The organism is Streptomyces sp. NPDC001100 (assembly GCF_053598575.1).
The window spans coordinates 307312-362862 of sequence record NZ_JBSFKO010000005.1; the positions used below are offsets into that span (position 1 = coordinate 307312).

57 protein-coding genes (1 of these 57 only partly in view) are annotated in these 55551 nt (G+C 70.1%); 39 read left to right on the forward strand and 18 right to left on the reverse strand.

Annotation, left to right across the window (positions count from 1 at the left end):
- The 3 genes in view from ACWDEW_RS09675 to ACWDEW_RS09685 are tightly spaced (at most 56 nt apart) and all read right to left on the reverse strand, a layout consistent with a single transcriptional unit that may run on beyond the window.
- Positions 1–541, reverse strand: the 5' portion of a protein-coding gene (locus ACWDEW_RS09675; RefSeq protein ID WP_450511397.1) for an ABC transporter permease. The gene continues 176 nt to the left of window position 1, outside the view; only the first 541 of its 717 coding nucleotides appear in the window; its start codon is at positions 539–541; its stop codon lies off the left edge, out of view.
- 56 nt (positions 542–597) lie between these two features.
- Positions 598–1521: an ABC transporter ATP-binding protein gene (locus ACWDEW_RS09680; protein ID WP_450511201.1), complete on the reverse strand. Its 924-nt coding sequence runs from the start codon at positions 1519–1521 to the stop codon at positions 598–600.
- Between the two features lie 30 nt (positions 1522–1551).
- The gene (locus ACWDEW_RS09685; protein ID WP_450511202.1) at positions 1552–2364 is read right to left on the reverse strand and encodes an aminoglycoside N(3)-acetyltransferase; all 813 of its coding nucleotides are present in this window, start codon (positions 2362–2364) and stop codon (positions 1552–1554) included.
- 161 nt (positions 2365–2525) lie between these two features.
- Here ACWDEW_RS09685 and ACWDEW_RS09690 point away from each other — a divergent pair, with 161 nt between their 5' ends.
- The 9 genes from ACWDEW_RS09690 (at position 2526) to ACWDEW_RS09730 (ending at position 9502) form a co-directional block, all read left to right on the forward strand.
- Positions 2526–3239, forward strand: a complete 714-nt coding sequence (locus ACWDEW_RS09690; protein WP_450511204.1) for a helix-turn-helix transcriptional regulator — start codon at positions 2526–2528, stop codon at positions 3237–3239.
- Positions 3236–4660 carry a Fe-S cluster assembly protein SufB gene (gene sufB, locus ACWDEW_RS09695; protein WP_328832179.1) on the forward strand — a complete coding sequence of 475 codons (1425 nt, stop codon included), beginning with the start codon at positions 3236–3238 and terminating at the stop codon, positions 4658–4660. The genes ACWDEW_RS09690 and sufB overlap by 4 nt, the downstream gene beginning before the upstream one ends.
- Before the next feature lie 62 nt (positions 4661–4722).
- Entirely contained in the window at positions 4723–5904 is a 1182-nt protein-coding gene (gene sufD, locus ACWDEW_RS09700) for a Fe-S cluster assembly protein SufD (protein ID WP_450511206.1), read from the forward strand.
- Positions 5904–6224, forward strand: coding sequence for a bifunctional 3-phenylpropionate/cinnamic acid dioxygenase ferredoxin subunit (locus tag ACWDEW_RS09705; RefSeq protein ID WP_093625399.1), 321 nt, complete (start codon positions 5904–5906; stop codon positions 6222–6224). Before sufD ends, ACWDEW_RS09705 begins: the two co-directional genes overlap by 1 nt.
- 7 nt (positions 6225–6231) lie before the next feature.
- On the forward strand, positions 6232–6999 hold the full coding sequence (gene sufC, locus ACWDEW_RS09710; protein WP_317885033.1) for a Fe-S cluster assembly ATPase SufC: 768 nt from the start codon (positions 6232–6234) through the stop codon (positions 6997–6999).
- Entirely contained in the window at positions 6996–8252 is a 1257-nt protein-coding gene (locus ACWDEW_RS09715) for a cysteine desulfurase (RefSeq protein ID WP_450511208.1), read from the forward strand. The genes sufC and ACWDEW_RS09715 overlap by 4 nt, the downstream gene beginning before the upstream one ends.
- 18 nt (positions 8253–8270) lie before the next feature.
- Complete coding sequence (gene sufU / locus ACWDEW_RS09720) at positions 8271–8744, forward strand: Fe-S cluster assembly sulfur transfer protein SufU (protein ID WP_450511210.1); 474 nt, start codon at positions 8271–8273, stop codon at positions 8742–8744.
- The gene (locus tag ACWDEW_RS09725; RefSeq protein ID WP_280877144.1) at positions 8741–9079 is read left to right on the forward strand and encodes a metal-sulfur cluster assembly factor; all 339 of its coding nucleotides are present in this window, start codon (positions 8741–8743) and stop codon (positions 9077–9079) included. Before sufU ends, ACWDEW_RS09725 begins: the two co-directional genes overlap by 4 nt.
- Before the next feature lie 48 nt (positions 9080–9127).
- Positions 9128–9502: a VOC family protein gene (locus tag ACWDEW_RS09730; protein ID WP_450511212.1), complete on the forward strand. Its 375-nt coding sequence runs from the start codon at positions 9128–9130 to the stop codon at positions 9500–9502.
- A 13-nt stretch (positions 9503–9515) separates the two neighbouring features.
- Here ACWDEW_RS09730 and ACWDEW_RS09735 read toward each other — a convergent pair whose 3' ends face one another.
- Positions 9516–10394 (reverse strand): AbfB domain-containing protein, encoded by an 879-nt coding sequence (locus tag ACWDEW_RS09735; protein WP_450511214.1) that lies wholly within the window; start codon positions 10392–10394, stop codon positions 9516–9518.
- 288 nt (positions 10395–10682) lie between these two features.
- Between ACWDEW_RS09735 and ACWDEW_RS09740 the strand changes: the two genes are divergently transcribed.
- From ACWDEW_RS09740 to dapD, 3 genes are all read left to right on the forward strand, one after another.
- A complete protein-coding gene (locus ACWDEW_RS09740; protein WP_450511216.1) occupies positions 10683–11003 on the forward strand; it encodes a DMT family transporter in 321 nt (106 codons plus the stop codon).
- Positions 11003–11539, forward strand: coding sequence for a TetR/AcrR family transcriptional regulator (locus ACWDEW_RS09745; protein ID WP_450511217.1), 537 nt, complete (start codon positions 11003–11005; stop codon positions 11537–11539). Before ACWDEW_RS09740 ends, ACWDEW_RS09745 begins: the two co-directional genes overlap by 1 nt.
- A 351-nt stretch (positions 11540–11890) precedes the next feature.
- A complete protein-coding gene (gene dapD / locus ACWDEW_RS09750) occupies positions 11891–12880 on the forward strand; it encodes a 2,3,4,5-tetrahydropyridine-2,6-dicarboxylate N-succinyltransferase (protein ID WP_450511219.1) in 990 nt (329 codons plus the stop codon).
- Between the two features lie 52 nt (positions 12881–12932).
- Here dapD and ACWDEW_RS09755 read toward each other — a convergent pair whose 3' ends face one another.
- Positions 12933–13439 carry a hypothetical protein gene (locus ACWDEW_RS09755; protein ID WP_450511221.1) on the reverse strand — a complete coding sequence of 169 codons (507 nt, stop codon included), beginning with the start codon at positions 13437–13439 and terminating at the stop codon, positions 12933–12935.
- 135 nt (positions 13440–13574) lie between these two features.
- Between ACWDEW_RS09755 and ACWDEW_RS09760 the strand changes: the two genes are divergently transcribed.
- Positions 13575–14132: a SigE family RNA polymerase sigma factor gene (locus tag ACWDEW_RS09760; protein WP_450511223.1), complete on the forward strand. Its 558-nt coding sequence runs from the start codon at positions 13575–13577 to the stop codon at positions 14130–14132.
- Positions 14129–15340, forward strand: coding sequence for a WD40 repeat domain-containing protein (locus ACWDEW_RS09765; RefSeq protein WP_450511225.1), 1212 nt, complete (start codon positions 14129–14131; stop codon positions 15338–15340). The genes ACWDEW_RS09760 and ACWDEW_RS09765 overlap by 4 nt, the downstream gene beginning before the upstream one ends.
- A gap of 19 nt (positions 15341–15359) precedes the next feature.
- Here ACWDEW_RS09765 and dapA read toward each other — a convergent pair whose 3' ends face one another.
- Complete coding sequence (gene dapA, locus ACWDEW_RS09770; RefSeq protein ID WP_450511227.1) at positions 15360–16277, reverse strand: 4-hydroxy-tetrahydrodipicolinate synthase; 918 nt, start codon at positions 16275–16277, stop codon at positions 15360–15362.
- Positions 16278–16576: 299 nt separating this feature from the next.
- Between dapA and ACWDEW_RS09775 the strand changes: the two genes are divergently transcribed.
- The 5 genes from ACWDEW_RS09775 (at position 16577) to ACWDEW_RS09795 (ending at position 19612) form a co-directional block, all read left to right on the forward strand.
- Positions 16577–16714 (forward strand): hypothetical protein, encoded by a 138-nt coding sequence (locus tag ACWDEW_RS09775; RefSeq protein ID WP_450511228.1) that lies wholly within the window; start codon positions 16577–16579, stop codon positions 16712–16714.
- The gene (locus ACWDEW_RS09780) at positions 16711–17391 is read left to right on the forward strand and encodes a hypothetical protein (protein ID WP_450511229.1); all 681 of its coding nucleotides are present in this window, start codon (positions 16711–16713) and stop codon (positions 17389–17391) included. The genes ACWDEW_RS09775 and ACWDEW_RS09780 overlap by 4 nt, the downstream gene beginning before the upstream one ends.
- Before the next feature lie 78 nt (positions 17392–17469).
- Complete coding sequence (locus ACWDEW_RS09785) at positions 17470–18174, forward strand: antibiotic biosynthesis monooxygenase (protein ID WP_450511231.1); 705 nt, start codon at positions 17470–17472, stop codon at positions 18172–18174.
- 69 nt (positions 18175–18243) lie between these two features.
- A complete protein-coding gene (locus ACWDEW_RS09790; RefSeq protein WP_450511233.1) occupies positions 18244–18861 on the forward strand; it encodes an ArsR/SmtB family transcription factor in 618 nt (205 codons plus the stop codon).
- Positions 18862–18886: 25 nt separating this feature from the next.
- Positions 18887–19612, forward strand: coding sequence for an SRPBCC family protein (locus tag ACWDEW_RS09795; RefSeq protein WP_450511235.1), 726 nt, complete (start codon positions 18887–18889; stop codon positions 19610–19612).
- Positions 19613–19677: 65 nt separating this feature from the next.
- On the opposite strand, the gene ACWDEW_RS09800 is transcribed toward ACWDEW_RS09795, so the two are convergent.
- Complete coding sequence (locus ACWDEW_RS09800) at positions 19678–21501, reverse strand: endonuclease/exonuclease/phosphatase family protein (RefSeq protein WP_450511237.1); 1824 nt, start codon at positions 21499–21501, stop codon at positions 19678–19680.
- Positions 21502–21811: 310 nt separating this feature from the next.
- Between ACWDEW_RS09800 and ACWDEW_RS09805 the strand changes: the two genes are divergently transcribed.
- From ACWDEW_RS09805 to ACWDEW_RS09825, 5 genes are all read left to right on the forward strand, one after another.
- Positions 21812–23248 (forward strand): hypothetical protein, encoded by a 1437-nt coding sequence (locus ACWDEW_RS09805; protein WP_450511238.1) that lies wholly within the window; start codon positions 21812–21814, stop codon positions 23246–23248.
- A gap of 240 nt (positions 23249–23488) precedes the next feature.
- Positions 23489–24940, forward strand: coding sequence for an alkaline phosphatase PhoX (locus ACWDEW_RS09810; protein WP_450511240.1), 1452 nt, complete (start codon positions 23489–23491; stop codon positions 24938–24940).
- Between the two features lie 353 nt (positions 24941–25293).
- Entirely contained in the window at positions 25294–26877 is a 1584-nt protein-coding gene (locus tag ACWDEW_RS09815) for a TROVE domain-containing protein (protein ID WP_450511242.1), read from the forward strand.
- Positions 26878–26960: 83 nt separating this feature from the next.
- Positions 26961–27608, forward strand: a complete 648-nt coding sequence (locus ACWDEW_RS09820; RefSeq protein WP_450511243.1) for a GntR family transcriptional regulator — start codon at positions 26961–26963, stop codon at positions 27606–27608.
- 15 nt (positions 27609–27623) lie between these two features.
- Positions 27624–28640 carry a 1-aminocyclopropane-1-carboxylate deaminase gene (locus tag ACWDEW_RS09825; protein WP_450511245.1) on the forward strand — a complete coding sequence of 339 codons (1017 nt, stop codon included), beginning with the start codon at positions 27624–27626 and terminating at the stop codon, positions 28638–28640.
- A gap of 189 nt (positions 28641–28829) precedes the next feature.
- Here the strand turns inward: ACWDEW_RS09825 and ACWDEW_RS09830 are convergent, their stop codons facing one another.
- A complete protein-coding gene (locus tag ACWDEW_RS09830) occupies positions 28830–29039 on the reverse strand; it encodes a hypothetical protein (protein WP_450511247.1) in 210 nt (69 codons plus the stop codon).
- 226 nt (positions 29040–29265) lie between these two features.
- Positions 29266–30723 carry an MFS transporter gene (locus tag ACWDEW_RS09835; protein WP_450511249.1) on the reverse strand — a complete coding sequence of 486 codons (1458 nt, stop codon included), beginning with the start codon at positions 30721–30723 and terminating at the stop codon, positions 29266–29268.
- A gap of 137 nt (positions 30724–30860) precedes the next feature.
- Between ACWDEW_RS09835 and ACWDEW_RS09840 the strand changes: the two genes are divergently transcribed.
- Positions 30861–31442 carry a TetR/AcrR family transcriptional regulator gene (locus tag ACWDEW_RS09840; RefSeq protein ID WP_450511251.1) on the forward strand — a complete coding sequence of 194 codons (582 nt, stop codon included), beginning with the start codon at positions 30861–30863 and terminating at the stop codon, positions 31440–31442.
- A 49-nt stretch (positions 31443–31491) separates the two neighbouring features.
- On the opposite strand, the gene ACWDEW_RS09845 is transcribed toward ACWDEW_RS09840, so the two are convergent.
- The 7 genes from ACWDEW_RS09845 to ACWDEW_RS09875 form a co-directional block, all read right to left on the reverse strand.
- On the reverse strand, positions 31492–32688 hold the full coding sequence (locus ACWDEW_RS09845) for a TerD family protein (RefSeq protein WP_450511399.1): 1197 nt from the start codon (positions 32686–32688) through the stop codon (positions 31492–31494).
- Positions 32689–32791: 103 nt separating this feature from the next.
- Complete coding sequence (locus ACWDEW_RS09850; RefSeq protein ID WP_450511252.1) at positions 32792–33781, reverse strand: zinc-dependent alcohol dehydrogenase family protein; 990 nt, start codon at positions 33779–33781, stop codon at positions 32792–32794.
- The gene (locus ACWDEW_RS09855) at positions 33778–34626 is read right to left on the reverse strand and encodes a carbohydrate ABC transporter permease (protein ID WP_450511254.1); all 849 of its coding nucleotides are present in this window, start codon (positions 34624–34626) and stop codon (positions 33778–33780) included. The genes ACWDEW_RS09850 and ACWDEW_RS09855 overlap by 4 nt, the downstream gene beginning before the upstream one ends.
- Positions 34623–35561, reverse strand: a complete 939-nt coding sequence (locus ACWDEW_RS09860; RefSeq protein ID WP_450511255.1) for a carbohydrate ABC transporter permease — start codon at positions 35559–35561, stop codon at positions 34623–34625. Before ACWDEW_RS09860 ends, ACWDEW_RS09855 begins: the two co-directional genes overlap by 4 nt.
- Complete coding sequence (locus tag ACWDEW_RS09865; protein ID WP_450511257.1) at positions 35558–36928, reverse strand: ABC transporter substrate-binding protein; 1371 nt, start codon at positions 36926–36928, stop codon at positions 35558–35560. The genes ACWDEW_RS09860 and ACWDEW_RS09865 overlap by 4 nt, the downstream gene beginning before the upstream one ends.
- A gap of 91 nt (positions 36929–37019) precedes the next feature.
- A complete protein-coding gene (locus ACWDEW_RS09870) occupies positions 37020–37790 on the reverse strand; it encodes a DeoR/GlpR family DNA-binding transcription regulator (RefSeq protein WP_450511259.1) in 771 nt (256 codons plus the stop codon).
- A 296-nt stretch (positions 37791–38086) separates the two neighbouring features.
- The gene (locus tag ACWDEW_RS09875; RefSeq protein ID WP_450511261.1) at positions 38087–38896 is read right to left on the reverse strand and encodes an NAD-dependent epimerase/dehydratase family protein; all 810 of its coding nucleotides are present in this window, start codon (positions 38894–38896) and stop codon (positions 38087–38089) included.
- Between the two features lie 229 nt (positions 38897–39125).
- Between ACWDEW_RS09875 and ACWDEW_RS09880 the strand changes: the two genes are divergently transcribed.
- A complete protein-coding gene (locus ACWDEW_RS09880; protein ID WP_450511263.1) occupies positions 39126–40091 on the forward strand; it encodes a 5-dehydro-4-deoxyglucarate dehydratase in 966 nt (321 codons plus the stop codon).
- A complete protein-coding gene (locus ACWDEW_RS09885) occupies positions 40088–41251 on the forward strand; it encodes a hypothetical protein (RefSeq protein WP_450511265.1) in 1164 nt (387 codons plus the stop codon). The genes ACWDEW_RS09880 and ACWDEW_RS09885 overlap by 4 nt, the downstream gene beginning before the upstream one ends.
- Here the strand turns inward: ACWDEW_RS09885 and ACWDEW_RS09890 are convergent.
- Complete coding sequence (locus tag ACWDEW_RS09890) at positions 41188–42477, reverse strand: MFS transporter (RefSeq protein WP_450511267.1); 1290 nt, start codon at positions 42475–42477, stop codon at positions 41188–41190. The two genes, ACWDEW_RS09885 and ACWDEW_RS09890, sit on opposite strands and share 64 nt — an antisense overlap.
- A 101-nt stretch (positions 42478–42578) precedes the next feature.
- Here ACWDEW_RS09890 and ACWDEW_RS09895 point away from each other — a divergent pair, with 101 nt between their 5' ends.
- Together ACWDEW_RS09895 and ACWDEW_RS09900 are read left to right on the forward strand one after the other, a co-directional pair.
- A complete protein-coding gene (locus ACWDEW_RS09895; protein WP_450511269.1) occupies positions 42579–42800 on the forward strand; it encodes a DUF6010 family protein in 222 nt (73 codons plus the stop codon).
- Positions 42801–42859: 59 nt separating this feature from the next.
- Complete coding sequence (locus ACWDEW_RS09900; RefSeq protein WP_450511271.1) at positions 42860–43447, forward strand: TIGR03086 family metal-binding protein; 588 nt, start codon at positions 42860–42862, stop codon at positions 43445–43447.
- Positions 43448–43577: 130 nt separating this feature from the next.
- On the opposite strand, the gene ACWDEW_RS09905 is transcribed toward ACWDEW_RS09900, so the two are convergent.
- Entirely contained in the window at positions 43578–44171 is a 594-nt protein-coding gene (locus tag ACWDEW_RS09905; RefSeq protein ID WP_450511273.1) for an HD domain-containing protein, read from the reverse strand.
- 114 nt (positions 44172–44285) lie between these two features.
- Here ACWDEW_RS09905 and ACWDEW_RS09910 point away from each other — a divergent pair, with 114 nt between their 5' ends.
- From ACWDEW_RS09910 to ACWDEW_RS09955, 10 genes are all read left to right on the forward strand, one after another.
- Positions 44286–45035: an MBL fold metallo-hydrolase gene (locus tag ACWDEW_RS09910; RefSeq protein WP_450511275.1), complete on the forward strand. Its 750-nt coding sequence runs from the start codon at positions 44286–44288 to the stop codon at positions 45033–45035.
- A gap of 146 nt (positions 45036–45181) precedes the next feature.
- The gene (locus ACWDEW_RS09915; protein ID WP_450511277.1) at positions 45182–45874 is read left to right on the forward strand and encodes a GntR family transcriptional regulator; all 693 of its coding nucleotides are present in this window, start codon (positions 45182–45184) and stop codon (positions 45872–45874) included.
- Positions 45871–46779, forward strand: coding sequence for a dihydrodipicolinate synthase family protein (locus ACWDEW_RS09920; RefSeq protein WP_450511278.1), 909 nt, complete (start codon positions 45871–45873; stop codon positions 46777–46779). Before ACWDEW_RS09915 ends, ACWDEW_RS09920 begins: the two co-directional genes overlap by 4 nt.
- Positions 46767–48497, forward strand: a complete 1731-nt coding sequence (gene araD, locus ACWDEW_RS09925; RefSeq protein ID WP_450511280.1) for an L-arabinonate dehydratase — start codon at positions 46767–46769, stop codon at positions 48495–48497. Before ACWDEW_RS09920 ends, araD begins: the two co-directional genes overlap by 13 nt.
- 128 nt (positions 48498–48625) lie before the next feature.
- Positions 48626–49561 (forward strand): carbohydrate ABC transporter permease, encoded by a 936-nt coding sequence (locus ACWDEW_RS09930; RefSeq protein ID WP_450511281.1) that lies wholly within the window; start codon positions 48626–48628, stop codon positions 49559–49561.
- Positions 49558–50442: a carbohydrate ABC transporter permease gene (locus tag ACWDEW_RS09935; protein WP_362978809.1), complete on the forward strand. Its 885-nt coding sequence runs from the start codon at positions 49558–49560 to the stop codon at positions 50440–50442. The genes ACWDEW_RS09930 and ACWDEW_RS09935 overlap by 4 nt, the downstream gene beginning before the upstream one ends.
- Before the next feature lie 49 nt (positions 50443–50491).
- Positions 50492–51661 carry a Gfo/Idh/MocA family protein gene (locus ACWDEW_RS09940; RefSeq protein ID WP_450511283.1) on the forward strand — a complete coding sequence of 390 codons (1170 nt, stop codon included), beginning with the start codon at positions 50492–50494 and terminating at the stop codon, positions 51659–51661.
- Positions 51661–52506 (forward strand): DUF6807 domain-containing protein, encoded by an 846-nt coding sequence (locus ACWDEW_RS09945; RefSeq protein WP_450511285.1) that lies wholly within the window; start codon positions 51661–51663, stop codon positions 52504–52506. Before ACWDEW_RS09940 ends, ACWDEW_RS09945 begins: the two co-directional genes overlap by 1 nt.
- Entirely contained in the window at positions 52503–54017 is a 1515-nt protein-coding gene (locus tag ACWDEW_RS09950) for a family 43 glycosylhydrolase (protein ID WP_450511287.1), read from the forward strand. Before ACWDEW_RS09945 ends, ACWDEW_RS09950 begins: the two co-directional genes overlap by 4 nt.
- A 117-nt stretch (positions 54018–54134) precedes the next feature.
- Positions 54135–55472 (forward strand): ABC transporter substrate-binding protein, encoded by a 1338-nt coding sequence (locus ACWDEW_RS09955; protein ID WP_450511289.1) that lies wholly within the window; start codon positions 54135–54137, stop codon positions 55470–55472.
- Positions 55473–55551: the final 79 nt, after the last annotated feature.

A 55551-nucleotide genomic window follows, 5' to 3' on the forward strand; every position in this document is an offset into this window, starting at 1 on the left:
TGTCCATCGGCACGATCACCCCGCCGCCGACCAGCAGCAGCAGGAACACCAGGTTCGCCGCGGCCAGCGTCGCCTCCGCCTTCAGCGTGCCCGCCATCAGGAGGCCGAGGCCCGAGAAGGCCGCCGTGCCCAGGATCAGGAGCAGGAACACCGCGAACGGGTTGCCGTGCGGGGACCAGCCCAGCGCGAACGCGATCGCCGTCAGCAGGATGATCTGGAGGATCTCCGTGACCAGGACCGACGCCGTCTTCGCGGTCATCAGGCCCCAGCGGGGGAGCGGGGAGGACGCGAGGCGCTTCAGGACGCCGTAGCGGCGCTCGAAGCCCGTCGCGATGGCCTGGCCGGTGAACGCCGTCGACATGACGGCGAGGGCCAGGATGCCGGGGGTGAGGAAGTCGACGGACTTGCCCTTGCCGGTGTCGACGATGTCCACCGAGCTGAAGAGGACCAGCAGGAGGGTCGGGATGACCACCGTGAGGAGGAGTTGCTCGCCGTTCCGTAGGAGCATCTTCGTTTCGAGGGCCGCCTGGGCCGCGATCATGCGGGGGAGGGAGGCCGCTCCCGGTGCCGGGGTGTAGGTCCCAGGGGCAGTCGTCGTCACGAGCGCAGCTCCTTGCCGGTGAGCTCAAGAAACACGTCTTCCAGGGTGTGCCGTTCGACCGAGATCTTCTCCGGCATCACCCCGTGCTGCGCGCACCACGAGGTGACCGTGGCGAGCAGCTGCGGGTCGACCTTGCCGCCGACGCGGTAGGAGCCCGGGGTCAGTTCGGCGGCCGTGGAGTCGGCCGGGAGGGCCTTCAGCAGGGAGCCGACGTCGAGGCCGGGGCGGCCGGTGAAGCGGAGGGTGTTCTCGGCCCCGCCACGGCACAGCTCCTCGGGGGAGCCGTGTGCGATGACCTTGCCGGCGTCGATGATCGCGACGTCGTCGGCGAGCTGCTCGGCCTCGTCCATGTGGTGGGTCGTGAGGATGACGGAGACGCCGTCCGCGCGGAGGTCGCGGACGAGGTCCCAGGTCGCGCGGCGGGCCTGCGGGTCGAGGCCCGCGGTCGGCTCGTCCAGGAAGACCAGTTCGGGGCGGCCCACGACGGCCATCGCGAGCGCGAGGCGCTGCTGCTGGCCGCCGGACAGCCGCCGGTACGTCGTGCGGCCGCAACTGCCGAGCCCCAGGCGCTCGATGAGCGCGTCCACGTCCAGCGGGTGCGCGTGCAGCTTGGCCACATGGCGGAGCATCTCGTCGGCGCGGGCGCCCGAGTAGACGCCGCCGGACTGGAGCATCACACCGATTCTGGGGCGCAGCGCGGCGGACTCGCGGACCGGGTCGAGGCCCAGGACGCGCACCGTGCCGGAGTCCGGCTTCCGGTACCCCTCGCAGCTCTCGACCGTGGTCGTCTTGCCCGCCCCGTTGGGGCCCAGCACCGCGGTGACACCCGCTTCGGCCACCAGGTCGAGGCCGTTCACCGCGGTCTTCGTGCCGTACCGCTTCACCAGGGCCTGGACCTGGAGCACGGGCTCGCTTCGCATGGGCCCGAGTCTAGGTACGCGATCTGCCGGTCAGGCGGGCGGGTGCAGGATCTCCTCCTCACGGGGGCGGTGCAGGGGCAGCCACCGCTCGGCGTAGGCCACGGCGTCGCCCACCGGGAACAGCCGCACGTCGGCCGCGCCCGCCTTTCCGCGGACGACGGGACGGTCCCGTTCGAAGTCGTGGCCCAGTTCGTCGAAGCGGTCGGAGGAGATCGACACCTCGGTCACCGTCTCCCAGCCGTCCGGGCCGGGGCGGCCGAGCGTGACCAGCGGGGACGGGACGCGGTACTCGGCGAGATGGAAGCTCGTGCAGGCGTCGTAGCCCGCGCCGAGCAGCAGCACGCGCGCGTGGAGGCCCTCCAGCCTGGCCAGCGGACTGCGCTCGCCGAGCCGGCAGTCGGTGGCGTGGCCGTCGAGGATCTCGGCGGCGTGCGGGCCGATCGCCGCGAAGGAGGTCTGCGGGTGCGCGGAGCGCCGGGCCCCGGGCCAGGTGCGCACGGTCTCCGGGACGACGCCCACACCGAGCGAGGGCGTGATCAGGGGGTCGTAGGACGGCATGGAGGTGCGGATGGTGTCCCACCATTCGCGGGGGACCGGCGGGTTTCCCCAGTGGGCCGGGTCCGAGAGGTCGCCCGTCTGGGTGGGGACCACCAGGGTGCCGTCCGGACCGACGGCGTCGAGAATTCCTTCGACCACCGCCACGGCGCCTCCGCAGACCCATCCGAGGGAGCTCAGGGAGGTGTGTGCGAGGAGGATCTCGCCGGGGCGCACGCCCACCTCGCGCAGGTCTGCGGAGAGGCTGTCCCGGGTGACAAGTGGGCCGGTGGGAGGGGGTGTGGGCATGGTCGTGGAGTCTCCCGGAAGGGGGTCGGCAGCGCCACCCGATCGATCGATCAAAGATCGTTTCCGCAGGTCAGATTAGGTATACCTAAGTGACGCACCGCACCGCCGGGTGGCCGGGACGCGGGTTGCCTGCCTCTGAGGAATTACGCAACAATGGCGTTGTGAAAAACGTTGGCGAGGCTCCGCAGGAGGAACTCGCGACCGGTGAGCGGTCCACCCGCAACCGTGTCGCGCGCTCCATCCTGGACCACGGCCCGTCGACCGTGGCCGACCTCGCCGGCCGGCTGGGGCTGACCCAGGCCGCCGTACGCCGTCATCTCGACGCACTCGTCGCCGACGATGTCGTGGAAGCACGTGAGCAGCGGGTCTACGGAGCGCGCACGCGCGGCCGCCCCGCCAAGGTGTTCGCCCTGACCGACTGCGGCCGGGACGCCTTCGACCAGTCCTACGACAAGCTCGCCGCCGACGCGCTGCGCTGGATCGCCACGCACAGCGGCGGGGACGAGGCGATCGTCGCCTTCGCCCGCGACCGCATGGCCGCCCAGGCCATCGCCTACCGCAAGGTCGTCGAGGCCGCCGCCCCCGAGGATCGCGCGGAAGCGCTGGCCAAGGCCCTGAGTGCGGACGGGTACGCTGCTACGGCGCGTAGCGCACCGGTCGGTGAGCAGCTCTGCCAGCACCACTGCCCGGTCGCCCATGTCGCCGAGCAGTTCCCGCAACTGTGCGAGGCGGAGACAGAGCTCTTCTCCCAGCTGCTCGGCACCCATGTCCAGCGACTGGCGACCATCGCCCACGGCGACGGTGTGTGCACCACGTTTATCCCCAAGACCACAAATAACGCATCTGCAAGTACCGCCGGGAGGAACCCCGCATGACGCTCCCCATCGAGGAGACTGCCCACCCCGAGCTCGAGGGTCTGGGTACGTACGAATACGGCTGGGCCGACTCCGACGTGGCCGGTGCCTCCGCCAAGCGCGGCATCAACGAGGACGTCGTCCGGGACATCTCCGGCAAGAAGAGCGAGCCGGAGTGGATGACCAAGCTCCGCCTCAAGGGCCTGCGCCTGTTCGAGAAGAAGCCCATGCCGAACTGGGGCTCCGACCTCTCCGGCATCGACTTCGACAACATCAAGTACTTCGTGCGCTCCACGGAGAAGCAGGCGGAGTCCTGGGAGGACCTGCCCGAGGACATCAAGAACACGTACGACAAGCTCGGCATCCCCGAGGCGGAGAAGCAGCGCCTCGTCGCCGGTGTCGCGGCCCAGTACGAGTCCGAGGTCGTCTACCACCAGATCCGTGAGGACCTGGAGGAGCAGGGCGTCATCTTCCTCGACACCGACACCGCGCTGAAGGAGCACCCGGAGCTCTTCAAGGAGTACTTCGGCACCGTCATCCCGGTCGGCGACAACAAGTTCGCGTCGCTCAACACGGCCGTGTGGTCCGGCGGTTCCTTCATCTACGTCCCCAAGGGCGTGCACGTCGAGATCCCGCTCCAGGCCTACTTCCGCATCAACACGGAGAACATGGGCCAGTTCGAGCGGACCCTGATCATCGTCGACGAGGGTGCCTATGTGCACTACGTCGAGGGCTGTACGGCGCCGATCTACAAGTCGGACTCGCTGCACAGCGCGGTCGTCGAGATCATCGTCAAGAAGAACGCCCGCTGCCGTTACACGACCATCCAGAACTGGTCGAACAACGTCTACAACCTGGTCACCAAGCGCGCCGTCGCCTACGAGGGCGCGACCATGGAGTGGATCGACGGCAACATCGGCTCCAAGGTGACGATGAAGTACCCGGCCGTCTACCTGATGGGCGAGCACGCCAAGGGCGAGACCCTCTCCATCGCCTTCGCGGGCGAGGGCCAGCACCAGGACGCCGGCTCCAAGATGGTCCACATGGCGCCGAACACCTCCTCCAACATCGTGTCGAAGTCCGTGGCGCGTGGTGGCGGTCGTACGTCCTACCGCGGTCTCGTCGAGATCGGCGAGGGCGCCCACGGCTCCAAGTCGAACGTGCTGTGCGACGCGCTGCTCGTCGACACCATCTCCCGCTCGGACACGTACCCGTACGTGGACGTCCGCGAGGACGACGTGTCCATGGGCCACGAGGCGACCGTCTCCAAGGTCTCCGAGGACCAGCTCTTCTACCTGATGAGCCGCGGTCTGACCGAGTTCGAGGCGATGGCGATGATCGTGCGCGGCTTCGTCGAGCCGATCGCCAAGGAGCTGCCGATGGAGTACGCCCTCGAACTCAACCGGCTGATCGAGCTGCAGATGGAAGGTTCGGTCGGTTAAGACCGGTCGTCCGCAGAGCAGCAAGCGAAACCTGACGCAGGAAAGAGAGCAGACCGACAGCCATGGCTGAGGCTCAGAACATCCCGGTGGGCAGCACGACCGCCGGCCAGATCGCGGTGGCCGCCGAGTCGACCGTCGCCACGCGCATGAGTGCGCCCCCCTCCTTCGACGTGGCGGACTTCCCGGTCCCCCACGGCCGCGAGGAGGAGTGGCGGTTCACCCCGCTGGAGCGCCTGCGCGGGCTGCACGACGGCACCGCGGTCGCCACCGGCGACGGCGTGAAGGTCGCCATCGGCACCCCTGACGGGGTCGTCGTGGAGACCGTCGGCCGTGACGACGCGCGGCTCGGCAAGGCCGGCACCCCGGTGGACCGCGTGGCCGCGCAGGCCTACTCGTCCTTCGAGAAGGCCTCGGTCGTCACCGTCCCCAAGGACACGGTCCTGACCGAGCCGATCCGCATCGTCGTGCACGGCGAGGGCGGGGTCGCCTACGGCCACCAGGTCGTCGAACTGGGAGCCTTCGCCGAGGCCGTCGTCGTCATCGACCACACCGGTGACGCGGTCCTCGCCGCCAACGTCGACTACATCGTCGGCGACGGCGCCAAGCTGACCGTCGTCTCCGTCCAGGACTGGGACGACAAGGCCGTGCACGTCGGCCAGCACAACGCGCTGATCGGCCGGGACGCCACGTTCAAGTCGTTCGTCGTCACCTTCGGTGGCGACCTCGTACGACTGCACCCGCGCGTGTCCTACGCGGGCCCCGGCGGCGAGGCCGAGCTGTTCGGCCTGTACTTCACGGACGCCGGCCAGCACCAGGAGCACCGCCTCCTGGTCGACCACAACGTCCCGCACTGCAAGTCCAACGCCATCTACAAGGGCGCGCTCCAGGGTGAGGGCGCCCACGCGGTGTGGATCGGTGACGTGCTGATCGAGGCCAAGGCCGAGGGCACCGACACCTACGAGATGAACCGCAACCTGGTTCTGACCGACGGCGCCCGTGTCGACTCCGTTCCGAACCTGGAGATCGAGACCGGCGAGATCGTCGGCGCCGGACACGCCTCCGCGACCGGCCGCTTCGACGACGAGCAGCTCTTCTACCTGATGGCCCGCGGCATCCCCGCCGACGACGCCCGACGTCTGGTGGTCCGCGGCTTCTTCGCCGAACTGGTCCAGCAGATCGGTGTCGCCGACATCCAGGAGCGGCTGCTGGAGAAGATCGACGCGGAGCTGGAGGCATCCGTCTGATGTCGGCCTTCCTGCGCGCCTGCGCGCTGAGCGAGCTGGAGGAGGACACCCCGAAGCGGGTGGAACTCGACGGCACGCCGGTCTCGGTCGTGAAGACCGAGGGGGAGGTGTTCGCGATCAACGACATCTGCTCGCACGCCAACGTCTCGCTCTCCGAGGGCGAGGTCGAGGACTGCCAGATCGAGTGCTGGCTGCACGGCTCCGCGTTCGACCTGCGCACCGGCAAGCCGTCCGGCCTCCCCGCCACGCGCCCCGTACCCGTATACCCCGTAAAGATCGAAGGGGACGACGTGCTCGTCTCCCTCACCCAGGAGTCCTGAGGAACCCATGGCAACGCTTGAAATCCACGACCTGCACGTCACCGTCGAGGCCGACAACGCCACGAAGGAGATCCTCAAGGGCGTCGACCTCACCGTGAAGCAGGGCGAGACCCACGCCATCATGGGCCCGAACGGCTCCGGCAAGTCGACCCTCGCCTACTCGCTCGCGGGCCACCCCAAGTACACGATCACCGGCGGCACCGTCACCCTCGACGGCGAGGACGTCCTGGAGATGTCCGTCGACGAGCGCGCCCGCGCCGGCCTGTTCCTCGCGATGCAGTACCCGGTCGAGGTCCCCGGTGTCTCCGTCTCCAACTTCCTTCGTACGTCCGCCACCGCCATCCGCGGTGAGGCGCCGAAGCTGCGTACCTGGGTGAAGGAGGTCCGGGAGACCATGGAGCGCCTCTCCATGGACCCCGCGTTCGCCGAGCGCAACGTCAACGAGGGCTTCTCCGGCGGTGAGAAGAAGCGCCACGAGATCCTTCAGCTGGAGCTGCTCAAGCCGAAGATCGCGATCCTCGACGAGACCGACTCCGGCCTGGACGTCGACGCCCTGCGCGTCGTCTCCGAGGGCGTCAACCGGGTCCGCGAGACCGGTGAGGTCGGCACGCTGCTGATCACGCACTACACGCGCATCCTGCGCTACATCAAGCCCGACTTCGTGCACGTCTTCTCCGGCGGCCGGATCGTCGAGTCCGGCGGCGCCGAGCTCGCGGACAAGCTGGAGAACGAGGGCTACGAGGCCTACACCGCGAAGGGTGGCGTATCAGCGTGACGCAGTTGCCGGGCCTCCTCGACACAGAGGCGATCCGCAAGGACTTCCCCATCCTGGACCGTACGGTCCACGACGGTAAGAAGCTCGTGTACCTGGACAACGCGGCGACCTCGCAGAAGCCGCGCCAGGTGCTCGACGCCCTGAACGAGTACTACGAGCGCTACAACGCCAACGTCCACCGCGGTGTGCATGTGCTCGCCGAGGAGGCCACGGCGCTGTACGAGGGCGCGCGGGACAAGGTCGCCGCGTTCATCAACGCGCCCTCCCGCGACGAGGTGATCTTCACCAAGAACGCCTCGGAGTCGCTCAACCTCGTGGCGAACATGCTGGGCTGGGCCGACGAGCCCTACCGCGTGGACCACGAGACCGAGATCGTCATCACGGAGATGGAGCACCACTCCAACATCGTGCCGTGGCAGCTGCTCTCGCAGCGCACGGGCGCGAAGCTGAAGTGGTTCGGCCTCACGGACGACGGCCGGCTGGACCTGTCGAACATAGACGAGGTCATCACCGAGAAGACGAAGATCGTCTCCTTCGTGCTGGTCTCCAACATCCTCGGTACGGTCAACCCGGTCGAGAAGATCGTGCGCCGTGCGCAGGAGGTCGGGGCCCTGGTCCTGATCGACGCCTCGCAGGCCGCTCCGCACATGCCGCTGGACGTCCAGGCGCTCCAGGCCGACTTCGTGGCCTTCACCGGCCACAAGATGTGCGGCCCGACCGGCATCGGCGTCCTCTGGGGCCGCCAGGAGCTCCTTGAGGACCTCCCGCCGTTCCTCGGCGGCGGTGAGATGATCGAGACCGTGTCGATGCACTCGTCGACGTACGCCCCCGCCCCGCACAAGTTCGAGGCGGGCACCCCGCCGATCGCCCAGGCGGTCGGTCTCGGCGCGGCGATCGACTATCTGTCGGCGATCGGCATGGACAGGATCCTCGCCCATGAGCACGCGCTGACCGAGTACGCGGTCAAGCGCCTGCTGGACGTCCCCGACCTGAGGATCATCGGCCCCACCACGGCCGAGGACCGGGGCGCGGCGATCTCCTTCACGCTCGGCGACATCCACCCGCACGACGTGGGCCAGGTCCTCGACGAGGAGGGCATCGCGGTCCGGGTCGGACACCACTGCGCACGGCCCGTCTGCCTGCGCTACGGAATTCCTGCGACCACGCGAGCGTCGTTCTATCTGTACTCCACGCCGGCCGAGATCGACGCACTGGTCGACGGCTTGGAGCACGTACGGAACTTCTTCGGTTAAGGGACGTGAGCTGAGACCGTGAAGCTTGATTCGATGTACCAGGAAGTCATCCTGGACCACTACAAGCACCCGCACGGGCGGGGCTTGCGGGATGGCGACGCCGAGGTGCACCACGTCAACCCGACGTGCGGCGACGAGATCACGATGCGCGTGAAGTACGACGGCGAGCAGATCACCGACATCTCCTACGAGGGTCAGGGCTGCTCCATCAGCCAGGCCTCGGCCTCCGTACTGAACGACCTCCTCGTCGGCAAGGAGCTGTCCGAGGCGCAGAAGATCCAGGAGACCTTCCTGGAGCTGATGCAGTCCAAGGGCCGCATCGAGCCCGACGACGACATGGAAGAGGTGCTGGAGGACGCGGTCGCGTTCGCCGGTGTCTCCAAGTACCCGGCACGGGTGAAGTGCGCCCTCCTCAGCTGGATGGCGTGGAAGGACGCGACGGCCCAGGCCCTGGGCGGAGCCGACGCCGACGCGGAAAGGAAGACGGCATGAGCGACACCGAGACCATGGAGATCAAGCCCGCCTCCGAGGAGGAGGTCCGTGAGGCCCTGCTCGATGTCGTCGACCCCGAACTGGGCATCGACGTCGTCAACCTCGGCCTCATCTACGGCGTGCACATCGACGACGCGAACATCGCGACCATCGACATGACGCTGACCTCGGCGGCCTGCCCGCTGACGGATGTCATCGAGGACCAGGCCAAGTCCGCCACGGACGGCCTCGTCAACGAGCTCCGTATCAACTGGGTCTGGATGCCGCCGTGGGGCCCGGACAAGATCACGGACGACGGCCGCGAGCAGCTCCGCGCGCTGGGCTTCAACGTCTGAGCCCTTGGGTTCTTCCAGGCTCACCGGAAACGGCCATACCTTTCGGGTATGGCCGTTTCGCTGCATCACGTAGTCATCGACGCGCACGATCTCCCGGGTCTCGCCCGCTTCTGGTGCGGGGTGCTGGACTGGCGGATCCTGTCCGAGAAGGAACGCGAAGTCGTCATCGGGCCGGGGGAGTTCGCGGAGACCGGCATCTGCTTCATGCCGGTGAGCGAGCCGAAGAGGGCCAAGAACCGGCTGCACTTCGACCTCGCTCCCGACGACCAGGCGGCCGAGGTCGAGCGGATCCTCGCCCTCGGCGCGCGGCGGGTCGACATCGGACAGAGCGAGGCCGTGGGCTGGGTGGTCCTCGCCGACCCGGAGGGCAACGAGTTCTGCGTACTACGGCCCAAGGCCTCGCTGGTCGCCTTCGTGAAGTGACCGTCCAGGGGCCTTAGTTGAGCCCCGCCACCAGCTGGAACGCCGAGTCCGCCCAGTACTGGCTGCTGTTCTGGTACTGGTCCAGCTTGAGCTGGAAGTTCTGGTGGCGCAGGAAGCGGCCCGGGTAGTTGACCGACTCCAGCATCACCGCGCCCGAGTAGGGCGACGCGCGGGGGCAGAAGGTGGCGTCCTGCCTGAAGAGGGACGAGCCGTCGTTGCGTTCCGCGCGGAGGATGAAGTTGCGGTGGCGGAGATAGCTGCCGTCGGCCGTCGTGAACGAGTAACAGGAGCTCTTGGCCAGGCCCTTGACCAATTTGAAGGTCGAGGCGCGGCGGGCCGCGGTGGAACCGGCCGGGTTGAGCTTCACGTAGTCGCCGCTCACCTGCCAGTACCGGTCCGGGTAGTTGACCGAACGGACCGACTTCCAGGCGGACGAGGAACTCGACGAGCCGCCCGACCCGGACGATCCCCCCGAGCCCGACGAGGACGAACCGCCGTGGGACGACGCCGACTTGGACGGCGCGGGCGTCTCCGCGGAGGGCGTGGAGCTGTGCTCCGCGTCGGTGGCCGACGCGGAGGGCGACTTCGTGGAGCCCGGTGTGCGCGCGTCGGGCGTGGGCGTGTCCTTCTTCGACGGCGAGGCGAACGAGAGCAGCCCGGGACCGTCCGCTCCGATCGACGACGGGTCCGTCGCCGCCTTGGTGCGTGGCGGGTCGTCAGATTGCTTGTCCGTGACGACGATCGCCGTGGCACACACGGCGATCGTGGTGAGGGCGAGCGCCCCGGCCAGCCAGAGCCGGCGGGTTCCGGGGGCCCGGGAGCTGTCGGGGGTCCAGCCGTTCTCCCATGAGGTGGGGTGCGGGGGAGGGTGCTGGGATGTGTTGTCTGGCATGCGCTGTTCCTCCAGCGGCGCCCATGGCGACGGCCGTGGCCGTGAAAACCAGGTGAGTGAACGGTGAAACAGTAGTGGAGCGAGAGGGCTGTGAGCAGCCGTTTCAGTGAGCGGTTTCTACGAGTTCCGAGGTCGGCGTGCGACGTATGGGACGTCACCTCTCATTCCTCGTGCACTTTTATCAACTCCATGTGGAACAGGGCTGCTGGGGCGAGGCCCGCACCTGGTCGAAGAGACGCCGCCGTCATGGGCCGACCGCTCCGCCCTGCGTTATGTACACTCGTACACATGGGATTCCTGATGCTCCTCACGGCGATCGCCGCGGAGGTGGGCGGCACCACCGCCATGAAGTTCAGCCACGGCTTCAGCCGGCTGTGGCCGTCGGTCCTCACGGTCGTCGGATATGTGCTCTCCTTCGCCCTGCTCGCGCAGACCCTGAAGTCCATGTCGGTCGGTACGGCCTACGCGATCTGGGCCGGCCTCGGCACCGCCGCCGTCGTGGGCATCGGGACGGTGTTCCTGGGTGAGGGGATGACCTTGGCGAAGGCCGCCGGTATCGCGCTGATCATCATCGGGGTGGTCGTCCTCAACCTGGGCGGCGCGCACTGATGGCCCGGCGCTACGACCCCGAGCGGCGCCAGCGGATCATCGACGCGGCGATCCGGGTGGTCGGGGAGAAGGGCATCGCCGGCCTCAGCCACCGCTCCGTCGCCGCCGAGGCCGATGTCCCGCTCGGCTCGACGACGTACCACTTCACGACCCTCGACGAACTGATGGTCGCGGCACTGCGCCAGGCCAACGAGGGCTTCGCCAAGGTGATCGCCGCGCGCGGCGGCCTGGAGGACCCGCGCACCGACCTGGCCGCGGAACTGGCCGGCTGGATGGGCGAGTGGCTCGCGGGCGACCGCACGGGCGTCGAGCTGGAGTACGAGCTGTATCTCGCCGCCCTGCGCCGCCCTGTCCTGCGCCCCGTCGCCGACGAGTGGGCCCGCGACCTCGCCGACCGCCTGTCCCGCCGGACGGACCCGGTGACCGCGCGGGCGCTGGTCGCGCTGATGGACGGGATCTGTCTCCAGGTGCTGCTGACGGACGCGGTGTACGACGAGGCGTATGCGCGGGAGGTGTTGGGGCGGGTGATTCCCTGACGGGTGACGGGTGACGGGCGCACGGCGACTGGTGGTTGGTGGCCCTCGCGCGGTGACCTGCGGCTGTCGGCCCGAGACCTCGGCGTGGCGATCGGTGACCGCCGCACGGCGACCCGCGGCCGTCGGCCTGAGACATGCGGGTGACCCGTGACCCGTTGCCGCGATATACCGCGGCCCGCGCCCCGACCCGCCTCCCGTAACCGGCTTTACCCGCGCCCCGGACGACCCGCGCCCCGCGTACGCCCCGTCAGCCGCTCCCGCTGACCGTGCCGCGGCCCCGTGCGTGTCGTTCCCTGAGACGCCCCGTGGACGAGTTGGTCCCCGCCGCCCCCTCCAGGTTAGGTTTCCCTCATGACCGACACGACCGCACCTCGCACCACCGGCGCCGTTGCCGCCGGCCTCGCCACCGTCACCGCCGACGGAACCGTCCTCGACACCTGGTTCCCCGCGCCCGAACTGTCCGCCGAACCCGGCCCCGCCGGTACCGAGCGGCTGTCCGCCGAGCGCGCCGTGGAACTGCTCGGCGAGGGTGCGGCGAAGGCGATCGGTCCCGACGCCCGCCGGGGCGTCGAGGTGATCGCGGTCCGCACGGTCATCGCCTCCCTCGACGACAAGCCGCTCGACGCGCACGACGTCTATCTGCGCCTGCACCTCCTCTCGCACCGCCTGGTCAAGCCGCACGGCCAGAGCCTGGACGGCATGTTCGGCTTCCTCGCCAACGTCGCCTGGACCTCGCTCGGCCCGGTCGCCGTGGACGAGGTCGAGAAGGTCCGGCTGAACGCCCGCGCCGAGGGCCTGCACCTCCAGGTGACGTCCATCGACAAGTTCCCGCGCATGACGGACTACGTGGCCCCGAAGGGCGTCCGGATCGCCGACGCCGACCGGGTCCGCCTGGGCGCGCACCTCGCCGAGGGCACGACGGTCATGCACGAGGGCTTCGTCAACTTCAACGCCGGCACGCTCGGCACGTCGATGGTCGAGGGCCGGATCTCCGCCGGTGTCGTGGTCGGCGACGGCTCGGACATCGGCGGCGGCGCCTCCACCATGGGCACGCTGTCCGGCGGCGGCAACGTCCGCATCACCATCGGCGAGCGCTGCCTGATCGGCGCCGAGGCCGGCGTCGGCATCGCGCTCGGCGACGAATGCGTCGTGGAGGCCGGCCTCTACGTCACCGCCGGCACCCGCGTCACGATGCCCGACGGCCAGATCGTCAAGGCCCGCGAACTCTCCGGCGCCTCCAACATCCTCTTCCGCCGCAACTCGGTCACCGGCACGGTCGAGGCCCGCCCGAACAACGCGGTCTGGGGCGGTCTGAACGAGATCCTGCACAGCCACAACTAGCGGTGCCGTGACGTGGGTCGAGCGCCTTTCCGGGGACCGGGAGGGCGCTCGTTCATGTCCCTGCGGTCGCCGCGAACCCCGCCAGCGCCGTGAAGTCCACCTCGCGCAGCCCGAGTCGGGGATTCACATGGTGCAGCAGCGCCGGGCCCGGATGGTGGTCGTTCACGAAGTCGCCGTCCAGCGCGCTCTGTTCGTCGTCCACCCACGCGAACGGGCGGCCCTCGGCGTACGCCACGATCGTCTCCGTCTTCCAGTGCACCCCGTCGGGCCGCTCGGCGGACAGCGCGTCGCCGAAGTCGACGTACGGCAGCTCGGGCAGCCCGACGACCGGGCCTATCCAGCGGTTCGCGGCAGCCATCCACGTGGTCGCCCAGCACAGGTCGTAGCCGAGAGGGAGAAGTGCCGGTCCGTGTGCGGGTTTCAGCCAGACCCGGAGCGGACGGCCCGGCCGTACGGCGGCCCTGATCGTCGTACAGCCCTCCGGGCGGCGCTCGCGCTGAGCGGCGTACGGATTGAGGGGGCCGTCGACGTCGAGGAACAGCAGGGGGCGGCGGCTCATACGGTCACCGTAGGCGAGCGGTCGGGGAGCCGGGCTGAATTTTCTCGGGACGGCAGGCATAGCGACGCATCCCCGCGAGCGTCACCAGGAGTACAGGGGCGGCGCGCGGGCACCGCCGGGGAAGAGAAGGTGACGATGAATGCCGAAGGGCTGGAGAGTTTCCGGGACTTCGTGGACAGCAGGTCGTCGACCCTGCTGAAGACGGCCGTGCTGCTCTGCGGGGGAGATCGGCACGCCGGTGAGGACCTGTTGCAGAACGCTCTGGTCAAGGCCGCCGGACGGTGGCAGCGGATCGACGAACCCGAGGCCTATGTACGGCGGATCCTCTACCGCCAGCAGGTCAGCCGCTGGCGGCTGAAATGGCGCAGACGCGAGGTCAGTGTCGCCGAACCGCCCGAGGCCGCCGCGGCACCGGACGCCGCGTCGGCGGCCGAACTGCGCCTGGTGATGCGCGAGGCGCTGTCCAGGCTCACCGCCCGCCAGCGCACCGTGCTCGTGCTGCGCTACTTCGAGGACCTGCCCGAGGCCGACGTGGCCCGCCTCCTCGGCTGCTCCGTCGGCACCGTACGCTCCACCGCCCACCGTTCCCTGGCCCGACTGCGCGTGCTCGCACCGGAGTTGGCCGCCCTCGGCCGGGCCGGCGCCGAGGAACTGCCGTCCCGTGACTTCTCGCCCGCGGAGGTGCGTCCATGAACATCGAGGAACTGGTGCGCGACTCCCTGCGCGAGCAGGCCTCCCGGCAGACGTCGCCCGCAACGGGTTTCGCCGACCGGGTGCTGGCCGCCCGCCGTCGCCGTGTCCGCCGGCTCGTGTCCGTGGCCGCCGCCACGGCCGCCGTGGTCGCGGTCGCGGTGACCGTGCCGCTGCTGGACTCGGGCCGGACCGACGTACGTCCCGCTGAGGTGATCGACGGGACCGTGACGCACCCCGACCAGTGGCCGCCGCACGACCTGATCGCGGCCGGCCGGACGGCGCTCGCCGCGTACCACACGGAGCGGATCGTGCCGACGACCCCCGGTCAGGGAGTCGCCACCCGCACCTACTGGCTGCTCGACCCGCGGACGGAGACGTACAAGAAGACCACCAAGTGGTCCTACGTCGCCGTCGCGCCCGGACTGCACACCGCCGCGGTGCTGGAGCAGAGTCTGCCCGCCCACCGGATCGGCATCCTCGACCTCACGACGGGGAAGGTCGAGCGGTGGATCCCGGTCGAACGCGGGGTCGGCGGTGTCGAGTTCTCGCGCGACGGCGGCAAGCTCGTCGCCACGACGTACGACGCGAACCCCGATGTGCGCTCGCGCTCCGCGGTCAACGCGGAGACCGGGGCTCTGGACTGGATCGGGCCGAGGGATTCGAGCCGCAGCGGCTTCTACGTCCTCGGCACGGCCTCCGGCGCCGGCTCGTGGAGCGCCGTCCAGTCGGGCCGCGAGATCATCGGTCGTCAGGACTTCGCCTTCAGCCGGACCGGCGAGCAGGTGTACTCGCGGATCATCGGGGAGCGGGACGGTCTCCAGCAGTTCTACGACCTCGACGGCAACAAGATCGCCGCGCCCGCGAACGAGAAGTACCTGCGGGCCGACGTCGACGCGCGGCTGTCCCCGAGCGGCACTCTCGCCGCCCTCGGTCTCACGAAGGAGGTGGGTGGATCCCCCGGAAAGTCGTACTCCTCGATCCGTGATCCGCGCACGGGAAAGGAGATCACCAAGGTCCGCGGCGGCCATCTGCTCGCCTGGGCCGACGGCAGGCGGCTCATTGCCTGGGAGCGGACCACGAGCCTGGAGGAGCCGTATCTGCCCCGGCTCGTGCTGGTCACGATCGGCAGCGACAAGGTCGTACCCCTCAGCGGCACGTACAAGGACATCGAGAAGGTCGTCTGGGAACCCGTCTTCGCCGATCGGTGACGACCGCGCACGAGCACGGTCAGCCGGCCACGAACTCCTCGTACGCGGCCAGCAGTTCACGGGCCGCCTCGCGGCCGGCGGGCCGCAGCGGGGCCCGCACCGAACCACCGGGCAGGCCCAGGGAGTCGAGGAGCGTCTTGACGGTGACGGTGCCGGGCAGTCCCGCCGCCATCATCAACTCGATGAGGGGCGTGGCGCGTTGCTGGAGGCGGGCGGACACGGGGGTGTCGCCCGCCTCGAACGCGTCGAGGATCGCGCGCAGTTGGGCCGGTACGACGTTGGCGACGGTGCTCACATACCCCGTGGCCCCCACCGCGTACAGCGCCAGAATGTGTTCGTCGCAGCCCGCGTAGTACGCCAAGTCGGTCCGGTCCAGCACCTTTTGGGTGCCGAGAAAGTCGTAGGAGCAGTCCTTGACCGCCACGATCCGGGGATGCTCGGCGAGCCGGATCATGGTCTCCGGTTCGATACGGGTACCGGTGCGGCCCGGGATGTCGTAGAGCATGACCGGCAGTCCGGAGGCATCGGCGACCTCCCGGAAGTGGGCCTCCAGGGCGTCCTGCGGGGGCCGGCTGTAGTACGGCGAGACCACCAACACCCCGTCCGCGCCCGCCTTTTCGGCCTGGAGGGCGAGTTCCACGGTGTGCCGGGTGTCGAAGGTGCCCACGCCCGGGACGAGCGGGACGCGGTCGCCGACGGCCTCGCGGACGGCCGTGACGAGCGCCGCCTTCTCGGCGTCCGACGTGGTCGGCGACTCGCCGGTCGTCCCGGACAGCACGAGCCCGTCGCACCCCTCCGACACCAGCCGTGCGGCGAGGAGTTGGGCCCCGTCGAGGTCGAGCGCCCCCGACTCGGTGAAGGGGGTGATCATCGCGCACAGGGCGCGGCCGAAAGGGGGCGGGGAGGTGGACGGATGGGCGGTCGCGGCGTTCGTCATGGGAGTAGTCTCGGCAGAACGACACTGAAGCTCCACTTAAATTTCCTACCGGGTATTGATAAGTGATGCTGCGGAATGGGTGCGGTGGGGTGGGCGGTGCCCAGTCCCTGGTCGGCGTGACCATGACCTCCCTCGCCGAGCTCGCCGCACACCAGGGCACCCCCGCAGCTCCCCCCAACGCCCCGCGTCGCGCCCCTCGGACCAAGGCCCTATGTCCAATTGGCCCCTTCATGGGTCACCATGGCCAGGAAGGTCACCGGCGTGGGACGTTCATCCACCCCCTGGTCACGGGAGGCGTCATGAAGCTCGGCAAGGCACTGGCCACCGGAGTCGCCGAGGAGCGGCCGCAGATTCGCCACGAGGAAGTCGAACTCCCGGAGAGCATCGCGGAGTTCACGGAGGAGAAGGCGCCCGAAGAGGTTCCGGCCGCCCGATGAGGCTGCGGCTCCCCGAGGAACGCCCGACGGAGCCGCCGACCGGATTCAAGATCGCCCACCCGGTGCTGTCCCAGGACGGCACCCGGGCCGGGTTCACCGGTGTGTCGCTGGGCGGCGCGCTGCCGTACGGAGTCGTGGCCGACGCGTCCTGCGTCTACGGCCGGCGGCACCGGGCACCCGCGCGCCGCTGCGACTGCGGCTTCCACTGCGTGCACGAACGGGCGGCTGCCGAAGCCCTGTTGTGCACCGCCGAGCACCGAGAGGCGGTCCTCCTCGACATCACCGTCCTCGGCCCCTACATCCGCTTCGAACGCGGCTTCCGCTACGCCCGCCAGCGCGTCCGCACCGCCACCGTCGGCCCCTGCGCCTGCGGCGCCCGAGCCGTCGCGCTCGCCGACGCGGGCTGGGGCAGGCCGGGTTGGCGAGCCCTCGCCGCCGCGTGCGCGGGGTGCGTGCGGGGCCGTACGTCCGTCTCGCTCGCGGCGTTCGCGCGGCTGGCCGGGGACGGGCTGCGGGTGGCGGCGGCGAGCGGCGGAGCGGCGGCGAACGCCGACCCCGGACCGCCCGAGGGGCTCGGCGTGCCCGAACTCGTCGCGGAGGCGGCCCTGTTGCAGGCCCGGCTCGACTGGTTCCAGAGCCGGCTGGCGCGGCTGGAAGGAGGCACGGCGCAGCAGTAGTCCGGGTCTTGACCTCAACATTGGTCGAGGTTGAAGGCTGGTCGGCGTACCCACCCGTACCGATCAGCGGAGGCCCGCATGCCCCGTCGTACCGACGCGCACCCCGACCTCGCCGACCCCCGTGTCGGCGCCCCCTTCTTCAGCACCTGGCGCGTCGGCACACCGCTGCGCCAGCGGCAGACCGTCGAGGCGGTCGCCGTCGCCTGGGAGCGCAGGCCCTGGCCCGCCGACGACCTCCTCGGCTACCACCTCTACACCGGGCACGACACCTCCACCCTGCTGCACTACTCGCAGTGGACGAGCGAGCAGGCCTACGAGGCCTTCGTCAGGACCCGCCGCCAGGAGCGCGTCGACGAGATCGACACCGCCGTGCCGGGCATCGAGCGACTCGGCCTCGGCCGCTACCGCCACTACCGCAGCGCCGGCCCGGCGGACCGGAACGGGCGGGAACCGGGGTGTGTCGTGATCGTCGACGTCGAGTTCGAGGGACCCGACCCCGACCGTCAACGGGCCTGGGTGGACGCGGTGTTCGAGGCGCTGGAGAACGAGCCCGCGCCGCACCCCGGTGGTATCGCCGCCCACTTCCACCTCTCCACCGACGGCACCCGCGTCCTCAACTACGCCGAGTGGACCAGCGCCCAGGCCCACCTGGAAGCCCTCGCGGCGCCCGGCGACGGCATCGGCTCGGCCACCGCCCTCTGGGAACGCGTCCAGACCTGGCCCGGACTGAAGAGCACCACCGTCAGCCGCTACGACCACGCCGTCGGCCTCGTTCCCGACTGATCGGGGAGGCCCTCCACCGACAATCTCACTCCCCTGGACAAAAAAAGTTTTCGGTGAGACGGTGGACGCATGCTGGACGTCACCGTGATCGAGGACCCCGAGGCCGCAGCCGTCTCGCTGGACCCCATAAGGGCCAGGCTGCTCGCCGAGCTGGGGGCGGGACCCGCGTCCGCCGCCATGCTGGCCGGCAAGGTCGGGCTGCCCCGGCAGAAGGTGAACTACCACCTCAAGGCGCTGGAGCGGCACGGCCTGGTCGAGCTGGCGGGGGAGCGGCGCAAGGGCAATGTCACCGAGCGGCTGATGCGCGCGACCGCCGCGTCGTACGTCATCTCGCCGCTCGCGCTCGCCGCCGTGCAGCCGGACCCGGACCGCTTCCGCGACCAGCTCTCCGCGCGCTGGCTGCTGGCGCTCGGCGCCCGGCTGGTGCGGGACGTCGGTTCGCTGATCACCGGCGCGGCCAAGGCCCACCAGCGGCTCGCGACCTACGCGCTCGACGGCGAGGTGCGCTTCGCCTCCGCCGCCGACCGGGCCGCGTTCATCCAGGAACTGACCGCCGGGGTGAGCGCCCTCATCCGCAAGTACGACGCCGATGGGGCGGAGGAGGGCCGCGACCACCGGATCGTGGTCGCCGTCCACCCCACGGTCAAGAAGCCGTCCACCCCGGAACTGGACCAACAGAGCCAGTAGATCCCGTAGTACTCAGGAGTCAGCCATGTCCAAGGAATTCGAGATCGTCTACGAGTTTGAGGTCGACGCCACTCCGGAGGAGGTGTGGGCGGCCATCACCGACGGCACCGGAGGCTGGCTGTGGCCGATGGAGTTCGACGGCGAGAAGCGCGTCGGGCCCTTCGGGTCGACCCTCACGAACTTCGACCCGCCGCACCGGCTCACCGCCCGCACCGAGGACGTCGGCTTCCCGACCCAGAGCCTCAACCAGATCGACGAGACCATCGAGCCCCGTGACGACGGCCGGCGCGCCTGGGTGCGGTACGTGCACAGCGGGATCTTCACCGACGACTGGGACAACCAGTACGACGGCGCGCGCAAGCACAACGCCTTCTACCTGCACACGCTGCGGGAGTACGTCGTCCACTTCGCGGGCCGGCCGGTCGCGTTCACGACGCTCAACGGGCCCGAGGCCTCAACCGCCGCCGACGCCTTCGGAGTTGTCGGCCGGGCGCTCGGCCTCGCCGAGGACGCCGAGCAGGGGGCACGGGTCCGGGCGCGCGGGCCCGAGGGCCAACTCCTTGACGCCGTACTGGACTTCCGCGACCCGTACTTCATCGGACTGCGCACCGACAGCGCGCTGATCCGCTTCTTCGGGCGCAACCACTGGGGCGCCCCGGTCGGCGTCAGCGTCCACGACTTCGCCCCGGACGCCGACGCCAAGACGAACGAACTCGCCTGGCAGAACTGGCTGGACGGGGCCTTCGCCTGACCTGGTGCAAGCCGGCGAGGCCCCGTCCATCCCCCTGTGAGCCCCTCGTGGCCCACCCGTAGGTGCTACGGCTGGAAGCGCAGCACCTGCGGGTCGTGGTCGCTGATCTGGTCGTTGAACTCCGAGTTGATGTGGACGCTGTCGTACTCGAAGCAGTCCTTGCGGATCGACGGGCTGATCAGGATCTGGTCCAGGACCTGCTCGTTGCCCTGGTAGTCGTACGTGTAACGCTCGTTCTTCGGCAGGGACTTGATCGCCGAGTACAGCTCGCCGTCCCCTTCGAGGATCTTCGCGGTGTCGGAGAACTCGAAGTCGTTCATGTCGCCGAGCGTGATCACGTCCGCGTTCTTCTGGGCGGCCAGGATCTCGTTGACGAAGGCGTTGACCGCCGTCGCCTGCGCGTGCCGCTGGGTCTCGGAGCTGCGGGTGACCGGCTGGTACTGCGCGGTCAGCGGCTGGTCGCCGCCCTTGGAGATCAGGTGGTTGGCGATCACGAAGACCGTCCTGCCCTTGAAGACGAACTCGCCCGCGAGCGGCTTGCGGCTCGCGGTCCAGGCCGCGTTGGCCGGGTCGATCCGGCCGGGGGAGACGGTCAGCTGGGCCTTGCCGTGCACCTTGGTGACACCGACCGCGGTCGTGGAGTCGCCGCCCGCGCGGTCGGTGAAGGAGACCCGCTGCGGGTTGAACAGGAACACCTGGCGGATGTTGCCGCCGGGCTCGCCGCCGTCCTTGTCGTTGACCGGGTCGATCGAGCGCCAGTCGTACTTCGGGCCGCCCGCCGCGACGATCGCGTCGATCAGCTTGTTGACCGTGACGCTCGCGTCGACCGTGCCGTCGTCCGTCGCACCGTTGTTGTCCTGGATCTCCTCCAGGGACACGATGTCGGGGGACTGCAGGTTGTTCACGATCGCGGCGGCGTGCGCGGCGAAGGTGCCGTCGGAGGGGTCGAGGTTCTCGACGTTGTACGTCGCGACCGCCAGCTGGTTCTTCGACTGCTTCTTCGTCGTCTCGCGCTGGAGGCCGCCGCTCTTCACGGTGCCGATCTCGTTCGCGACGAGGGTGTAGCCGCCGTACTGGTTGAAGTCCAGCGGGCCGTCCGTGGTGCCCGTCAGCTCGTCGCCGACGTTGACGACCGGGAAGTCCGCCGTCGCGCCCAGGGACTGGATCTGGAGGCGGCCGCCGTTCTGCGAGTCGTAGGACCCGTAGACCGTGCCACCGCGTGGGCTGGCGTTCTGGTGCGGCTTCACCGTGACCCACAGCTCGGAGTACGGGTCGGTCGCGGTGACCACGCGCGCGTCGGAGACCTGGACGTTCATGCCCTCCAGGGACTCGTAGTAGTCCAGGGCGTACTTCTCGGGCTCCAGCGGCAGCGCGTTGATCGAGTTGCTCGCGGCGGTGTCGCCGGCCGGCGTGTACGCGCTCGGCACGGACCGGGAGTTGATCACCACGGGGGCCGGTACGGCGTTGCCGCTGGAGACGACGGTGACCGTCGGCTTGGTGATCTCGGTCAGTGACTGGTTGCCCGTGGCGGCACCGCCCGGGACGTACTCGGAGACCGTGCCGGAGACGGTGACCGAGTCGCCGACCGCGACCTTCGGGACCGAGCTGGTGAAGACGAACACGCCCTCACTGGTGGCCGGGTTGTCGTCCGGGGTCGCGTCCTGGAACCAGAAACCCTTGGACGAGCCGTACGTACGGACGCCCGTGACGATGCCCGGTACGTCGGCGACCTTCTGGCCGGCGTACGGCGACAGCCGGGTCGTGCCCTGGATGTCGTGGATGCGGACGCCGTCGGCGTGCGCGGGCGAGGTGAGAACGATCGCGGACGCCATCGAACAGACGGCGGCGACGGTGAGCGCGGCGAGACGCGCGGAGGACTTGCTCGGCAACGGGATCCCTCCGGGGACATGCATGAGCCGGGACGAGGGTGGATGGAGCTGTGCAGCGGCGGTGGGAGCCGCGACCGGTGGGGCGGTGGCGACGCGCGTAGAAGATACCCGGACTAGGTGTCCATGACATTTCTACGCGCGTCAATCTCATTGCGGGGCCGCCCAGTTGTCAAGGTTTCAGCCATGTACACCTCGTGGCCGGGACATGAACCGGGCGGCATGGGGCGAAATCCGTCTAGGCTGAGCGGCTGAGTCGTGTGTCGTGTGCGGCCGTCGTACGGCCTTCGAGGCGCCCTAGGAGAACCCCCCGATGTCAGACAGCTCCCCCCTGCCGCCGGTGCGGCTGCACTCCGAAGCGGAGCTGGCGCGTGACGCGCTGTCCACACCCCTGCTGGCCCGCGCGGCCCGGCTCGCCCGCTGGGCCGGCCCCGACACCCGCATCGACGCCGGTGGGGGCCTCGTCGACGAGCAACTGCCCGCCGCCGCCGAACTGCTCGGACTGACCGGCGACGACGCGGCGGCCGACGCCAGCGAGGCCTGGCGGGTCGCGTTCGACACCGGGCTCGTCGAGATCGTCGACGAGGAGGAGGGCACCGTGGCGGCCGGCGAGGAGCTGGCGCTGCTCACCGCCGGTTCGCCGCACGACGTCCTCGCGGTCTGGCTCGGCGCCCTCGACACCCTCCTCGCGGACGCGAGCGTGCCCGATCTGGACGGTCTTGTCGACGCCGTGGGCGAGGGCGGCGAGGTCGATTTCTCGTCACTCGACTGGGACCCCGAGGCGGAGGCCGAGTTCCTCGACGGCGTCCTCGGCAACCTCTACCTGCTGACCGTCAACGAGGACGGTCCCGGCGACGGCCCCGTCCCGCTGCCCGCGCTGGCCGCCTCGATGATCGTGCCCAGCGACATGGGGGAGCCCACCAACGACGTACTGGAACAGGTCTCCGACGCGATGATGCGCCTCGACGACCAGTTCCGGCTGCTCGCACCGGTCGGGATCGTCGAGTACCAGCCCGTGGACGAGGCCCTGATGGCCGACTTCGACGAACCGGCCGACGGATCCCCGCCCGCCGTCGACGAGACCGACGTCACCCGCTACGGCATGGTGCGGCTCACCCCGCTCGGCCTCTACGGACTGCGGGCCCGCCTCCAGGAGGCCGGCTTCACGGCACCCGCCGTCGGAGACCTCGCCGACAAGGGCGCGGACGCGCTCCTCGACGGCACGTCGACCTTCCCGCAGAAGGCCGCGCGGGCCGAGACCGAACAGTGGCTGGCGGGCCGCCAACCCCTCGCCGCGGCACGGGAGTTGCTCGCGGCGGCCCGCGGCGCCGACGCCGGCGCACCGCTGCGCCGGCTGCTCTGTCAGCAGGCCCTCTCCCTCGTCGGCGCGGAAGCCGAACCCGCACTGCGCGAGGTGCTCGACGACCCCGAACTCGGCGGCCTCGCCCGGGTCTGGCTCAGCGAACACGGCGCGAGCGACGTCCCCGCGCCCTCCGAGGACCTGGTCTTCTGGCTGACCGTCGACACGGTCGCCGCGCAACTGGCCGCCGAGGGCAACTCCGAGGAGTTGCAGGCCCTGGTCGAGGGTCTGGCCCAGCAGCACAACGGGTTCTTCGCGGCGGCCTGGCGGGTGGACCACCCCGCGACCGCCGACGTCCTGGAGGCGATGGGCCGGCTGCACCCCGACAAGCGGATCGCGAAGGAAGCCCGCAAGGCCGCCTTCAAGGCGCGTTCCCAGCAAGGGAGTTGAGCCGACACGGCACCGGTGGCTTTTGAGTCCCATGGGTGACGGCATACGACTTCCTGGCCGGTCGCAGACGAATCCATGGCCGATCGCATAGGGATCGATGGCCGATTGCATACGGATTCATGGAAGAGAGCCCGGCGAAGTCGACCGGTGTTCAACTCGTGTTCAGACATGGGCGGAAGCGTGGCGCCGACCGAGGTCCGCCACCCTCCACGGCACACCCACCGTCACAGGAGACACACCATGTCGCTCACCCGCAGAGACTTCGCCGCGAAATCCGCGATCACCGGTGCCGGGGTCGCCCTGGCGGGCAGCGTCGGCGCCCTCGCCACCGCCCCCAACGCCCTCGCCGCCACCGAGACCGAGACCGCGGCCGAGGAGTCGGCAACCGGCTACGGCCATGCCGGCGTCGGCTACGGCCCGCTGGTCGCCGACCCGGACGGCCTCCTCGCCCTCCCCGCCGGCTTCAAGTACCGCGTCATCACCTACAGCGGCAAAACCAAGCTGGAGTCGGGCGAGTTCACCCCCTCCAACCACGACGGCACGTCCACCTTCGACGGCCCGCGCGGCGCCACCCTCCTCGTCAACAACCACGAACTGGCCGGCCCCCGCGCCAACTGGCCCCACCCCGTCCCGCTGACCGAGGGCCTCGTCTACGACCCCGCCGCGGCCGGCGGCTGCACGGTCGTCGAGGTCCGCCGCGACCACGTCGCCGAGTGGGTCGGCATCGCCGGCACCGCCACCAACTGCGCGGGCGGCAACACTCCTTGGGACACCTGGCTCACCTGCGAGGAGACCGAGGACAAGGCCGGTACCAACGGCTTCACCAAGGACCACGGCTATGTCTTCGAGGTCGACCCCGCCGACCGGCGCGCCAACCGAAACCCCAAGCCGATCAAGGCACTTGGCCGCTACGCCCACGAGGCGGTCGTCGTCGACCCCAAGCGCGGCCACCTGTACCTGACCGAGGACGCGGCGAACCCCAACGGCCTCCTCTACCGCTGGACCCCGCCCGAGCACTTCCACCACGGCCGCGGCAGGCTCCGCACCCTCGCCGACGACGCAGGCGTCCTCGAAGCCTTCAAGTGCTTCGACTCCGGAGGCAAGTTCGTCGACGACCTCTCCCGCGCCACGAAGATCGGCACGGTCTACGGCGTCGACTGGGTGACCGTCCCCGACCGCGACGCGAAGTCGGTGTCGGTCCGCAAGCAGTTCGCGGCCGGCGAGATCACCCGCGCCCGCAAGCTCGAAGGCATGTGGTGGGGCGACGGCGGCACCTACATCGTCTCCTCCTTCGCCCGCACGGAGAGCCCCGTCCAGCACGACGGCGCCGTCTGGTTCTACGACCCCAAGCGCCGCACCCTCACCCTCAAGGTCCTCCTCGGAGTCAACCCGGACCCGTCCGTGGACGGCGCGTTCGACGGCCCCGACAACATCACCGTCTCCCCCTACGGCGGCCTCGTCATCGCCGAGGACGGCGAGGGCGTCCAGCACCTGTTCGGCGCGACCGAGAGCGGCCGCACCTACCCGATCGCCCGCAACGAACTCAACATCGGCACCGAAGAGAAGCCGGAATACAGCGAGTTCACCGGCGTGACCTTCTCACCCGACGGCAAGACGCTGTACGCGAACATCCAGACTCCGGGGATCATGCTGGCGATCACGGGGCCGTGGAAGCGGCAGAAGCGCGGCTGAACTCCCGTACGGAATTAATTGGTTGGCCCCTTCAGAGCTGTGCCTCCTACTCTGAGATCACAACAGCACGCACCTCCCGGTGCGCAGGCGGCGGTTACTTCGTTGCAACCGAAAAAGACACCGCAGCCGTTCTTGATCTCGGGAGGCGCAGCTCATGGTGGGTGCCCGGTGCGCAGGCAACGGTTACTTCATTGGACCAGACGGTTGCGGGTTCGAGTCCCGTCATCGACTTCGGGTCGGTGTAGCTCAATTGGGTAGAGCATCTGACTAGTCCGTCGCCGCCTTCTGAACTCGGGCATCCACCTTTCGCTGCGTCCTCCTCCGAAACACCAAGGAATTCGGGGGAATTCACCATGGCGCGATTCAACACCAAGGCGGCGAAGACCCAGCCCACTTCGCGAGTCACCTCCACGGGCCGAGTGCTCCGCACCTACCAGGGCGGCCGCGGCCGTGAGCGGGACGCGCGCTCCGAGCTTTTCCTGCTCGCCGTAGCCAACTTCGTTTCCCAGCAGACCTTTTACGAGTCCGGCGCCGACCGCGACGACCGCTTCGCGACGCTCGTGCGCGAACTCGCCGTCACCGACCCGACCTGGACGGCAGGCCTCCTCGGCTGGCTGCGCGGCGAGGGCAACCTCCGTACGGCCGCCGTCGTGGGCGCCGCCGAGTACGTGAAGGCCCGCCTCGACGCCGGCGCCACCGACGGCCCCGCGAACCGACAGGTCGTCGACTCCGTGCTGCGGCGCCCGGACGAGCCCGGCGAGCTCCTCGCGTACTGGACCGCGCGGTACGGCCGTAGCATCCCGAAGCCCGTCAAGCGAGGTGTGGCCGACGCCGTACGACGTCTCTACGGCGGTAAGTCGCTGCTGAAGTACGACACCGCGTCCAAGGGCTACCGCTTCGGCGACATCCTCAACCTGGTGCACGCGGCGCCGGACCCGGACAAGGCGTGGCAGGGCGAGCTGTTCCAGTACGCCCTGGACCGCCGGCACCACCCGGACACCGCCGTACCGCCCGCGTCGAACCGTGTCCTGACCGCGCACCGCGAGCTGATGGCGCTGCCGGTCGAGCAGCGGCGCGCGGTCGTTACGGCGGCCGACGGAGCCGAGCGGCTCGCGGCGGCCGGGATGACGTGGGAGGCGCTGGCCGGCTGGCTCCAGGGCCCGATGGACAAGGCGGCCTGGGAGGCCGTGATCCCCTCCATGGGGTCGATGGCACTCGTCCGAAATCTCCGGAACTTCGACGAGGCCGGAGTCTCCGACGAGGTCGCGGCCCGGGTCGCGGCGAAGATCAGCGACCCGGCGGAGGTCGCGCGCTCGCGGCAGTTCCCCTTCCGGTACCTCGCCGCTTACCGGCACGCGCCCTCGCTGCGCTGGGCCTACCCGCTGGAGCGGGCGCTCGGCCACTCGCTGGCCAATGTGCCCGCGCTGCCGGGCCGCACGCTGGTCCTCGTGGACCGCTCGGGCTCGATGTTCTACTCGCGGCTGTCCGACCGCTCCGAGCTCAACCGGGCCGACGCGGCGGCGATCTTCGGCACGGCGCTCGCACTGCGGGCGGCGGACGCGGACCTCGTCGAGTTCGGCACCACGAGCAGGCGCCTGGACTTCGGCGCGGGCGAGTCGGTGCTCAAGGTCCTGGGCCGCTTCGGCGACCTGGGCGGCACCGACACCACCTCGGCGGTCCGCTCGCACTACCGGGGCCAGGACCGGGTGCTGATCATCACCGACGAGCAGGCCGAGTACAGCCACTACGGCGACCCGACCGAGCAGGTCCCGGCCCACGTGCCGGTCTACACCTGGAACCTCGCCGGGTACCGGGCAGGCCACGGCCCGTCCGGCACCGCCGACCGGCACACCTTCGGCGGCCTCTCGGACGCGGCCTTCCGGATGGTGCCGCTGCTGGAGGCGGCCCGGGACGCGGACTGGCCCTGGGCGGCCTGAGGCCCGGCACCTGGCCCGCACCTACGCATGGTTGCGGGCCACACTCTTGTCCGACGGGAGATTGACATCTAACATTTCAGTTCATGAACGCCCTCCGACCCGTCCCGCGCACCCTCCTCCGGGACCGCGCCTACGAAGCGATCCGCGACGCCATCGTCGCCGGGGAGATCGAACCCGGCGCGGTGGTGCGGGACGCCGAGCTGGCCGAGCGGCTCGGGCTGTCGCGCGCTCCGGTGCGGGAGGCGTTCTCGCGGCTGGTGGAGGAGGGGCTGCTGGAGAGCAAGCCGCAGAGCTACACCCGGGTGACTCCGGTCGTGGCCGCCGATGTGCGGGACGCCGCCGCCGTGGTCGGGGCCATGCACGAGCTGGTCACCCGGGTCGCCGTGCCCCGGCTGCGGGACACGGACCTGGACGCGATGCGTGCGGCCAACGACCGGTTCGCCGCCGCGGTGGCCGCCGGTGACGTCGACGCGGCCCTGCGCGCGGACGACGAACTCCACGACGTGCCGGTGCGGGTGAGCGGAAATCGGGCCGCCGCCGCCACCGTCGCCCGCTATACCCCGCTCATCCGCCGACTGGAGCGACGACGCTTCGGCGAGGGCGGCTCATGCCGCTCGGCCGGACTGCACGAGCGGCTGATCGAGGCCTGCGCCGAAGGTGACACGGACGCTGCGGTCCGCGTCACGGCCGACATCTGGCACACCCTCGCGGACCTGGCCGACGCCGACTGACCCTGGAGAACTCCCATGTCCCTTTCCTCGTACGACCGTTACCCCCTCCTCTTCGGCCCCTCGCCCGTCCATCCGCTGGAGCGGCTCACCGCGCATCTCGGCGGCGCCGCCCTGTGGGCGAAGCGGGAGGACTGCAACTCCGGTGTCGCGTACGGCGGCAACAAGACGCGCAAGCTGGAGTACCTCGTCGCGGACGCCCTCGCCAAGGGCTGCGACACCCTGGTGTCGATCGGCGGTGTGCAGTCCAACCACACCCGTCAGGTCGCCGCCTGTGCCGCCCGCGCCGGGCTCAAGTGCGTGCTGATCCAGGAGAGTTGGGTGGAGTGGCCCGACTCCGTCTACGACAAGGTCGGCAACATCCTGATCAGCCGGCTCGCCGGAGCGGACGTACGCCTGGTGAAGGCCGGGTTCGGCATCGGCTTCAAGGAGAGCTGGGAACAGGCCCTGCGCGAGGTCGAGGAGGGCGGCGGCAAGCCGTACGCCATCCCGGCCGGCGCCTCCGACCACCCGCTCGGCGGCCTCGGCTTCGCCAACTGGGCCCACGAAGTCGCCGAGCAGGAGCGGGAGTTGGGCGTCTTCTTCGACACCGTGGTGGTGTGCTCGGTGACCGGCTCCACGCAGGCCGGCATGGTCGCCGGGTTCCGGGCACTGGAGGAGGCGGGCGGGCGTGAGCGGCGCGTGCTCGGCATCGACGCGTCGGCCAAGCCCGCCGAGACCCGTGAGCAGGTGGCCCGCATCGCGCACGGTACCGGCCAACTGATCGGGGTCAAGCGGGAGTTGACCGTCGACGACGTCGAACTCGACGACCGCTACCACGCCGGTATCTACGGCATCCCGGACGAGACCACCCTGGAGGCGATGCGCCTCGCCGCCCGCACCGAGGGGATGGTCACCGACCCCGTGTACGAGGGCAAGTCGATGGCCGGGATGATCGATCTGGTCGCACGCGGCGAGATCGCCGCCGACTCCACCGTGCTCTACGCCCACCTCGGCGGACAGCCCGCGCTGAACGCGTACAGCGCGCTGTTCTGACCGGGAGCGGGTCGCGGCGGACGGGGTGCGGTCGAGCATGCGGACGCGCGCCTCGTACTCGTCCTGGGCTCGTGCCCCGTACCCGTCCCGGGCCTGCGGGATGTCCGACTGCCGCCGGGCGCGCGGCAGTCGGGACTCTGCCGGGCGTCTTTCCGTGGTCCGCCCGCTGATCCGGCGGTACTGCCCGGGTCAGCCGCGTACGTCCGGGCCGCTTGCCTCGGCCGTGACCCGGGCCGCGATCCGGGCGAAGTTGGCGGCGGACCGGGGTGCGTCCTCGCGGTGGACGACGGCCACCTCGCAGTCGGCCATGCCCTCGATGGGTACGTAGCGGACGCCCTGTCGGCCGTAGAGGCGGGCGACGGACTCGGGGACCACGGAGAGGCCGCGGCCGATGGCCACGGACTGCAACTCGGCCTCGAAGGTGGCCGCTCGTCCTGCGCCGCCGTCTGAACGCCGGTACCGCCGGGCCGCCGGGCGCACCCCGGACACTGGGGAGCGCGAGCACGCGACCGGCCGAGCAGAACGCCGGTCCACCTTCGGCGCACTGAACGCAATCGCGCGCTCCGGGTGTGCGGGTGACGACGGTCCCCGCGCGGCCGGGGCGCCGATCCGTCCGCCGAACCCGTCAGGAAGCCCCGCTCCGGGCGGCCCCCTCGGGCTTCCTGCCGGTGATCACGAACGCCGACACCAGCAGCGCGGTGAGGGCGATCAGCGCGCCGACGGCGAACGCGCGGGCCGAGCCGTGGACGAGGATGTCGGACGGCGATCCGGTCGCGTGCCGGGTCGCCGTGCCGAAGACGGTGACCAGGACGGACAACCCGAGGGTTCCGCCGAGCCACTGGAGAGTCTGCAGGAGGCCGGACGCGGAGCCCGCCTCGCGAGGCTGGATGCCCGCGAGGATCGTCGCGTTGAGCGGCATGAAGCTGAGGCCGACGCCCACGCCCATCAGGACGAGCGGGCCGAACAGTCCGGTCAAGTAGCCGTCGTCGGGGTGGAGTCGGGAGAGCCAGCCCGCCGATGCCACGAGCAGGGCCATGCCGGTGAGCAGGACCGGCTTCGCGCCGAGACGGGCGAGCAGGCGCGGTACGAAGCGGACGACGGTGAACAGCGCGAGGGTCATCGGCAGGAACGCGAAGCCCGCGCGCAACGGGCTGTAGTCCAGGACTCGTTGGCTGATCAGCGTGAGGAAGTAGAACGCGCCGAACATGCCCGCCGGCAGCAGCAGGACGCCCGCGTAGCCGCCGGCACGATTGCGGCTCGCGAACAGCCGTAGCGGCATGATGGGTTGGTCGGCGCGGGACTCGACCAGGGTGAAGCCCACCAGCAGGGCAGCCGCCGCGCTGAAGCCCAACTGCGCCTGGAGATCGCCCCAGCCGTCCGAGGAGACCCGGATGAAGGCGTACACCAGCGAGGTCATCCCGGCGGTGCCGGTGAGCGCGCCCGCCGCGTCGAACCGGCCCGCGTGGCGCGGGGTTTCGCCCACGAAGCGGGGGAGGGCGAGGGCCACGGCCGCGCCGATCGGCACATTGATCAGCAGGGACCAGCGCCAGGACGCCCACGAGGTGAGCATGCCGCCGATGACCAGGCCTATCGAGGCGCCGATGCCCGCCATGGACGTGTAGATGCCGAGCGCGTGGTGACGGCGCGGCCCTTCCGGGAAGTTGGTGGTGATCAGGGCGAGGGTGTTGGGCGCGATGAGCGCGGCGCCCAGGCCCTGGAGCGCGCGGGCCGCGAGCAGCCATGCGCTGTCGGTGGCCAGTCCGCCGAGCAGGGAGGACGAGGCGAAGAGCAGCACGCCGATCGTGAGCGTCCGGCGGCGGCCGACGATGTCGCCGACCCGGCCGCCCAGCAGAAGCAGGCCGCCGAAGGCGAGGGTGTAGGCGTTGAGGACCCAGGACAGGCCGGTGGGGCTGAAGTCGAGGTCCTTCTGGATGTCGGGAAGCGCGACGTTGACGACGGTGGAGTCGACGCCGACCATCAGGTAGGCGGTGACGACGACGAAGAGGACGGTGCCGAGTCTGGCGGGCGCGGGTGGCGCGGAGAGAGCATGGGCGGTGGTGGACGGTGCGGACGGGATGGACATGGAGTTCTCCCGGTCTGGCGTCCCCGGCTTTGAGGCGTGCGGGCAGCGCGGACTGCCCGCCGAGATAAGCGGGGACTGTCTCCGTTTAGTACTCGGTAAGATACGGAGAGAGTCCCCGGTTCGCAAGGAGTATCTGGATGACGCAGGTCAGGCCCATGCGCGCGGACGCTCGGCGCAACTACGAGAGCCTGCTGAAGGCGGCGGCCGAGGCGTTCGCCGAGCGTGGGGAGAACGCGTCGCTCGACGACATCGCGAAGCGGGCGTGCGTCGGGTCAGGCACGCTGTACCGGCATTTCCCGACCCGGCAGGCGCTGCTGGAGGCGGTGTACGTCGACACCATCGAGGCGCTTGCGGCGCGAGCCGACGAGATCGCACAGGAACTGCCGCCGGGCGAGGCGCTGGTCGAGTGGCTGTACTGGGTCGGCCACGGCATGATTCAAGTGCGCGGCATGAAGGCCCTGTTGGGCTCGGCCGTCACCGACGGCAGCAGCGTCACGCTCACGGTCTGCGCCACGCACATGAAGAGCGCAGCGGAGCGACTGGTCGTGGCGGCGCAGAAGGAAGGCACCCTGCGCCAGGACGTCGAGCCGATCGAGGTCCTGCGACTGGCCCACGGGGTGTCCACGGCTTCCGAACTGGCGGACGGCCAGGGGAAGTTCATCCGCCGCTATCTGTCCCTGCTGACGGACGGCCTGCGGCCCGCCGCCCAGGGGGAATGAACGCCGGGCGCCCCTGGAGCAGGGGCGCCCGCAGCGGTCGTAGGGCTGCTTACAGGGCCTGGGCGGCGGGCTTCACCATGCCGCGCACCGTGCGGGACTTCACGAAGTCGCCCATCGCGGTCATGTCCCACTCGCCGGAGAACTGCTTGACGAGCTTCGCCATCATGACCCCTGTCTGGGCCTCGGCGTTGGTGAGGTCGAAGCGGACCAGTTCCTCGCCGGTCGCGGCGTCCAGGAGACGGCAGTAGGCCTTGGCGACCTCGGTGAACTTCTGGCCGGAGAAGGAGTTGACCGTGAAGACCAGGCCGGTGACCTCCTGAGGGATGCGGCCGAGGTCGACCACGATCACCTCGTCGTCACCGCCGCCCTCCCCGGTGAGGTTGTCCCCGGAGTGCTTGATCGCGCCGTTGAGGATCGACAGCTTGCCGAAGTAGCAGCTGTCGACGTGGTTGCGCTGCGGGCCGTAGGCGATGACCGAGGCGTCCAGGTCGATGTCCTTGCCTCTGTACGCGGGCTCCCAGCCGAGGCCCATCTTGACCTGGGAGAGGAGCGCGCGGCCGCCCTTGACCAGGGAGACGGTCTGGTTCTTCTGGAGGCTGACGCGGCCCTTGTCCAGGTTGATCTTCCCGGCGCCGAGCGGCGGCGCGGCGGGCGGGGCCGGGGGAGCGGCGGGCACCGGAGGTGCCATGGGGACCTGCGTCGCGGGGGCGGGCGGAGCCATCGGGGCCGGCGGAGCGACCGGTGCCGGGGCCGGTTCCTCCACCGAGACGCCGAAGTCCGTGGCGATGCCTGCCAGGCCGTTGGCGTAGCCCTGGCCGACCGCGCGGGCCTTCCAGACGCCGTTGCGGAGATAGATCTCCACGACCACGAGTGCCGTCTCGGCGCCGAGCTGCGGGGGCGTGAACGTGGCGAGCACCGAGCCGTCGGCCGCGTCGCGGATCGTCGCCGTGGGCTCGATGCCCTGGAAGGTCTGCCCCGCTGCGTCGGGGCTCGCGGTGACGACGATCTTCTCGATCCCGGGCGGCACCGCGGCCGTGTCGACGGTGATCGCGTCCGGGGACGTACCGCCGCCGGAGCGGTACGTCACACCCGGGCCGTTCGGCTGGTTGTAGAAGATGAAGTCGTCGTCCGAGCGCACCTTGCCGTCGCCGGTGAGCAGCAGGCTCGACACGTCGAGCCGCACGGGGGCGGAGACATCGACCGCCACCCGGGAGACCGGAAGAGGGATGTTCGAGCCAGGGGTCATAGCTGTCATGCCTCGTGAACGACCGAGACCATTTTGCCGTTCCCTTACCAAGTGACCAATTGGCCAAGCTTTGGAAGTACCGGCTCGAATCCCGTCGATTCGCTCAGGGAATCACCACGATCTTCCGCCCCACCCCGGCCGCGAACTGCGCCAGCGCCTCCGGATACCGCTCCAGCTCCATCCGGTCGCTGATGAAGATCCCGGGGTCGAGGACCCCGTTCGCGAACAGCTCGGCCGCCCGCTCGAAGCTGTGCAGCACGGCCATGGAGCCGGTGATGGTGATCTCCTGGTTGTAGATGCGGTACGGGTCGATCGACACCCGGGTCGCGTAGTCGGCCACCCCGAACTGCAGGAACGTGCCCGCCTTCGCCACCCGGTCCAGGCCGTCCTGGATCGCCGCCGCGTTGCCGGTCGCGTCGATCACGAGGTCCCAGCCCTGCGGCCGCTCCAGCTCGTCCGCGTTCGCCGCCGACCCGGAGACACCGAGCGTGCGGGCCGTCTCCAGGCGGGCCGGGTTCAGGTCCACGACGTCGACGCTCGCCGCGCCGGTCCGCTTGGCCAGCTCCAGCATCATCAGGCCCATGGTCCCGGAGCCGTAGATCAGGACGTGTGCGCCGAGGCGGGACTTGAGGACGTCGTAGCCGCGCACCGCGCAGGAGAGCGGTTCGATCAGGGCCGCGTCCTCCGTGCGCACGTGCTCGGGCAGCTTCACGCAGTTCGCCACGGGGGCCAGCGCGTACTGGGCCGCCCCGCCGGCGGTCGTGACGCCTATCGCGGCCCAGCGTTCGCAGAGGTTGTTGTGGCCGTTGCGGCACTGCCGGCACTCGAAGCAGTACAGCGACGGGTCCACGGCCACCTGGTCGCCGACCGAGACCTCGGTGACCTGGGTGCCGACCGCGACGATCTCGCCCGCGAACTCGTGGCCCGGCACGATCGGCAGCTTGGGCGCGAACTCGCCCTGGAGGATGTGCAGATCGGTGCCGCACAGGCCGCACGCGGCGACCTCGACGACGACCTCGCGGGGACCCGGCGTCGGGTCCGGGACCTCGGTGACGACGGCGCGGCCCACGGACTCGATGACGGCGGCCTTCATTTGACGGCTCCCAGGGAGAGGCCCTGGACCAGTTTGTCCTGGGCGGCGAACCCCGCGGCGAGCACCGGCAGGGAGATGACGAGCGACGCGGCGCACACCTTCGCCAGGAACAGGCCCTGGCTGGTGATGAAGCCGGTCAGGAACACGGGCGCCGTCTCGGCGACGACACCCGTGAGGACCCGGGCGAACAGCAGCTCGTTCCAGCTGAAGATGAAGCAGATGAGGGCGGTCGCCGCGATACCCGGGAGGGCGATCGGGGCGACCACGCGCGCGAGGATGGTCGGCAGCCGGGCGCCGTCGATCTGTGCCGCCTCGATGACGGCGACCGGGACCTCGGCGAGGAAGGACTGCATCATCCACACCGCGATCGGCAGGTTCATGGAGGTGTAGAGGATGACCAGGAGCCAGATGTTGTCCAGCATCCCGGCGTTCTTCGCGAACAGGTAGATCGGCAGCAGGCCCGCCACCACCGGGAGCATCTTCGTGGACAGGAAGAAGAACAGGACGTCGGTCCACTTCTTCACCGGGCGGATCGACAGCGCGTAGGCCGCCGGGAACGCCAGCAGCAGCACGAAGAGCGTCGAAGCCACCGACGCCACAAGGGAGTTGACCAGCGCGGGCCAGGGGCTCGCGCCGCCGCCCGTGCCGAAGAACTCCCGGTAGCCGTCCAGGGTGAGGGCGGCCCCGAAGGACGGCGGATTGGTCGCCGCGTCGCTCTCCGAGTGGAAGGACGTCAGCGCCATCCAGGCGATGGGCAGGAAGAACACGATGCCCAGGAGCCAGGCCACCAGGCCGAGGCCCGCGCCTTTGCGGCGGGCACGCGCGCGTACGGCGATGCTGCTCATGCGTGCGACGCCTCCTCTCGGAACAGGGACGACACGACCCGCAGGGCGAAGGTCGCGATGATGATCGAGCCGATGACGACCAGGACGCCGGCCGCCGAGGCGAGGCCGTTCTCGTGGGCCTGGTAGAAGCTCTGGTAGACGGTGTACGGCAGGTTGGCGGTGCCCAGGCCACCGGACGTGATCGTGAAGACCGCGTCGAAGTTCTGGACGATGTAGATCGAGCCCAGCAGGGCGCCGAGTTCGAGATAGCGGCGCAGGTGGGGCAGCGTCAGATAGCGGAAGACCTGCCAGTCGCTGGCGCCGTCCACCTTCGCGGCCTCGAGCTGCTGGTGGTCGCGGCTCTGCAGCCCGGCCAGCAGGATCAGCATCATGAACGGCGTCCACTGCCACACCAGCGATGCCTCCACGGCGAGCAGCGGGGTGTTGGAGATCCAGTCCGGCTGCGGGCCGCCCACATAGTGCAACAGGCCGTTGAGCAGGCCGTATTCAGGGTTGTAGAGCACATGCTTCCAGAGCAGGGCCGCGGCCACCGGCACCACCAGGAACGGGGCGATCAGCAGGGTGCGGACGAAGCCCCGGCCCCGGAACTTGCGGTCCAGGAGCAGTGCGAGCAGCAGGCCGAGGACCAGGCTGGCCAGCACCACGGCGACGGTGAGCAGGACGGTCGTCCACACCGAGTGGCGCAGGTCGGCGTCGCTGAGGACCTGCTGGTAGTTGTCGAAACCGGTGAAGTGCCGGGCCTTGGGATAGAGCGCGTTCCAGTCGAAGAACGAGATCACCAGCGTGGCCACGAACGGGAGCTGGGTCACGACGATCATGAAGACCAGGGCGGGGAGCAGGGGCGCGCGGGTGGCCCAGGAGCGCAGCCTGTCCGAGGGCTGCCGCGCGGTGCGGGTCGGGCTGGTGGCCAGAGGGGCCGTTGTCGTGGCGGTCATCGTCCCTCGTACTCCTTGGAGATCTTCTCGGCGAGCTGCTGGGACTTCTTCAGGGCCGAGTCGACGGACTGCCGTCCGGCGATGGCCGAACTGATCTCCTGGGAGACCTTCGTACCGAGGTCGGTGAACTCGGGGATGTCGACGAACTGGATGCCGGGCGCGGGCCGCGGCTGCACACCTGGGTCGTTGGGCTTGGCGCCCTCGATGGCCTCCTTCGTCTGCTCCTGGAAGGCGGCGGCCTCCTTCACGTACTCGGGGTTCGTGTACGTCGAGGCGCGCTTGCCGGCCGGCACGTTGGCCCAGCCGTCCGTCTCGCCGACCAGCTGCTCGTACTCCTTGCCGGACGCCCAGGACACGAACTTCCAGGCCTTGTCGGAGTTGTGGGACGCCTTCTGGATGCCCCAGGCCCAGGTGTAGAGCCAGCCGGAGGAGTCGGTCTTCTCGACGGGCGCGGGGACGTAGCCGATCTTGCCCTTCACCGGGGAGCCCTTGGCCTCCAGCGAGCCCGCCGCCGAGGTGGCGTCGTACCACATGGCGACCTTGCCCTGCGTGATGTTGTTGAGGCACTCGGCGAAGCCGGACTGGGCCGCGCCGGACTCGCCGTGCTTGCGGACGAGGTCGACATAGAACTTCGTCGCCTGCTCGAACGCGGGGGAGTCGAGCTGCGCCTTCCAGTCCTTGGTGAACCAGGTGCCGCCGAAGGTGTTCACGACGGTCGTCAGCGGTGCCATCAGCTCGCCCCAGCCGGGCAGTCCGCGCAGGCAGATGCCCTTCATGCCGGACTGGGCGCCGTCGACCTTGGCGGCTATGTCGGCCACCTGGGTCCAGGTCGGGTGCGCGGGCATGGTGAGGCCCTTCGCGGCGAGCACGTCCTTGCGGTACATCAGGAAGGACGACTCGCCGTAGAACGGCTGCCCGTAGAGCTTGCCGTCGTCGGCGGTCAGGGACTCCCGCATCGGCTTGAGGACGTCCTGCTCGTCGTAGGCGGGGTCCTTGGCGACGTACGAGTCCATCTCGTGCAGCCAGCCGTTGCGGGCGTAGATCGGGATCTCGTAGTTGGAGAGGGTCGCCACGTCGTACTGGCCGGCCTGGTTGGCGAAGTCCTGGCTGATCTTGTCGCGGACGTCGTTCTCGGGCAGCACCGTGAAGTTGACCTTGATGCCGGTCTCCTTCGTGAAGTGCGGGGCCAGTTTCTGGAGTTCGACCATCTGGGGGTTGTTGACCATCAGGACGTTGATCGAGTTGCCGCCTGATCCGGCGCCGCCGGCTCCGACCCAGCAGCCGGAGAGCAGCGGGGCGAGCAGCGTCCCTACGGCGGCCAGGGCGAGCTTGGCTCGCGGCGGCCGTCGTCGGCTCTGGGTTCGCATGGATCGCTCCTGCACATATGGGGAGAAAAAGGCGTCAGCCGGGCGTGACTGGGCCCTACGTAGAGACTCAGTTGGAATTTCGAACGGTGTGTTAGACGCGGATGACCTGTGGCCCCAGCAAGGAGTACCGGTGCGCTTCGGCCGACGGGAGCAGCGTGCTCGTGACGATCGTCTCCAGGGCGCCGATCTCGGCGAACCTGCAGAAGCTGACCGCTCCGAACTTGGTGTGCACACCGGCGAACACGGTGCGCCGGGCGGCGCGGATGGCCTGTGCCTTGACCTCGCTGACGGCGGGGTCGGGCGTGGTCAGGCCGTGTTCACGGGAGATGCCGTTGGCGCCGATGAAGGCGAGGTCGAGGACGAAGCCGGCGAGCATCTTCGTCGTCCAGTGGTCCACGGTGGCGAGGGTGCCGTGCCTGACCCGGCCGCCGAGCAGCAGTACCGAGGTGTTCTCGGACTCGGCGAGCACGCCCGCGACCGGCAGGGACGCGGTGACCACGGTCAGCGGCCGGTCCCTGGGCAGTGCCTCGGCGATGAGCTGGGGGGTGAAGCCCTCGTCGACGAAGACCGTCTCGGCGTCCCCGAGGAGCTCGGCCGCGGCGACCGCGATCCGGCGCTTCTCCGGGACATGGCTGGTCGCGCGGAAGGCGAGCGTCGTCTCGAAACCGGCGCTCTCCACGGGGTAGGCCCCGCCGTGGGTCCTGCGGACCAGCCCGTGGTCCTCCAGGGCGCGCAGATCCCGCCGTACGGTCTCCTTGGCCACGCCCAGCTCGGTGGCGAGCGCGGTGACGTCGACCGAGCCGGTGCGGCGGGCGGCGCGCACGATCTCCCGCTGGCGTTCTTCCGCCGAACTCGTCCCCATGGCCGACACCGCCTTCCCGATCGCCTGGAGTACTGCCCGTTCGGGCCCGGTGGGACCCTTGGGGGAAGTTCTACAGCGGGTGTGCGGCACTGACCAGGCCTGTTGCACGCCCGATGCTGCCCGTATGCGACCGTTTACCGCGCGCCGTGCCCGTCGCGGACCTGCGCCGCTGCGCGCCGGGGCGTGAGATCGGGCAGTGTCCGTGCCCGAACACGCCGGCGGGCGGGCCCGTTCGGTGCCCGCCCGCCGCCGCGAAGGTGCTTTTCCCGTCAGTTCGACCGGATGTACGGCCCGTGTCAGTACGGCCAGATCGGCGGGTCGTTCACGAAGTGGCCGCCCAGGTGGGCGTGCGCCTCTACCCCCGGCTGGAGCTCGCCCTGCTCGGCGATCAGTTTCTCGGCGTACGGCTCCGAGTCGTCCCGCGGCTCGTAACCGAGCGCCCGCGCGGTCGACAGGTCCCACCACAGGCGGGTGTTGGCGGAGGAGCCGTAGACGATCGTGTGCCGTACGTCCTCGGCGGTCAGGGCCGCGTGGAAGAGGCGGGCGCCGTCGGCGGGGCTCATCCAGATCGACAGCATGCGCACGCTGCTGGGCTCCGGGAAGCAGGAGCCGATGCGCACGGAGACGGTCTCCAGGCCGTGCTTGTCCCAGTAGAGCTGCGCGAGGTCCTCGCCGAAGGACTTGGACAGGCCGTAGAAGGTGTCGGGGCGGTGCGGGGTGTCGACCGGGATGAGCGGGTCGTCGCCCTGGGGGCGCGGGGTGTAACCCACCGCGTGGTTGGAGGAGGCGAAGACGATACGGCCGACGCCCTCCTCGCGGGCGGCCTCGTAGAGGTTGTACGTGCCCTCGATGTTCGACGCGAGGATCTTGTCGAACGAGGCCTCCAGGGAGATGCCGGCGAGGTGGATGACCGCGTCGACGCCCCGCACGGCCTCGCGGAGCGCCGCCCGGTCGGAGAGGTCGGCGGTGATCGCGTCCGGCTCGCCCTCGATCGGGCGCAGATCCAGCAGCCGCAGGTCGTAGCCGTAGGAGGGGAGCAGCTCCCGCATCAGGGTGCCGAGTCCGCCTGCGGCGCCGGTGAGCAGAACGGTGCGGGGAGCTGGCATCCTCGGTCTCCTAGGATCATCGGCTTCATCCATGAATATCATTCACATTCATAGACACGCTAAGGAGCGTTCACCATGCCCGTCAAGTGTGGCGCGGACCTGGGAAATCCGCCTCCCTCTTGCTCATTTGCCTGCTTGACCCGCCCTGAGGCAGATCCTTAGGGTGGGGCTGTTCAGAAATGTAGACGTTGATCAGAAGAACGCACGCGCCTGTTTCAAGGGAGAGCCCGTGACGCCAGCCCCTCTCGCCGACCGGCTCAGTATCCCCAGCGGGCCGCTGTTCTTCCCCGTCACCGCGTACGGCCCCGACGGCGCCGTCGACCTCGACGTGTACCGCGCGCATGTCCGCCAGGGCGTCGAGGCCGGTGCCGCCGCCGTGTTCGCGTGCTGCGGCACCGGCGAGTTCCACGCCCTGCTGCCCGAGGAGTTCGAGGCGTGCGTGCGGGCCGCCGTGGAGGCGACCGGGGGCCGGGTGCCGGTGGTCGCGGGAGCGGGCTACGGCACCGCGCTCGCCGTACGGTACGCACGGCTCGCGGAGGCCGCCGGGGCGGACGGGCTGCTCGCCATGCCGCCGTACCTGGTGGTCGCCGGGCAGGAGGGACTGCTCTGGCACTACCGGGAGGTGGCCGCGGCAACCGCGCTGCCTGTCATCGTCTACCAGCGCGACAACGCCGTGTTCACCCCGGCCACGGTCGTCGAACTCGCCCGCACCGAGGGGATCATCGGCTTCAAGGACGGCCTCGGCGACCTCGACCTGATGCAGCGGATCGTGAGCACGGTACGCAGCGAAGTCCCCGGCGACTTCCTGTACTTCAACGGTCTGCCCACCGCCGAACAGACCCAGCTCGCCTACCGGGGCATCGGCATCACCCTCTACTCCTCCGCCGTGTTCTGCTTCGTCCCCGAGCTCGCGCTCGCCTTCCACCGGGCCCTCGCGACCGGCGACGACACCACGGCGAACCGCCTCCTGGACGGCTTCTACCGGCCGTTCGTCGAACTGCGCGCCCAGGGACGCGGTTACGCGGTCTCCCTGGTCAAGGCGGGGGTGCGCATGCGGGGACTGGACGTCGGCGAAGTCCGCCCGCCGCTGACCGAACCGACCGAGGATCATGTCAAGCAACTCGCTCAACTCATCGAGCGCGGCCACACGTTGATCGAGCCGCAGAGCGATTCGCAGATGGAGGAGGGCGCGTGAAGGCATCGGCGTTCGTCTACCCCTGGGACGTCAACGGCGACCCGGAGGCGGGCGGCAGAATCGCCGCGCTCGGCGTCCACCAGGCGACCCTCGCCTCCGCCTACCACTCCACGCGCGCGTTGACCCCCCGTCACCCGTGCCACCGGGTCGTCACCGCCGAGCACGCCGCCGTCCTGTACCCGCCGGACTTCCGTTGGCAGGGGCGGGAGTTGAGGCCGTACGCGGCCGGCGACTGGGCGCCGGGCGATGCCTACGGGGAGGCCGCCGCAGCCCTCGCGGACGCGGGCCTGGAGGTGCACACCTGGGTGGTACTCGCCCACAACTCCCGTCTGGGCGCGGAACATCCGGACACCTCGGTGGTCAACGCCTACGGCGACCGCTACCCCTGGGCACCCTGCATCGCCCAGCCCGCCACGCGCGCGTACCTCGTCGACCTCGCCGCCGAGGCGGCCGTACGCCCCGGCGCGCACGGCACCGAGCTGGAGTCCCTGGGCTGGTACGGCCTCGCCCATCTGCACGCCCACGACAAGACCGGCGGCATCCCCCTCGGGGACGCGGGCCAGTACCTGATGTCCCTGTGCTTCTGTCCGACCTGCCGCCAGGGCTACGGCGAACAGGGCGTCGACGCCGAGGAGTTGGCGGCGGTGGTACGGGCCGCGCTGGAACCGGTGTGGCGGGGGGCGCCCTCCGGCGGAGGCTGGACGGGGGTCGGGAAACTCCTCGGCGAGGCGAACGCGACGGCCACGCGCGCGTGGCGCGACGACAGGGCCCGCACACTCCAGGAGACGGCGGTCGCCGCGGTCCGGGCCGCCGCACCCGCCGACTTCCAGGTCCTGCTGCACGCCGACCCGGAGTCGTACCACTGCGGCGCCAACGCGGGCGTGGACCCCGCGCACATCCTCTCGGTCGCCGACGGCGTGGTGGTCCCCTGCACGGGTGGTGCGGGCCTGGTGACCCCGTTCGCCGAACAGGGCCTGGACGGCTCCGTGTTGGCGGCCAACTTCACGGTGGTCGCCGGGATGGGCGGTCGCCCGGGGGCACTCGCGGCGGACGCGGAGCGGGCGCGCAGCCTCGGGGCGACGGAACTGCGGCTGTATCACGCGGGGTTGGCGTCGGACGGGGACCTGTCGGAGGTGCGCTCGGCGCTGGCCGGGCTCTGATCCGAGCCAGGCCGCCTCCTCCCCGAAAGAGCTCGGACCCTGCCCGTCCCAACCTGCCCCAGCCACAACCCCGTCGAGACCAACGCCAGCCCGACCAGGATCAACACCACCCGGAAGTCGGCCAGTTCGACCAGTGCCGCACCCGCCGCCAGTCCGATCACGTTCGGTGTGAAGAGCAGGGTGTTGGCGGTGGCGGTCGCCCGGCCCAGCAGTGGACCCGGCACCTCGCGCTGCACGGCGGTGAACGCGGCGATCAGTACGCACGGGAGCCCCAGACCGACCGCCGCGCCGCCCGCCAGGACCACCGGGTCGGACGGCACCGCCCGCGCGGCCACCCCGGCCGCCGCGAGCGCGATCCCGGCCGCCCCGAACCGGCGCTCGCCGAGCCGCCGTAGCGCGGGTCCCGAGACCAGCCCGACCGCGACCGAGCCGACGCCCTGGGCCACGGAGAGCACCCCCGTGTAGGCGGGAGCGTGCCCCAGGGCGTCGACGATCGCGTAGTTCGTCGAGCTGCTCAGGGAGGCCAGGAACATCATGGTCCCGCCCGCCACGACCAGTCGGCGCAGCCCGGGGCGCGCCCACAACTCGCGGACGCCCTCGGCGGTTTGGGCCCGCCAGTCGCCGGCGGGGCGCCGGGGCGGCTCCTCGTGCGCGCGCACGAACAGCCACAGTCCCGCCGCCAGCACGAACGTCACCGCGTCCAGACAGGCCACCGCGGGCCCGCCGAACGCGGCGTACAGGCCCGCCCCCGTCAGCGGCGCGACCAGCTTCATGCCCTCCACGGCCGTCATCCGCAGCCCGTTGAAGTCGCCGAGCAGATCCCGGTCCACCACGGCGGCGACAAGGCCCGACTCGGCGGGGTCCTGGACGACGACGATCGTGCCGTAGACGAGCAGGACCGTGAACAGGAGCCACAGGTCGGCGCGGGAGTCGACGGCGAAGAGGGTGAGGAGGAGGGCGGCCAGGGCGAGGTTCGTGCGGATCAGCAGGGGCTTGCGGCGGACACGGTCGGCGATCGTGCCGAGGGCCGGGCCGCCCAGGGTCGGTGCCCAGACCGCGAACATGCACAGCGCGGCCAGACCGTTCGAGCCGCTGAGGTCCTTCACCCACACGCCGGCCGCCAGCCCCAGCGCGGACGTGCCGAAGGCGGACACCACCAAGCCCGTGAAATACAGCCCCGCGTTGCGGTCCCGCAGGATGCGGGTCACCGTCCAGTTCTTCGTCATGCCTGGTCATCGTGGGTCTAAGGCCGGGGGTGCGGCATCGGGCAGGTGCCCTAGAAACGCGGCGCACGGGACGGTTCCGGCATCGCGGCACGCGCTACCCCATGCCGATCGTCATCGTCATCGGCCTCGGCTACGTGCTTCTCATGTCCCTCCTCCCCGACGAGGCGCACCGGCGGCGCCTCAGCGGCGTGACGGTCGCCGGAACGGGTGCCGCGTATCTCGGCGGAGGCGCCCGGGCGGCTGGGAGTTGCGACCCGGTGATCGCGCCGAGGTGTCTGCGCCAGGGAGCCCCGCGCGGGAACTGGTCCGGGGCCGGGCGATGAGTTCCCGGGCCGCCGTCGGTCTACCCCCTGAGTGAGACCGATCCCCGGAAGGGAAGCGCATGACCGACAGCATCTTCGACCTCGGCCCGCAGACCCGTGTCGTCGCCCGGCTCGTGGAGGGCGTCACCGATGAGCAGCTCGGAGACGTGACCCCGTGCCCCGGGACCGCCGTACGCAACATGCTGGGACATCTGCTCGGCCTGTCCGTGGCCTTCCGCGACGCCGCGCGCAAGGACCTGGGCGTCATGACGGACACCGCGCCGGACACCTCCGCATCCGACATCGGCCTCGGCTGGCGCGCGGAGTTCCCCAAGATCCTCGACGGACTCGCCGAGGCCTGGCGCGACCCGGCCGCCTGGACCGGTATGACCCGCGCGGGCGGCATCGACCTCCCCGGCGAGATCGCCGCCGCCGTCGTGGCCGACGAACTGGTCGTCCACGGCTGGGACCTGGCCCGCGCCACCGGCCAGCCCTACGACCCCGACCCCACCGCGCTCCAGGCCTCGTACACCTTCCTGCTCGCGGCGGCCGAGGACCCGACCGGCGGCGGGGGCATCTTCGGACCGGTGGTGCCGGTACCGGCGGACGCCCCGCTCCTGGACCGGGCGGTGGGACTCAGCGGACGGGACCCGGGCTGGAAGCCTTAGTCCGGTGCCCTCAGCCGTAGCCCAGTGCCCGCAGTCGTGGACCGGTGTCTTCAGCCGTAGCCCAGTGCCCGCAGCCGTGGACCGGCGTCTTCAGCCGTAGCCCAGTGCCCGCAGCCGTGGACCGGCGTCCTCAACTGTGGACGGGGAACGACGCCTGGAACGCCAGCCGCTCGTCCGCCCCGTCGCCGATCCGGGCGAGGACCTCGTCGAGCGCCATGAACTCCTCCCACACCGCCCGGCCGCTCGCCTCGGCCAGCCGGGCCACGACGAGATCCTCCAGCTCGGGGACCCGCTTGTTCTTCCACACCTTGTCGGCGAGGCTCACCAGCAGGTCCTCCGGACCGACATCCGACCGCGCCCACGAGGCGTGCGTCGCGGCGAAGCGGGCCAGCTGCGGGGCGACGCCGTGGGCGAGCAGCAGAGTCCGGCCCGCCTCCTCGTGCGCGGCCCCGGGCCCGGAGAGCTCGGAGACGAACGCGGTCTTGCCCACGTCGTGCGTCGCCGCCCCGAAGAGCACCGCCTCGCGGTCGACCGGCACGCCGGGACAGTGCTGTTCCACCCAGTCGACCAGCTGGTGTGCGACGTCATGAACAGCTCGTAGATGAGCCGCCAGCCGCGGCGGACTGCCCAGCTCCGACAGGAGGTCGACGACACGATCCGGCAGCGGAAGCAGCGGCGGGTCGACGGCACCGGTCATCGCCCTCGACAGGAGCGTGTTGGCCATCACCGCGTCAGAGTACTGACCGCGGTGCCCGGGCGCGGGCGGTCCGGGGCCGAGGACCATGGAACGCCCTGAAATGTGAGTACCGCGGGCCCCGGAACCGTACTCTTCCCCACCATGCCTCTCAGTCTCACCGTCCTCGGCACCGCCTCCCCGCATCCACGCCCCGGCCGCCCCTGCTCCGGGTACCTGCTGCGCGGCGGCGGCGCCGAGGTGTGGGTGGACGCGGGCACCGGAACGTTCGCCGAGTTGCAGCGGCACACCGACCCGGCGCGGCTCACCGCGATCTGGATCTCGCACCTGCACGCCGACCACAGCGCCGATCTCCTCGCCGCCGCCTACGCGTTCGCCTTCGGCGGGATGACTCCGGCCGCCCCGATCCCGCTCTACGCCCCGCAGGACTGCGCGCGCCGCCTCGCCGGCTTCTTCGGACAGCCGGACGTGCGGTTCCTGAGCGGCGTCTTCGACTTCCGCCCGCTCTACGACGGCCACGCCGTCCGGCACTGGAACCTGCGCCTCACCGCACGCGCCGTCGTCCACGACACCGAGTCGTACGGGCTGCGCGCCGAGTGCCAGGGGAGTGTCCTCGGCTACTCCGGGGACAGCGGACCCTGCGAGGCGCTGTCCGAACTCGCGGGCGGCGCCGACGTGTTCCTCTGCGAGGCCGACATCGACCGGCATCGCGAAGGCGAACGTCAGGTCCACCTCACCCCCGAGGATGCCGGCGCCTGCGCCAAGGGCGCGCGCGAACTCCTCATCACCCACGTGGGACCCACCCTCACCAGGGAGGCGGCGCTGGAGCGCGCCGCCGCGATCTTCCCCGGCCGGACCTCGGCCGCCCTCGAAGGGGTCACGAAGACCATGTGAACGCGACCATGGATCAAGACCATGTGAAGCGCTTTCTAGTTCTTCTGTCAGAAGCATTGACGAAACACAGGGCCGCTCCTACCTTCAACGCGTCGTACTTCGTACGTCATATATGAGACGCGATATGTGAGATCCGAGAGGCGCGCATGACCTCTGTGCCCACGCCGATCCCCTCCCGCACGCAGTTCGTGCTGGAAGGGATCAAACACCGCATCCTCACCGGGCAGTTGACGCCGGGTCAGCCCCTGGTCGAGACCGAACTCGCCGCACAGTTCGGGGTGTCCAAGACCCCGGTGCGCGAGGCGCTCAAGACCCTGGCCGGCACCGGGCTCGTCGTGATGAACCAGTACAAGGGCGTCACGGTGCGCATGGTGGACGCGGACATGGCGCGCGAGGTGTACGACGTCCGGCTGCTCCTCGAACCCGAGGCGCTACGGCGGGCCGTGCGACGCAAGGCATCCCTGGACGCCGCACGCGAGGCGCTGACCCGCGCCGACGAGGCCACCGACACCGCCGAACGCTCCCTCGCCAACCGGGAGTTCCACCGAGCCCTGTACCTTCCGTGCGGCAACCCGCTGCTCGGCCGGATGCTCGACGAGGTCCGCGACCAGGCCGCCCTGGTCTCCGCCGTCGCCTGGGCCGCCTCGCCCTCCTGGGAGCGGGAGGCCGGCGAACACCGCGAGATCCTGCGGCTCGCCCTCGACGGCGACGCGGACGCCGCGGCGACCGCGCTGCACGCCCATATCGCGTCGTTCGTACAACGAGCTTTCCCCGGCACCGAGTTGGGGCAGGGACCCGGCACCGGGCCGGGAACCCAGGGAGAGGAAGGTCAGGCATGACAGCGGCGTTCGAGGCCCAACGGGCCGCCCTGGCCGACGTGGTGGCGATCCCGGTGACCCCGTTCGCCGCCGACGGCACCGTCGACCAGGACACCCACCGGGCCCTGCTGCGCCGCCTGCTAGACGGCGGGATCGGCATCCTCACGCCGAACGGGAACACCGGCGAGTTCTACGCCCTGACCCCTCAGGAGCGGCAGCTGGTAACGGAGTTGACCGTCGACGAGGCGGGGGAGCGGGCCGCGATCCTCGTCGGGGTCGGGCACGACGTGCCCACCGCCATCGCCTCCGCCCGGCACGCCCGCGAACTCGGCGCGCAGATGGTGATGGTCCATCAGCCCGTCCACCCCTACGTCTCGCAGGACGGCTGGGTCGACTACCACCGCGCCATCGCCGAGGCCGTGCCCGACCTGGGCGTCGTCCCGTACATCCGCAACGCCCAACTCCTCGGCGCCCGCCTCGCCGAACTCGCCGACGACTGCCCGAACGTCATCGGCGTCAAGTACGCCGTCCCCGACGCGGCCCGCTTCGCCGCCTTCGCACGGGACGCGGGCCTCGAACGCTTCGTATGGGTGGCCGGGCTGGCCGAACCGTACGCGCCCTCCTACTTCTCGGCGGGCGCCACCGGCTTCACCTCGGGACTCGTCAACGTCGCCCCGTCCGTCTCATTGAACATGATCGAAGCGCTTCGATCGGGTGACTATCCGGGCGCGATGAAGGTGTGGGAACAGATCCGACGATTCGAGGAACTAAGGGCCGCAAACGGCTCCGCGAACAACGTCACGATCGTCAAGGAAGCGCTTGCGTCCCTCGGCCTGTGCCGCCGGGACGTACGGCCCCCCAGCAAGCCCCTGCCCGAGAGCGAGCGCGCCGAAGTGGCCGCGATAGCCGCCGGATGGTCCATATGAAGGCACCGGAAGAGCTCAGAAGCCACCAGTGGTACGGCACCGACGGGCTGCGGTCCTTCAGCCACCGGGCCCGCACGCGCCAGCTCGGCTACCTCCCTGAGGAACACCTCGGCAAGCCCGTGATCGCGATCCTCAACACCTGGTCGGACATCAATCCCTGTCATGTGCACCTCCGTGACCGCGCCCAGGCGGTCAAGCGGGGCGTGTGGCAGGCGGGCGGCTTCCCGCTGGAGTTCCCGGTCTCCACGCTCAGTGAGACCTTCCAGAAGCCGACCCCGATGCTCTACCGCAACCTCCTCGCGATGGAGACCGAGGAGCTGCTGCGGTCGTATCCCGTCGACGGCGCCGTGCTCATGGGCGGCTGCGACAAGTCGACCCCCGCGCTGCTCATGGGCGCCGCCAGCGTCGACCTGCCCACAGTCTTCGTCCCCGCCGGGCCGATGCTGCCGGGCCACTGGCGCAACGAGGTCCTCGGCTCCGGCACCGACATGTGGAAGTACTGGGACGACAAGCGCGCCGGCCTCATCGGCGACTGCGAGCTGACGGAGTTGGAGAGCGGCCTGGCGCGGTCGCCCGGGCACTGCATGACCATGGGGACGGCGTCCACGCTGACGGCCGCCGCCGAGGCGCTGGGCGTGACCGTGCCGGGCGCGTCGAGCATTCCCGCCGTGGACTCGGGGCACGATCGGATGGCCGCGCAATCCGGCATGAGGATCGTTGAACAAGTCCACAAGGGACGTGTTCTCTCGTCGATCCTCACCCAGGACGCCTTCGAGGACGCGGTCACCACCGTCCTCGGCCTCGGCGGCTCCACCAACGCCGTGATCCACCTCATCGCCATGGCCGGCCGCGCGGGCGTCCGCCTCACGCTCGACGACTTCGACCGCATCGCCCGCACGGTCCCGGTCCTCGCGAACGTACGGCCCGGCGGACGGACGTACCTCATGGAGGACTTCCACTTCGCCGGCGGCCTGCCCGGGTTCCTCTCCCGGATCACGGACCTGCTCCACCTGGACCGCCCGACCGTCTCCCACGACACCCTGCGCGAACAGCTCGAAGGCGCGCGGGTGCACAACGACGACGTGATTCGACCCCGCGACAACCCGGTGGCGAGCGAGGGCGGAGTCGCCGTCCTGCGCGGCAACCTCTGCCCGGACGGCGCCGTCATCAAGCACATCGCCGCCGAACCGCACCTGCTCAAGCACACCGGCCCCGCCGTCGTCTTCGACGACTACCGGACCATGCAACGCACCATCAACGACCCGGAGTTGGACATCACCGCCGACAGCGTGCTGGTGCTGCGCAACGCGGGCCCGAAGGGCGGACCGGGCATGCCCGAGTACGGCATGCTCCCGCTCCCCGACCACCTCCTCAAGCAGGGCGTCCGGGACATGGTCCGGATCTCCGACGCCCGGATGAGCGGCACGAGTTACGGCGCGTGCGTGCTGCACATCGCGCCCGAGTCGTACGTCGGCGGACCACTGGCGCTCGTACGGACCGGGGACACCATCACCCTGGACGTCGAGGCACGCACCCTCCAACTCAACGTGGACGACGAGGAGTTGGAGCGACGCCGGGCGGAGTGGATGCCGCCGCCCGCACGGTACGAGCGCGGCTACGGCGCGCTCTACAACGACCAGGTCACCCAGGCGGACACCGGCTGCGACTTCGAGTTCCTGGCCCGGCCGGGCAAGGTGCCGGACCCGTACGCCGGTTGAGCACCCCCGTTTCGCATGCCCGACGGGCAAGCGCTTCCTGCACCTGAACGGCACACCTGAACGGCACACCTCAACGACACCCGCACCGTGTACCTGCTGCACCCGCCCCACTGGAACGGAGAACAGTCATGGCCCAAGCCGCAGCCGTGGCGAAACCGCCCGCGCCACCCCGGCGGCGCCGTGCCTCCGCGACCCCGCGCAGGCTCCCGTACCTGCTGATCGCCCCGGCCGCCCTGCTCATGCTGGGCTTCATCGCCTACCCGGTCATCAGCGTCTTCTACTACAGCCTGCAGAACTACAACCCCACCAAACCCTGGCGCAACGGCTTCGCGGGCCTCGACAACTTCACCCACGCCTTCACCGACGACCCCCAGTTCTGGGACACGTTGACCTTCAGCGCCAAGTGGGTCGTCGTCGAGGTGGGCCTCCAACTCCTCTTCGGACTGGCCCTCGCGCTCATCGTCAACCAGACCTTCGTGGGCCGGTCCGTCGGACGCGCGCTGGTGTTCTCCCCGTGGGCCGTGTCGGGCGTCCTGACCTCCGCGATCTGGGTGCTGCTCTACAACTCCCAGACGGGCGTGACCCGTTACCTCGCGGACATGGGAATCGGCCAGTACGGCACGAGTTGGCTCTCCGACCCCTCAACGGTCTTCTCCGCAGCGGTCGTCGCGGACCTCTGGCGGGGCGTCCCCTTCTTCGCGATCCTCATCCTCGCCGACCTCCAGTCCGTGTCGAAGGACCTCTACGAGGCCGCCGAGGTGGACGGCGCGAGCCGCTTCCAGCAGTTCCTGCACATCACGCTGCCGCACCTCAAGGACGCGATCGTCCTCTCCACCCTGCTGCGCGCGGTGTGGGAGTTCAACAACGTCGACCTCCTCTACACCCTGACCGGCGGCGGCCCGGCCGGCGAGACGACCACGCTCCCGCTCTACGTCGCCAACACCAGCGTCGAAGCACACAACTTCGGCTACGCCTCGGCCCTCACCACGGTCGCGTTCGTGATCCTGCTCTTCTTCTCGATCGTCTATCTGCGCCTGAGCAAGTTCGGAGGCGGCGACAAGTGATCACCGAGATCGCCCCGGCCCGCGAGCGGGAGTCCGCCGCACCGCAGCAGCCGCGCAAGGTCCGCCGCGCCTGGGACGAGGTCCCGCGCTGGCAGATCTACGTCCCCCTCGGCATCTACCTCGTCTTCACCCTGATCCCCTTCTACTGGATCCTGCTCTTCGCGTTCCGCCCGGCCGGCTCGACCTCCCTGGTGCCCTGGCCGATGACCCTCGACCACTTCCAGAAGGTGTGGACCGAGCGCAGCTTCGGCGTCTACTTCCAGAACAGCGTCTACGTCGGCGTCGCGACTCTGGTCCTCACCACGGTCGTCGCCCTGGCCGGCGGCTACGCGCTCGCCCGCTTCGAGTTCAGGATCAAGCGCACCTTCATGCTGGCCCTGCTCTGCTCCCAATTCGTGCCGGGCGCCCTGCTGTTGGTCCCGCTGTTCCAGATCTTCGCCAAGCTCCAGATGATCAACTCGCTCGGCAGCGTCATCCTCGCGGAGACCGTCTTCCAGCTCCCGCTGTCGATGATCCTGATCAGCGGCTTCATCCGGAACGTGCCGCAGTCCCTGGAGGAGGCCGCCTGGGTCGACGGCTGCAACCGCTTCGCCGCGTTCCGTATCGTCGTCCTCCCGCTGCTGCGGCCCGGCCTGATCGCCGTCGGCTCCTTCGCCTTCGTGCACGCCTGGAACCACTTCCTCTTCGCCCTGATGTTCCTCTCCGACCAGAGCAAGCAGACCATCCCGGTCGGCCTCAACACCCTGATGAGCGCGGACAGCGTCGACCTCGGCGCGCTCGCCGCCGGCGGCATCGTCGCGGCCGTACCCGTGGTGATCGTCTTCGCCTTCATCCAGAAGTGGCTGATCACCGGCTTCAGCGCGGGGGCGGTGAAGGGATGAGGCAACCGCTTACCCTGCTGGCGAAGATCGTCGACGCAGGGAGAATCCCATGACCCGCCCGAGCGGTGCCACGACCGTTTCCACACCCGTCCCCGTCGTCCTCGCCGGCGCCCGCGGCCACGGCCGCTGGCACGTCGAGAACATCCGCCGGCTCCAGGACAAGGGCCTCGTACGCCTTGTCGGCATCTGCGAACTGACCCCGCTGACGGAGGAGGAGGTCGGCGGCGAACTCCCCGCCCAGTCACCGGACTTCGGTGAACTCCTCGACTCCACCGGCGCCCGGGTGGCCGTGGTCTGCACCCCGATCCCGACCCACACGGACCTCGCCCTCGCCGCCGCGAAGCGGGGTGTGCACCTGCTGCTGGAGAAGCCGCCCGCGCCGTCGTACGCCGAGTTCCGCAGGATGGCCGACGGGGTCGCCGCGGCCGGAGTGGTCTGCCAGATCGGTTTCCAGTCGCTCGGCTCGCACGCCGTGCCCGCGATCCGGAAGCTGATCGCCGGGGGCGCGATCGGCACCCTGACCGGGGTCGGCGGGGCCGGTGCCTGGGCCCGCGACGAGGCGTACTACCGGCGCGCCCCCTGGGCGGGCAAGCGGCGCCTCAACGGCGTCGACGTGATCGACGGCGCGCTCACCAACCCCCTCGCGCACGCCGTCGCCACCGCCCTCGCCCTCAACGGCACGACCCGCGCCGAGGACGTGGCCCGTATCGAGACCGAACTCGTGCGCGCCAACGACATCGAGTCCGACGACACCTCCTGCGTCCGCGTCACCACGGTCCAGGGCCGCCCGGTCACCGTCGCCGTGACCCTGTGCGCCGAACACCCCGGCGAGCCCTATGTGTTGGTGCACGGCAGCGAGGGCCGGATCACCTACTGGTACAAGCAGGACCGCGTCCTGCTCCAGCGGGCGGGCCACGGCCCGGAGGAGTTCGAGTACGGCAGCACGGACCTGCTGGAGAACCTGGTCGCCCATCTCGTCGACGGCGAAGCCCTGTTGGTCGAACCGGACGCGACGGGGGCCTTCATGAAGGTCGTCGAAGCGATCCGCCAGGCCCCCGACCCGGCCCAACTCCCCACAGACGCATGGCACTTGCTGGCCGACGAGAACCGCAGGGTCGTCCCCGGCATCGACGCACTGGTCACGGCGGCGGCCGACACCCTCGCCCTCTACTCAGAGCTGGGCGCCTCCTGGGCCCCACCGAAAGAGGTGAGCACCTGATGATCACCCATGACACACCGGTGCTGCGTGTCGCGGGCCGCCCGGTCGCCCGGTACGTCACCCGGCCCGAGCTGCCCGCCCGGCTCTCCCCGCGCCCGTATCTGCACCCCGTGACCACCCTGTCCGGTACGGCGGTCACCGAACTGAGCCCCGTCGACCACACCCACCACCTCGGCGTCGGTGTCGCCGTTCCCGACGTCGAGGGGCACAACTTCTGGGGCGGACGGACGTACGTCCAGGGCCATGGCCCCACCGAACTGGACAACCACGGCGCCCAACGCCACTCCGCCTTCCAGCTCCGCGACCCCGACGGCTTCGTGGAGGAACTGCGCTGGGTGGCCGCCGGCGCCGAGCTGCTCCGTGAACGCCGTACCGTCGCCGCCACCGAACTCACCGACACCGCCTGGGCGTTGGACTTCACCTTCTCCCTCACCAACGTGACGCCGGACCCTCTGTCGATCGGCAGCCCCGCCACCAACGGCCGTCCCGGAGCCGCGTACGGCGGCTTCTTCTGGCGGGCCCGCAAAGAGGCGGAGGCCCCGCGCGTCTTCACCGCCGACCGCGAGGGCGAACCGGCCGTCCACGGCACCTGCGCCGACTGGCTGGCCCTCGCCGGAACCGGCTGGACGCTGGTCCTCGCCGGCGCCACGGACCGTTCCCGTCAGGACCCGTGGTTCGTCCGCACCGCCGAATACCCGGGTGTGGGCTCGTCGTTGGCCACGGACGAACGGCTGCCGGTCCCGCCCGGCGAGACGGTCGTACGACGCATCGTCACCGTCGTCGCGGACGGCACCCTGGACCGGGGCGAGGCGGCGGTGCTGGTGCGGAAGGCGGTCTGCCAGTGACCCCCGAGACGTACACCAACCCCGTCCTGAACGCCGACTGGTCCGACCCGGACGTCATCCGCGTCGGTGACGACTTCTACCTCACCGCGTCCAGCTTCGGCCGCGTACCGGGCCTGCCGCTGCTGCACTCCCGCGACCTGGTGAACTGGACCCTGGTCGGCCACGCCCTCCAACGCCTGGAACCGGTCGGGGAGTTCAGGACCCCACGGCACGACTGCGGTGTCTGGGCCCCCGCGTTGAGATACCACGACGAACGCTTCTGGATCTTCTGGGGCGACCCCGACCGGGGCATCTTCCAGATCAACGCCCCCGAGATACGCGGCCCTTGGACCCGCCCTCACCTCCTCAAGGAGGGCAAGGGCCTGATCGACCCGTGCCCCCTGTGGGACGACGAGAACGAGGGTGAGGCCTACCTCGTCCACGCCTGGGCCAAGTCCCGCGCGGGCATCAACAACCGCCTCACCGGCCACCGTATGCACCCCGACGGCACGACCCTGCTCGACGACGGCAAGGTGATCGTCGACGCGGACCAGGTCCCCGGCTGGTTCACCCTGGAGGGCCCCAAGGTCCACCGGCACGACGGCTGGTTCTGGATCCTCGCGCCTGCGGGGGGAGTCGGGACCGGCTGGCAGGGCGCGTTCCGCTCGCGCGGCTTCTTCGGACCGTACGAGGAGAAGGTCGTCCTGGAGCAGAAGGACACCGAGGTCAACGGCCCCCATCAGGGCGCGTGGGTGCGCACGCCGTCCGGCGAGGACTGGTTCCTGCACTTCCAACAGCGCGGCGCCTACGGCCGGGTCGTGCACCTCCAGCCGATGCGCTGGGGCGACGACGGCTGGCCCGTGATCGGCGACGCGGGCGCCCCCGTAGCCGTACACCGGAAGCCGGATCTCCCGCCGCAGCCGCCCGCGGCGCCCGCCACGGACGACGACTTCCCCGGCGGACGGTACGGCCGCCAGTGGCAGTGGACGGCGAATCCGCAGGACGGCTGGGCCACCCACCACTCGGGGGACGGTCTGCGGCTGACCTGCGCACGCTCCGCCGACGCACACGACCTGCGCAGGCTCCCGAACCTGCTCACCCAGCGATTGCCCGGCGTTCCGGTTGCCGTCGAGGTCGAACTGAGGCTGCACAGCGGGGAGTTGGGAGCGCGCGCCGGACTGGCCGTGCTGGGCGACGCGTACAGCTGGATCGGACTCCAGCGGGGCGCGGACGGAGAGGTGCGGTTCGTGCACCGCTTCGCCGAGCCCGGCGCCGAGCGGGAACGGGACTCGGGGGAGTCCTGCCTCGCGCCCGAAGGCCGGGTCCGGCTGCGGATCGAGATCGGCGCCGGGGCGCGGTGCCGCTTCTTCCACGACGTCGGAGACGGGCCGCGGCCGAGCGGCCAGGTCTTCGCCGCCACCCCCTGGCGCTGGGTCGGGGCCCTGCTCGGGCTCTTCGCGCTCGCGCCCGTCGGCACGGGACATGCCGGCGCGGCCGTGTTCACGCGGTTCCGGATCAGTTCTCTCCACTAACTCGCCCTGCCCGTAAGCCTGTTGGGAGTCGCCATGACGCACCTCCGTAGCAAGCGCTTGCCAGCCACTGGCCGTGACCTCATCACCCCGTTGGACCCACAAGAAGAGAGCCGACCTATGAAGACCAGCATCCGCAGAAGCCGGCGGGCCGCGATGGCCGTCGCCCTGGGCTCCGTGCTCGCGCTGACCGCCACCGCCTGCGGCGACGACGGCAGCGGTGGAGCGGGGGACAAGGGCGACGAGGGCTCCGGCAAGGGCACGATCACCTTCTGGGACAACAACGGCGGTGTCCGTACCGACATCTGGAAGCAGATCATCGCGGACTTCGAGAAGAAGAACCCCGACATCAAGGTCAAGTACGTCGGGATACCGGCGGCGAGCGCCCAGTCCAAGTACGACACCGCGATCCAGGGTGGCGGTCTGCCCGACGTGGGCGGGGTGGGCACCGCGGTGCTCGCCGAGGTCGCCGTGCAGGGGGCGTTGGAGCCGTTGGACAGCCGGCTCAAGTCGAGTTCGCTGAACGGCAAGTTGAGCCAGAACCTGCTTGACGTCAGCAAGTCCGCCGGCGGCGGGGACACCCTGTACCAGATCCCGACCTCCGCCAACAACGGCACGCTGTGGTACCGCACCGACCTGTTCAAGGCGGCCGGTCTGGACGCGCCGACCACCTGGTCGAAGTTCTACGCCGCCGCCGACAAACTCACCGACAAGGCGAAGAACAAGTTCGGGTTCACCATTCGGGGCGGTGAGGGGTCGATCGCGCCCGCGTTGGACGCGGTGTACGGGCAGACCGGGATCACGTCGTTCTGGAACGGGGACAAGACGACGGTCAACGACCCCAAGAACGTTGCCGCGTTGGCGAAGTATGTGGGGCTGTTCAAGAAGGACACTCCGTCCGCCGACCTCAACAACGACTTCACCAAGATGGTCGCGCAGTGGGACAGCGGCACGATCGGGATGCTGAGCCACAACCTCGGGTCGTATCAGGATCATCTGAAGGCGCTGGGCGCGGACAAGTTCAAGGGCATTCCCAATCCGACGCTGGACGACGGCACGCGGGTGCAGATCTCCAACCCCGTCGACGGGCTGAGCCTGTTCAAGTCCAGCAAGAACAAGGAAGCGGCCTGGAAGTTCATCGAGTTCGCGGTTTCCGCGGCGGAGAACTCCAAGTTCAACGAGTCGGCGGGGCAGGTGCCGGCGAACACGGATGCGGCGGGCGCCGCGTGGATCCAGAAGTCCGAGCCCACGAAGTTGGCGGCTGCGGCACTGAACGGGGCCGACACGAAGATTGTGCAGCTGCCGTATTACCTGCCGGACTGGAACACGATCTCCAAGGCGGACAACGAGCCGAACTTCCAGAAGTTGCTGCTGGGGAAGATGACGGCGAAGGAGTTTCTGGACACGTTGGCCGACCAGTTGAACAAGGCTCAGGCGGACTGGAAGAAGAACCACTGAGATTGGGTGGTTTCGGTTTGTGGGGGACTGCGGGTCCGTTGTGGCTGGTCGCGCAGTCCCCCGCGCCCCTGAAGACAAA

Bases quoted from the DNA above. Each gene is read 5' to 3' on its own strand.
- ACWDEW_RS09680 (WP_450511201.1), bottom strand. From the start codon at position 1,521: ATGCGAAGCGAGCCCGTGCTCCAGGTCCAGGCCCTGGTGAAGCGGTAC.
- ACWDEW_RS09685 (WP_450511202.1), bottom strand. From the start codon at position 2,364: ATGCCCACACCCCCTCCCACCGGCCCACTTGTCACCCGGGACAGCCTC.
- sufB (WP_328832179.1), top strand. From the start codon at position 3,236: ATGACGCTCCCCATCGAGGAGACTGCCCACCCCGAGCTCGAGGGTCTG.
- sufD (WP_450511206.1), top strand. From the start codon at position 4,723: ATGGCTGAGGCTCAGAACATCCCGGTGGGCAGCACGACCGCCGGCCAG.
- ACWDEW_RS09705 (WP_093625399.1), top strand. From the start codon at position 5,904: ATGTCGGCCTTCCTGCGCGCCTGCGCGCTGAGCGAGCTGGAGGAGGAC.
- sufC (WP_317885033.1), top strand. From the start codon at position 6,232: ATGGCAACGCTTGAAATCCACGACCTGCACGTCACCGTCGAGGCCGAC.
- ACWDEW_RS09725 (WP_280877144.1), top strand. From the start codon at position 8,741: ATGAGCGACACCGAGACCATGGAGATCAAGCCCGCCTCCGAGGAGGAG.
- ACWDEW_RS09730 (WP_450511212.1), top strand. From the start codon at position 9,128: ATGGCCGTTTCGCTGCATCACGTAGTCATCGACGCGCACGATCTCCCG.
- ACWDEW_RS09735 (WP_450511214.1), bottom strand. From the start codon at position 10,394: ATGCCAGACAACACATCCCAGCACCCTCCCCCGCACCCCACCTCATGG.
- ACWDEW_RS09740 (WP_450511216.1), top strand. From the start codon at position 10,683: ATGGGATTCCTGATGCTCCTCACGGCGATCGCCGCGGAGGTGGGCGGC.
- ACWDEW_RS09745 (WP_450511217.1), top strand. From the start codon at position 11,003: ATGGCCCGGCGCTACGACCCCGAGCGGCGCCAGCGGATCATCGACGCG.
- dapD (WP_450511219.1), top strand. From the start codon at position 11,891: ATGACCGACACGACCGCACCTCGCACCACCGGCGCCGTTGCCGCCGGC.
- ACWDEW_RS09755 (WP_450511221.1), bottom strand. From the start codon at position 13,439: ATGAGCCGCCGCCCCCTGCTGTTCCTCGACGTCGACGGCCCCCTCAAT.
- ACWDEW_RS09760 (WP_450511223.1), top strand. From the start codon at position 13,575: ATGAATGCCGAAGGGCTGGAGAGTTTCCGGGACTTCGTGGACAGCAGG.
- ACWDEW_RS09765 (WP_450511225.1), top strand. From the start codon at position 14,129: ATGAACATCGAGGAACTGGTGCGCGACTCCCTGCGCGAGCAGGCCTCC.
- dapA (WP_450511227.1), bottom strand. From the start codon at position 16,277: ATGACGAACGCCGCGACCGCCCATCCGTCCACCTCCCCGCCCCCTTTC.
- ACWDEW_RS09775 (WP_450511228.1), top strand. From the start codon at position 16,577: ATGAAGCTCGGCAAGGCACTGGCCACCGGAGTCGCCGAGGAGCGGCCG.
- ACWDEW_RS09780 (WP_450511229.1), top strand. From the start codon at position 16,711: ATGAGGCTGCGGCTCCCCGAGGAACGCCCGACGGAGCCGCCGACCGGA.
- ACWDEW_RS09785 (WP_450511231.1), top strand. From the start codon at position 17,470: ATGCCCCGTCGTACCGACGCGCACCCCGACCTCGCCGACCCCCGTGTC.
- ACWDEW_RS09790 (WP_450511233.1), top strand. From the start codon at position 18,244: ATGCTGGACGTCACCGTGATCGAGGACCCCGAGGCCGCAGCCGTCTCG.
- ACWDEW_RS09795 (WP_450511235.1), top strand. From the start codon at position 18,887: ATGTCCAAGGAATTCGAGATCGTCTACGAGTTTGAGGTCGACGCCACT.
- ACWDEW_RS09805 (WP_450511238.1), top strand. From the start codon at position 21,812: ATGTCAGACAGCTCCCCCCTGCCGCCGGTGCGGCTGCACTCCGAAGCG.
- ACWDEW_RS09810 (WP_450511240.1), top strand. From the start codon at position 23,489: ATGTCGCTCACCCGCAGAGACTTCGCCGCGAAATCCGCGATCACCGGT.
- ACWDEW_RS09815 (WP_450511242.1), top strand. From the start codon at position 25,294: ATGGCGCGATTCAACACCAAGGCGGCGAAGACCCAGCCCACTTCGCGA.
- ACWDEW_RS09820 (WP_450511243.1), top strand. From the start codon at position 26,961: ATGAACGCCCTCCGACCCGTCCCGCGCACCCTCCTCCGGGACCGCGCC.
- ACWDEW_RS09825 (WP_450511245.1), top strand. From the start codon at position 27,624: ATGTCCCTTTCCTCGTACGACCGTTACCCCCTCCTCTTCGGCCCCTCG.
- ACWDEW_RS09835 (WP_450511249.1), bottom strand. From the start codon at position 30,723: ATGTCCATCCCGTCCGCACCGTCCACCACCGCCCATGCTCTCTCCGCG.
- ACWDEW_RS09840 (WP_450511251.1), top strand. From the start codon at position 30,861: ATGACGCAGGTCAGGCCCATGCGCGCGGACGCTCGGCGCAACTACGAG.
- ACWDEW_RS09845 (WP_450511399.1), bottom strand. From the start codon at position 32,688: ATGACCCCTGGCTCGAACATCCCTCTTCCGGTCTCCCGGGTGGCGGTC.
- ACWDEW_RS09850 (WP_450511252.1), bottom strand. From the start codon at position 33,781: ATGAAGGCCGCCGTCATCGAGTCCGTGGGCCGCGCCGTCGTCACCGAG.
- ACWDEW_RS09855 (WP_450511254.1), bottom strand. From the start codon at position 34,626: ATGAGCAGCATCGCCGTACGCGCGCGTGCCCGCCGCAAAGGCGCGGGC.
- ACWDEW_RS09860 (WP_450511255.1), bottom strand. From the start codon at position 35,561: ATGACCGCCACGACAACGGCCCCTCTGGCCACCAGCCCGACCCGCACC.
- ACWDEW_RS09865 (WP_450511257.1), bottom strand. From the start codon at position 36,928: ATGCGAACCCAGAGCCGACGACGGCCGCCGCGAGCCAAGCTCGCCCTG.
- ACWDEW_RS09870 (WP_450511259.1), bottom strand. From the start codon at position 37,790: ATGGGGACGAGTTCGGCGGAAGAACGCCAGCGGGAGATCGTGCGCGCC.
- ACWDEW_RS09875 (WP_450511261.1), bottom strand. From the start codon at position 38,896: ATGCCAGCTCCCCGCACCGTTCTGCTCACCGGCGCCGCAGGCGGACTC.
- ACWDEW_RS09890 (WP_450511267.1), bottom strand. From the start codon at position 42,477: ATGACGAAGAACTGGACGGTGACCCGCATCCTGCGGGACCGCAACGCG.
- ACWDEW_RS09895 (WP_450511269.1), top strand. From the start codon at position 42,579: ATGCCGATCGTCATCGTCATCGGCCTCGGCTACGTGCTTCTCATGTCC.
- ACWDEW_RS09900 (WP_450511271.1), top strand. From the start codon at position 42,860: ATGACCGACAGCATCTTCGACCTCGGCCCGCAGACCCGTGTCGTCGCC.
- ACWDEW_RS09905 (WP_450511273.1), bottom strand. From the start codon at position 44,171: ATGGCCAACACGCTCCTGTCGAGGGCGATGACCGGTGCCGTCGACCCG.
- ACWDEW_RS09910 (WP_450511275.1), top strand. From the start codon at position 44,286: ATGCCTCTCAGTCTCACCGTCCTCGGCACCGCCTCCCCGCATCCACGC.
- ACWDEW_RS09915 (WP_450511277.1), top strand. From the start codon at position 45,182: ATGACCTCTGTGCCCACGCCGATCCCCTCCCGCACGCAGTTCGTGCTG.
- ACWDEW_RS09920 (WP_450511278.1), top strand. From the start codon at position 45,871: ATGACAGCGGCGTTCGAGGCCCAACGGGCCGCCCTGGCCGACGTGGTG.
- araD (WP_450511280.1), top strand. From the start codon at position 46,767: ATGGTCCATATGAAGGCACCGGAAGAGCTCAGAAGCCACCAGTGGTAC.
- ACWDEW_RS09930 (WP_450511281.1), top strand. From the start codon at position 48,626: ATGGCCCAAGCCGCAGCCGTGGCGAAACCGCCCGCGCCACCCCGGCGG.
- ACWDEW_RS09940 (WP_450511283.1), top strand. From the start codon at position 50,492: ATGACCCGCCCGAGCGGTGCCACGACCGTTTCCACACCCGTCCCCGTC.
- ACWDEW_RS09945 (WP_450511285.1), top strand. From the start codon at position 51,661: ATGATCACCCATGACACACCGGTGCTGCGTGTCGCGGGCCGCCCGGTC.
- ACWDEW_RS09955 (WP_450511289.1), top strand. From the start codon at position 54,135: ATGAAGACCAGCATCCGCAGAAGCCGGCGGGCCGCGATGGCCGTCGCC.